Origin of the sequence: Pseudomonas sp. PWP3-1b2 (genome assembly GCF_049896045.1) — a bacterium.
GTDB classification, from domain to species: domain Bacteria; phylum Pseudomonadota; class Gammaproteobacteria; order Pseudomonadales; family Pseudomonadaceae; genus Aquipseudomonas; species Aquipseudomonas antarctica_B.
The window spans coordinates 154,670-211,987 of the sequence record NZ_JAFCTN010000003.1 but is presented as its reverse complement, the minus strand read 5'-3'; the positions used below and the strand labels follow the sequence as shown (position 1 = coordinate 211,987).

The following is a 57,318-nucleotide window of genomic DNA, read 5'->3' as shown; positions in this document are numbered from 1 at the left end:
GGCGGCGCTACCTCCGCCACCGCGCGCTTCATGGCGCAACGCGAAAACGGCGCCGACTTGTTGGGCGCCACCACGCTGCTCAATCTGAAGGACAAGGATCCGATGCTGGCCGGGGTGATTCTCGACATGTCGATGAACGCCACTATCGCGTCGAGCTTGCAGCTGGGCAGTTCGGTATTGGGCAGCCTGCAAAACATCACCACGCTGCATCAGAAGCGTGTGGAGCAGGCCGGTTTTGCGGTGCTCAAATCACCGGATGTGCCGTCGATTCTGGTAGAAACCGGGTTTATCTCCAACACCCAGGACGCCCAGCGGCTGGTCACGGCGCGTCATCAACAGGCCGTAGCCGATGGCCTGTTTGAAGGCCTGAAAAAGTACTTCCAGAAGAACCCGCCGATGAACAGCTACATGGCCTGGGTTCAGGAACAGCAGAACGGCCAGGTCTAGCAGCCGGTAATACGGCTGCACGTGAACTTGGCGCTGGCGCCACCGGAACTGGAAAACCGGTTGAGGGTGGTCCAGCCCACGCGGCGCGTGTAGCCGACCCACGCCTCACCATCGGACGCCAACCCGGTAAAGAACGTCAGCTGCCCGTAGCGGCTGTTGGTCTGTGCCCAATAGCGCTTGCCGATCACCTCAAAACCGCGCAAATACGTGGTGCTTCCCATCGTCGCCACACTGTAGGCATTGCCCAGCGGGTCTACACACGCCAGCAGGTTGGCACTGCGCGTGCAGTTTGCCAGCAGGCTCGGTGCCTGCGCGCAGGCTGGTCCCGCAGCTGCTAAAAACAGGGCGCACAGCAGGTATTTCATAAGTGTTCTCGGGGCAGGAAAGTGGCCAAGCATTGCGCCCTTCGTCGTGACGAGCAAGGGGGATTAGCTTATTTGTATTGTTATACTATAACATTGAAAGTCAGCCCGACCCGTGACGCGCTTTCCATGACTGAACAAGACCTGCTCGCTCAACCGCCTGCCGATTACATGAACGACGCCCAGCAAGCCTTCTTCCGCGCGTTGCTGCTGACCCAGCGTGATGAGCTGCAAGCTCGCATCGAGGCTGAGTTTCTGGCGTTGCGCGAGCAGGAAACCAACAGCGACCTGGCCGATGTGGGCGCCGCCGAAGAGCAGCGCCAGTGGCAACTGCGCCTGCTGGAGCGCGAAAAAAAGCTTTTGGACAAGATCGATGACGCCCTGGAGCTGCTGGCCCGCGGCGAATACGGCTGGTGCCGCGAAACCGGCGACCCCATCGGCCTGCAACGTCTGCTGCTGCGGCCCACAGCAACCTTGAGTATCGAAGCCAAAGAACGTGAAGAGCTGCGCGAACGCCATAAACGGGCGATTTGACCGGCCACCCCTGATGAGGATTACCTGATGACCAATCGTCTCCCCGTTACCGTGTTGTCCGGCTTCCTCGGCGCCGGTAAAAGCACGCTGCTCAACTATGTCCTGCGTAACCGCGAAAACCTGCGGGTGGCAGTGATCGTCAACGACATGAGCGAGATCAACATCGACGGCAGCGAGGTCCAGCGCGACGTCACCCTCAACCGCGCCGAAGAAAAACTGGTGGAGATGAGCAACGGCTGCATCTGCTGCACTTTGCGGGAAGACTTGCTGGAAGAGGTCGGAAAACTCGCCAAGGAAGGTCGGTTCGATTACCTGTTGATCGAATCCACCGGTATCTCAGAGCCGTTGCCCGTTGCTGAAACCTTCACCTTCCGCGATGAAAACGAGCAAAGCCTGGCCGACGTTGCGCGGCTGGACACCATGGTCACCGTGGTTGACGGCATGAACTTCCTGCTCGACTACCAGGCCGCCGAAAGCCTGGCCTCACGCGGCGAAACCCTGGGCGAAGACGACGAGCGCTCGATTACCGACTTGTTGATCGAGCAGATCGAATTCGCCGACGTGATTTTGATCAGCAAGATCGACCTGATCAGCAGCCACGAACGTGAAGAGTTGATCGCCATCCTCGAACGCCTCAACGCGCAGGCCGAAATCATTCCGATGGTCATGGGCGAAGTGCCGCTGAACAAGATCCTCAACACGGGTCGTTTCGACTTCGAGCGCGCCGCTCAAGCGCCGGGTTGGTTGCAGGAATTGCGCGGTGAGCATGTGCCGGAAACCGAAGAGTACGGCATTGCGTCCACGGCTTACCGTGCCCGGCGCCCGTTTCATCCGCAGCGTTTTTTCGACTTTATCGACCGCCCGTGGGTGAACGGCAAACTGCTGCGTTCCAAAGGTTTTTTCTGGCTGGCCAGCAAGCATCAGGACGCTGGCAGCTGGTCACAGGCTGGCGGCTTGATGCGCCATGGATTTGCCGGGCGCTGGTGGCGCTTTGTGCCAAAAAGCCAATGGCCGCAGGACGAAGAAAGCGTGGCCGCCATCATGGGCAACTGGCAATTGAGCACCGGCGATTGCCGTCAGGAGCTGGTGTTTATCGGGCAAAACATTGATTTCGCCCAGATGCGCGCCGAGCTGGATGCGTGCTTGCTTAACGAAGAAGAAATGGCCTTGGGCGTCGAAGGTTGGCGCCTGCTGACTGACCCCTTTGGCCCTTGGTTTGAGGAGGAAGCTGCCTGATGCTGGCTCCGATGACTTCCCTGCGCCCCGTCATTCGCCAAACTCGCGGTGACACCCCGCTGGCGCTGTCCGACATCCTTGAAGACGGCGTCAACCTGGCGGTGTGGCAGCGCCAGTTGCCCCTGCATATCGCCGAGTTCGGTGCTTTGCTGGTGGCGCTGAATGAGCCGTTGGCGGATTCCATGGTGATTGAGCTGAAAGATGAAAGCGCTGTACCGAACTTGCAGGGTTTAGCGTCCAGCTGCAGCGATCTTGAAGGCTACGAAGGCTTTATCGCCGATGTCTCCTGGCTGGTCAGCGCGTTCGCCTGCCTGTTGGGCGCCCAGCGGATCGGTGTGCGCTTGCGGCTGCTGGACAAGGCCATGTGCCCGCGGTTTCACGTGGACCATGTGCCCGTGCGGCTGATCACCACTTACGCCGGTATCGGCAGCCAATGGCTGCGCGAAGGCGTGATGGATCGCCGCGCACTCGGCCAGCCGGACGCGGAGCCTGGCGAGCGCATCGAGCAGATCCGCTGCGGCGATGTCGCTTTGCTCAAAGGCACCAAATGGCACGGCAACGAGCACCACGGCCTGATCCACCGGTCGCCGGCGCTCAAGGCTGATGAGCGACGGGTAATCCTGACACTGGATTGGCTCGCATAACCGCGTAGGATCAAACGCTCTACACGGCCTGAATGAAGCCTTCCATGCTGCAGAACATTCCCACCCACGTGATTGCCGGGCCTTTGGGCGCCGGCAAGACCAGCCTGATCAAGCACCTGCTCGCCCAGCGCCCGGCAGACGAGCGTTGGGCGATATTGATCAACGAGTTCGGGCAGATCGGCCTGGACGCGGCGCTGCTTACTCAGGATGACGACGGCATTGCCTTGGGCGAGGTAGCCGGTGGCTGTTTATGCTGTGTGAATGGTGCACCGTTCCAGGTAGGCCTGGGCCGTTTGCTGCGTAAGGCCAAGCCGGATCGCTTGTTTATCGAACCCTCGGGCCTGGGCCACCCGGCGCAATTGCTCAAGCAACTGCGGGCAGCGCCGTGGCAGGACGTGTTGTCTGTTCAGCCGTGTGTGCTGGTGCTGGATGCCCAGGCGCTGGCGGCGGGCAAACCCTTGCCTGAAGCGCAACGCGAAATATTGGCCAGTGCCGGACTGTTGGTATTGAACAAGGATGAGGCGCTCGACGCCTCGCAGCGCCAGGCCATCGAACGACAACTGCTCCATCGCCCGCTCTATTGGACCCGTCAGGCGCACCTGCCGCTGGCGCAGTTGCCCGGCCTGAATGCAAAAGCCGCTGAAGCTGTGGATAACTTCGACGTGCCCAAGGGCTTGGCGCAAATGCCGGCCATCTGGAGCGATCCGGCCGTGCCGATTTGCTTGAGCCAGGGCCAGGAAGGTGGTTGGAGCATCGGCTGGCGGTGGCATCCGAGCCAGCAATTTGACCCTCTGCGCCTGCGTGACTGGCTGGCAAACCTTGATTGGCGCCGCGCCAAACTGGTTATCCACAGCGGCGACGGCTGGGTTTGCGCCAATGCTGTGGATAACAGCCCGCTCGCCTGGCAACCCAGCGAATGGCGCCGCGATTCACGTATCGAATTGATCTTCAGCGCGCCACAGGATGCGGCTGCGCTACAGGCTGCGCTGGCAGCCTGCCGTCAGTGACGGTTTTTGGTGGCGTGGTCCTGGCGCCATTGGCTTAGCTCGATCACCTCGGCGGTCGGCAGCGGTGTCTTGATCTCGAACGGGTAGGGCGCCAGTTCGATCTGTGCGCTGTGAGCGCCGAACTGGGTGATGGTCCCGGAATGACGGGTTTCCCCGGTCACGGTGAACTCGAAGTTGTAGATGCGCGCCAGGCGGCGCCGACCGTTGGCATCCTTCACAAAACCGATGCGTTTGAGCGCGACTGCACCGTCGAGCAGCTCGATATCGAGCTTGGCGCAATGCTGTTTGACGCGCTCCAGCGCCCGTTCGCGCAGGCCGTGGTTGTGCCACACCCAGGCGGCACCGGTCGCCAGCAGCATCAATACGAAGATGTTTCCCAGGGTGAGCATGCGATGAACTCCAACAAAGTGAGAGCAGCTTAACTGTGTCGCCGGTCTGTCGTACAGGCTGCGTTTAGTCGCATACTGCGCGGCCTGAATTTCAATGGTTTTACGGAAATCTCCCGCATGAAACGCACACCTCATCTGCTTGCGATCCAGTCTCATGTGGTCTTTGGCCACGCCGGAAACAGCGCCGCCGTGTTCCCCATGCAGCGGGTCGGGGTGAATGTCTGGCCGCTCAACACGGTGCAGTTCTCCAACCACACTCAGTATGGACAGTGGGCGGGCGAAGTGTTGGCGCCGCAGCAAATTCCGGCGCTGGTGGAAGGCATTGCGGCGATCGGCGAACTGGGCAACTGTGATGCGGTGCTGTCTGGCTACCTCGGCAGTGCCGCCCAGGGCCGCGCGATCCTGACGGGCGTGGCGCGCATCAAGGCCATCAACCCCAAGGCGCTGTACTTGTGCGACCCGGTGATGGGCCATCCGGAAAAAGGCTGCATCGTGCCGCAGGACGTCAGCGATTTCCTGCTGGATGAAGCCGTGGCCATGGCCGACTTTTTGTGCCCGAACCAGCTGGAGCTGGACAGCTTTGCCGGGCGTAAGCCGCAATCGCTGTTTGACTGCCTGGGCATGGCCAAAGCATTGCTGGCGCGCGGGCCGAAGGCGGTGTTGGTCAAGCACCTGGATTACCCGGGCAAGTTGCCGGAGGGTTTCGAGATGTTATTGGTGACGGCTGAAGGCAGTTGGCACCTGCGCCGGCCGTTGCTGGCGTTTCCGCGTCAGCCGGTGGGCGTGGGCGATCTGACCTCGGGGCTGTTCCTGGCGCGTGTGCTGTTGGGGGACAGCCTGCTGGCGGCGTTCGAATTCACCGCTGCGGCTGTGCATGAAGTGCTGCTGGAAACGCAGGCGTGTGCCAGTTACGAGCTGGAACTGGTACGGGCTCAGGACCGAATCGCCCATCCGCGCGTGCGCTTCGAAGCCACCCCGATCAGCCTGTAACCCCACAAAAACCAATGTGGGAGCGGGCTTGCCCGCGATTGCAGTGTGTCAGCCGATAGATAAATTGACTGGTTCACCGCTATCGCGGGCAAGCCCGCTCACATTTGGATTGGGTTTACAGCTCTGAAATCAAGGCCCGTCGGCCTTGATCTCCTGATACCGCTTTTCCAACTCCTGGCGAATCTGCCGGCGCTGTTGAGCCTGCACGAACCGGCGCTTGTCTTCGCTGTTCTGCGGTTGCAGCGGCGGCACGGCGGCGGGTTTGCGCTGGTCGTCCACCGCCACCATGGTGAAGAAGCAACTGTTGGTATGGCGCACCGAGCGCTCGCGGATGTTCTCGGTCACCACCTTTATGCCCACTTCCATCGACGTATTGCCGGTGTAGTTAACCGACGCAAGGAACGTCACCAGCTCGCCGACATGGATCGGCTCGCGAAAAATCACTTGGTCCACCGACAGCGTGACCACATAGCGGCCGGCATAACGGCTCGCGCAGGCGTAGGCCACTTCGTCGAGGTACTTGAGCAATGTGCCGCCGTGGACATTGCCTGAGAAGTTGGCCATGTCAGGGGTCATCAATACCGTCATCGACAGCTGGGCGTTTCCGGGTTCCATAGCACACTCACGGTTGTAGGCATCGGTTGGGGAGCACCTCTGCGGGTGCTGGAATCTTTGCTGCGCCATCCCTAACGGGACGCCGGTGGGCGGCTTGCCGTCACGCCTGCGCCGATCTGTTTCCATATATTGCACCGGCTTTCTGCCGGAAGTCGCGGTGTTAACCTTCAAAAGCCCGTGTCAGGGCTTTTCTTACGATTCAGGCCGACTTTTCCTTCCGCGCTTTTCGACTTTTCAGAAGCGCGCGCGGAAGTGGGAAAAGCGTCAGTACCCTCAAGGAGCCCCTCGCCATGCACGCCATCAGCTTTATCCAGGACTTGGCCGTGATCATGCTGGTGGCAGGGGTCGTCACCATCCTGTTCCATCGCTTCAAGCAGCCGGTGGTGCTGGGTTACATCGTCGCCGGGTTCATCATCGGCCCGCACACCCCGCCGTTCGGCCTGATCCACGACGAAGACACGATCAAGACCCTCGCTGAACTGGGGGTGATCTTCCTGATGTTCTGCCTGGGCCTTGAATTCAGCCTGCGCAAGCTGTTCAAGGTCGGCGCCACGGCGTTTATCGCAGCCTTCCTCGAAATCATCCTGATGATCTGGATCGGCTACGAAATCGGGCGCTGGTTCGACTGGAACACCATGGACTCGCTGTTCCTCGGCGCGATTCTGGCGATCTCCTCGACCACCATCATCGTCAAGGCACTCAATGACCTGAAGATGAAGAACCAGCGTTTCGCCCAGTTGATTTTCGGCGTGCTGATCGTGGAAGACATCCTCGGCATCGGCATCATCGCCTTGCTGTCGAGCATCGCCGTCAGTGGCACGGTCAGCTCCGGCGAGGTGTTCTCCACCGTCGGCAAGCTCTCGCTGTTCATGATCGTCGCGCTGGTGATCGGCATTTTGCTGGTGCCGCGCCTGCTTGCCTACGTGGCCAGGTTCGAAAGCAACGAAATGCTGCTGATCACGGTGCTGGGCCTGTGTTTTGGCTTCTGCTTGCTGGTGGTCAAGCTGGAATACAGCATGGTGCTGGGCGCATTCCTGATCGGCGCGATCATGGCAGAATCCCGGCAGCTCATTAAGATTGAGCGCCTGATCGAACCTGTTCGCGACATGTTCAGTGCGATCTTTTTTGTCGCCATTGGCTTGTTGATCGACCCACAGATCCTGCTGCAATACGCCTGGCCCATCGCCGTGATCACCGTGGCCGTGGTGCTGGGCAAGATGCTGTCCTGTGGCCTGGGCGCGTTTATCGCCGGTAACGACGGCCGAACCTCACTGCGCGTGGGCATGGGGCTGTCACAGATTGGCGAGTTTTCCTTCATCATTGCGGCGCTTGGGATGACCTTGCAGGTTACCAGCGACTTTCTGTATCCCGTGGCTGTGGCGGTCTCAGTGATCACCACGTTGCTCACGCCGTACCTGATTCGCAGTGCCGACCCGCTGTCGCTGAAAATTGCTGCCGTGATGCCCCAGCGCATGAGCCGCGTGTTCGGGATGTATGGCGAGTGGCTGCGCAGCATTCAGCCGCAAGGCGAGGGCGCGATGCTGGCGTCGATGATCCGCAAGATCATCCTGCAAGTCGGGGTGAATCTGGCGCTGGTGATAGCGATCTTCTTTACCGGCAGTTTTTTTGCGGCGCGCATCGGCGGGTATCTGGAGGGCTGGATCAGTGATCCGAGCTGGCAGAAGGCGTTGATCTGGGGCGGGGCGTTGCTGTTGTCATTGCCGTTTCTGATTGCGGCGTACCGCAAGCTCAAGGCGCTGTCGATGCTGCTGGCGGAGATGAGCGTGAAGCCGGAGATGGCCGGGCGGCATACCCAGCGCGTGCGTCGGGTGATTGCGGAATTGATCCCGATCCTTTCGCTGCTGGTGATCTTCCTGCTGTTGGCAGCCTTGTCGGCCAGTATTCTGCCGACCAACAAGTTGCTGGTGCTGATCGCCGTGGTCACAGCGGCGGTGGCGGCCGTGCTCTGGCGCTGGTTCATCCGCGTGCATACGCGGATGCAGGTCGCCTTGCTGGAGACCCTGGATAACCATAAAGACACGCCAGAACACTAACTGTTGCGAGTTGGCGCGCTCACTGTGGCGCGCGAGCTTGTTGTGGTGAGCGAGCTTGTTGTGGCGAGCGAGCTTGCTCGCGTTGGGCTGCGCAGCAGCCCCAAGACCCTCACGTCACTGCATCTGAAAGAACACGTCGCCTGAATTGGGGCTGCTTCGCCGCCCAACGGGAGCAAGCTCCCTCGCCACAGGGGTCAGCATTCACACATTCAAATCAGCTTTCCAGCCAGACGTCCCGCGCCCAGTGCCATACCGATTCCCAGGTTTCCTCGGTCACCAGCTCTTCTTCGCCGGACCACAACACCACGGTGCCGTCTTCTTCGACGCAGTAGTAGTCGTCGCCGTCCTGGCAGATCGGGATCATGCTGCGGTCAACCCCGGCGTCCCAGGCGTTGGCGGCCACGTCCGGCAGGTAGGTGTGGGACTGTGGGTCAGTGACAGTCACCGGTTCCAGGCTGCCATACACTACGTCGCTGACGGTCAGCAGAAATTCGCGGAAGACAAAGGGGATGTCGATGAACAGCTGTTCCTCGATTTCCACAATCTGATCTTCATCAGGCAGTTCCAGAGGCACCGGAACCGGTTCGTTGGCTTCACGCAATTGTTCGATGATTTCTTCCACGGCCGGGATCCTCTTGCTGATGGCGCGGTTTATAGGGGCGTTTTATACAGTAGCTCGCCATAAGTGCAACCGTGAAATAGAAAACCCCGGAACATGTCCGGGGTTTTTAATGCCAGTGGCTCAAGCGAGCGGGTATCAGCCGTTCTGGCGGATACCGGCGACCAGCCAAGGCTGGTTGTCGCCTTGCGGACGTTCCATGTTCCAGCTTTCGCTGAACACTTCGCCCTGGTCGAAACGCGAGGTCTTCGACACACCGCTGAAGGTCAGGGTGGCGATGGTCTTGTCAGCGCGGTCATCCACACCGTCAAGCTGTACGCGCAGGTCGTCGATGTAGGTCGACTGGAAGGCGTCGCCCAGGTCGGCACGTTCGCGCTTGAGGAACTCCAGCAGTTGCGGGGTCACGAACTCGGCGATCTTGTCCATTTCGTTGGCGTCCCAATGCTGCTGCAGGGACTGGAAGTGGCTGCGGGCCGCTTCGACGAAACGTTCTTCGTTGAACCAGGCCGGTGCGTTGATCACTGGACGGGCAGCCGCTGGTGCAGCCGAACCCCCGAAGATCGAACCCATGGCAGGTTTTTGCTCGAACACTTCACGCTGCATCGGCGCGCCCGCTGGAGCCATGTGCTCCTGCTGCTTGCGTCGACGGGCGGCGATAAAGCGGAAGATCACAAAGGCGATGACCGCCAGGATCAGGATGTCGAAGATTTGCATGCCCTGGAAGCCGCCGCCCATGAACATGGAAGCGAGCAGGCCACCGGCGGCGATGCCGGCCAGAGGGCCCAACCAGCGCGAAGCACCGCCGGCCTTGGCAGCGGCGCCAGCAGCACCGGCTGCACCAGCAGTGGCGGCAGCACCGCCGGCACCGGCCGATGGCGCCATTTGGCTGGTCTGGTGAGTCGGTGCTGCACCCGAACTTTTGCCGCCACCGAAGCGCTTGGCGTTGGCGTCGATGCTCATCGTCAGGCCGATGCACAACGCCAGGGCGATGCTAAGAAAACGTTTCATAAAGGGAATTCCCATTTGTGGATTGCACGCGCGCCATGTTGCACAGGTGTCGTGACAGTGGCTAGCGGCAGAGTGTTTCGGGCTTTTGCGTAGGACCAAACCCGAAGGGTCTGTAGGACTAGTTACACATATTGGCCCGCCCTCGTTAAAAACAAGGGCGGGCCAATAAGCTTCATGTAACGCAGTGTTTCTTGTGGCGAGGGAGCTTGCTCCCGTTGGGCTGCCCAGCAGCCCCTTGTCCGGCAAACGCGGTCTGGCTGATGCATTGCAGCAGTCATAATAGGGGGGCGCATCGCACCCCAGCGGGAGCAAGCAAGCTCCCTCGCCACAGAAGATGGATCAGATGGCTTCAAGCTTCGCGTAGCCCATCATCAGCCACTTGCTGCCTTCGGCGAAGTTCACCTGCACGCGTGCCTGGGCGCCGGCGCCTTCGAAGTTGAGGATCACGCCTTCGCCGAACACTGAGTGCCGCACCTGCTGCCCAAGGCTGAACTGGGTTTCCGGAATTTCGGAACCGGCAAACAGGGTGCTGGCGCTTTGCTGCTGGCCACCGCCGAACGGGCGACTCACGCTGTTGGACAGGCGCACTTCCTGGATAAGCCCTTTCGGCACTTCACGTACAAAACGCGACACCTTGTTGTAGGTCTCGCTGCCGTACAAGCGCCGCGTCTCGGCGTAGGTCATCACCAGGTTCTGCATGGCGCGGGTAATGCCCACGTAAGCCAGGCGACGCTCTTCCTCAAGACGGCCGGGCTCTTCCAGGCTCATCTTGTGCGGGAACAGGCCTTCTTCCATGCCCACCAGGAACACGTACGGAAATTCCAGCCCCTTGGCGCTGTGCAAGGTCATCAGCTGGATGCTGTCTTCATGCTCATCCGCCTGGGTATCGCCGGCTTCCAGCGACGCATGGCCGAGGAAGGCGGCGAGTGGCGTCAGCTCTTCATCTTCATCATTGTTTTCGAACGCGCGGGCGGCGCTGACCAGTTCCTCAAGGTTTTCTACCCGAGCCTGGCCTTTCTCGCCTTTTTCCGCTTCGTGGTAAGCAATCAGCCCGGACTGCTCGATCACCGTTTGGGTCATCAAGTGCAGCGGCATTTCCGAACACTTGGCCGCGAGGTTCTCGATCAACTCGACAAACACACCCAGCGCACCCGCCGCGCGCCCGGTCAGGCCTTTATTGGCGATCAGCAAGCGCATGGCTTCCCACATCGACACATCGGCGTGGCGGGCGTGGTCGCGAATCGCTTCGACGGTTTTCTCGCCGATGCCGCGGGCCGGAATATTGATCACCCGCTCCAGCGCCGCATCGTTGCCACGGCCTTCCAGCAGGCGCAGGTAAGCCATGGCGTTCTTGATTTCTGCACGTTCGAAGAAGCGCTGGCCGCCATAGATGCGGTACGGGATGCGCTCGCGCAGCAAGGCTTCTTCCAGCACCCGCGACTGGGCGTTGGAACGGTACAAGATGGCGATATCGCTGCGCGCCAAGCCGGTTTTCAGAGCGCTTTCGATGGTTTCCACCACGTAGCGCGCTTCATCGTGCTCGTTGAACGCGGCGTACAGGTTGATCGCTTCGCCTTCGCCGCCGTCGGTCCACAGCTCTTTGCCCATGCGCCCGGTGTTATTGGCGATCAGCGCGTTGGCAGCCTTGAGGATGCCAGCAGTGGAGCGGTAGTTCTGCTCCAGACGGATGGTGATCGCGTCCGGGAAGTCGTCGGAGTACTGGTAGATGTTCTCGATTTTCGCGCCGCGCCAGCCGTAGATCGACTGGTCGTCGTCGCCGACCACCATCAGGCTGTCGCCGCCCTTGGCCAGCAAACGCAACCAGGCGTACTGCACGGCGTTGGTGTCCTGGAATTCGTCCACCAGAATGTGCCGGAAGCGCTTCTGGTAGTGCGCCAGCAAGCCCGGGTTGTCGCGCCACAGGTCGAGGGCACGCAGCAGCAGCTCGGAGAAGTCGATCACGCCGGCGCGTGCACAAGCCGCTTCGTACGCTTCATAAATGCTGCGCATGGTGGCGAGGAACAGATCGCCACTGGCCTGAATATGCTGCGGGCGCAGGCCTTCGTCTTTCTGGCCGTTGATAAACCATTGCGCCTGGCGCGCCGGCCAGCGTTGCTCGTCGAGGCCCAGCTCGCGGATCACGCGCTTGACCAGGCGTTGCTGGTCATCGCTGTCGAGAATCTGGAACGTCTGCGCCAGGCCCGCTTCCTGCCAATGGGCCCGCAACAAGCGGTGCGCCAAGCCGTGGAAGGTGCCCACCCACATGCCGGCCGGGCTGATGCCCATCAACTGCTCGATGCGGTGGCGCATCTCGGCAGCGGCCTTGTTGGTGAAGGTCACCGACAGGATGGAATGCGGGGACGCGTTTTCGACCTGGATCAACCAGGCGATACGGTGCACCAGCACTCGGGTTTTACCGGAGCCAGCACCGGCCAGGACCAACTGACGGCCAACGGGGGCAGCTACGGCCTGGCGTTGGGCATCGTTGAGGGAGTTCAGCAAAAGGGAGAGATCATCGCGCATCGGCGCATTCTAGGGTGCCGGGGGGAGTCGGGCAAATGCCAATGCCAGGTGGCCGACGGAAAACGTCGGGGGCTATCGCCGCGCGGCAAAGATTCCGGCGCCAGGGATGACCGGTTGGTCATGGGCCGCAGCCCCCGCAGCGCCTTGCTCAAGCTGTCTGGCCCAGCCATTTGCGCTTAAACGCACTGCCGATTTTATGGCGTTGAGCAGTTTGGCCCGAGCGCTTGCTTGTGTATGCTCCGTGCACGTTTGGGGCTCACCATTATAAGAACACTGCCTATGACTTTCAGCAGCGACCTGTCAGGCCCCTCGGCGGCGCCCGCGCAGGTCATCCGTAAACGCTACGCAACCGAGATGGCGGTCGAACGCACTCGCCTGCTGTACCAGGGTTCATTGCTGCCGACTTTATTAATGTTGGTAAACGGCCTGGTCTGCGCCTGGCTGCTGTGGAACCCCAAACACTTCCTGTTGGACAGCATCTGGCTGGTCTGGCTGCTTGCCTTGGTGGCGATGCGTGTGATCCAGGTGGCGGCGTTTGATTCGGCGATGCCCAGCCGCCAGGCCCAGCCGGTGTGGGGGCGCATGTTCATGCTCGGCTCGGCGGTCAGCGGCCTGACCCTCGCCACCGCCGCCATCGCCCTGGTGCCTGCGGACAGCTTTATGCAGCAGGCCTGGGTATTTGGCCTGATCGGCGCGGCGACGCTGTCGGCGAGCGTCGCGTATGCCGTGAGTTTGCCCGCGTTCCTGTCTTTCGCCTTGCCGTGCCTGCTGCCGGCCATCGTCTATCTATTCTGGGATGGCACCCCGCAGCAACAAGGCTGGGGCGTGCTGGGTTTGATCCTGCTGGCCTCGCTGAGCCTGGTGGCGTGGCAGGTCAACCGGCTGATCCAGCGCGGGCTGCTGCGACGCTTCCAGAATCAGGCGTTGATCGAGCACCTCCAGCAGGCGCAACAGCGCAGTGAACAGTTGAATCAGGAACTGGTGCGCGAAGTCGAACAGCGCCGCCTGGCCGAACAGGAATTACGCGATGCGCAAATCGGCCTGCAAGACCGCGTGGCGCAACGCAGCCAGGAGCTGGACGCCGCCAGCCTGGCCCTGAATAAAAGCGAGGCGCGCCTGGCGATGGCCTTGCAAGCCAGTGAGCTGGGGCTGTGGGACTGGAACCTGCAAACCGACGAAGTCCATCACACCCAGATCAAGGAGCTGTTCGGCCTGGAGCCCGAATATGTCACGGCGATGCTCAGCCACCTCAAGCCGCGCCTGCATCCCGAAGACGTGCCGCTGCTCAAGCACGCACTGGTGGAACACTTGAAAGGCCGCAGCGAGGATTATCAGGTGGAATACCGTGTGCGCCATGGCGATGGGCACTGGGTCTGGATCGAAGACCGTGGTCGCGCCGTGGAGCGTACGGCCGGCGGGCGGGTCACGCGCATGCTTGGCACGCGCCGCGACATCAGCGCCGGCAAGGCGCTGGAAGAACAGCAGCGGCTGGCCTCGACCGTGTTCGAAGCCGCCAGCGAAGGCATCGTGATTCTCGACCCTGACTATGTGTTGATCGCCGTAAACCAGGCCTTCAGCCGCGTTACCGGCTTTGAAATCGACGACATGATTGGTCGCAACGTCGGGGAATTACCCAGCAGTCGCGACGCCCGCCGCCACTTCCCGGTGATCCGCCAGGCGCTGCTCAGCCACGGCACCTGGCAGGGCGAGCTGGTGGAAACGCGCAAGAATGGCGAACTGTACCCGCAATGGCTGCAACTGAATGTGGTGCGTGATGCTCGCGGAAAAGTCAGCCATATCGTAGGCTTCTTCGCCGATCTGTCCGCACGGCGTGAATCTGAGGAGCGCATGCGCTACCTCACGCATTACGACGAATTGACCGGGCTGGCCAACCGCTCGCTGTTCCGCGAACGCCTGCGCGAGGCCCATGTGCGGGTGCGCCAGGGCGGGCGTAGCCTGGCGCTGCTGCACATCAACCTGGACCGATTCAAGTTGCTCAATGACAGCCTGGGCCATGAAGTCGCGGACCAGCTGCTGCAGAAAATGGCGCGCCGGTTGATCAATGCCTTGCCGGAAGCCGACACCATCGCGCGGCTGTCTGGCGATGAGTTTGCCGTATTGTTCGATGCCTACGGCAACCTCTCCAGCCTTGCGCGGGTGGCCACGCGGTTACTTGCCAAGCTGCGCGTGCCGGTGACGGTGGAAGGTCATGAGCTGGTGGTCAGCGCCTCAATGGGCGTCAGTTTGTTGCCAGATAACGCGCGGGAAATTTCCGCGCTGGTCAGCCAATCGAACATGGCTATGCAACACGCCAAGCATTTGGGCGGCAACAACTTCCAGTTCTTCACCGACAGCCTGCAAGCCAGCACCCTTGAGCGTTTGCAGCTGGAAAACCATCTGCGCAAGGCCATCGACGAGCGCCAGTTGACCGTGTTCTACCAGCCGAAACTATGCCTGGCCACCGGCAAGCTCAACGCCGCCGAAGCGTTGGTCCGCTGGGAGCATCCGCAGTGGGGCATGGTGCCGCCGGGAGACTTTATCGGTTTGGCCGAAGAGACAGGTTTGATCGTACCGCTGGGCGAATTTGTGCTGCGCCAGGCGTGCTGGCAGGCGTGCGAGTGGCAGCGCCAGGGGCTGGCGCCGATTCGCGTGTCGGTGAACCTCTCGGTGCATCAATTGCGTCAGGGCAAGTTGGTCAGCCTGGTGCGCCAGGTGCTGGAAGAAACCGGCCTGGACCCGCAATACCTGGAGCTGGAGCTGACCGAGAGCCAACTGCTCGACAGCGTTGAACACATCATCGCCAACTTCCAGCAATTGCGCGATTTGGGCGTGAAGCTGGCCATTGATGATTTCGGCACGGGTTATTCATCCCTCAGCTACCTCAAGCGCATCCCGGTGGATTACGTGAAGATCGACCAGACGTTTATTCGCGGGCTGGGCCAGGGCCGCGAAGACGCGGCGATCACCCGGGCAATCATTGCCATGGCCCATGGGCTGGCGCTCAAAGTGGTGGCCGAAGGCGTGGAAGATCAGCAGCAGCTGGATTTCCTGCGCGGGGAACACTGTGACGAGGTGCAGGGCTACCTGATCAGCCGGCCGATGGAGGCTGAAGGGCTGGCGGAATTGTTACGCAAGGATGCGGATTTTCCCTGACGCCGCATGGGCGACCTTTATGGCTACATCGCGCCTGCCCTTTGAATCAGAGGGCAGCAGGGCGATTTTGTGATGCATCGGACGGGTAAAACGACGGTTCTTGTAGTATAACTACAAGCTTGCTACATCCCTGGCACCTGCCAATAACAAGAGTCCTGCCCTTTGAACCTGTTGCAACATATCGCCCAGTCGCGCCACCTGTTACGCAAATCGGAACTCAAGGTTGCCGATCACGTGCTGCTTGACCCTGCGGCTGTGATGCACAGTTCCATGGCCGACCTGGCCCACAGCGTGGGCATCAGTGAGCCGACCATCGTGCGCTTCTGCCGCGCCATCGGTTGCTCCGGGTTCCAGGACTTGAAACTCAAGCTGGCCCAAAGCCTGGCCGCCGGTGCGAGCTTCGGGCAGTTTGCGATCCACGAAGACGATTCCGTCGCCGACTACAGCCTGAAAATCTTCGACACCACGCTGCACACGCTGATGGAAGTGCGCGAGAAGCTCGACCCGGTTGAGCTGCAAAAGGCCGTGACGGCAATGTCCCAGGCCCAGCGTGTCGAGTTTTATGGCTTTGGCGCTTCGGGCGCCGTTGCGGCAGATGCCCAACACAAATTCTTCCGTCTGCTGCTCACCGCAGCCGCTTACAGCGACCCGCACATGCAGGCGATGTCGGCCGTGACCTTGAAGCCGACCGACGTGGCGATCTGCATTTCCCAGTCGGGCCGCTCCAAAGACCTGCTGATCACCGCCAACCTGGTGCGTGAAAGCGGCGCGACGCTGATCACCCTGTGCCCGAGCCAGACGCCGCTGGCGGAACTGTCGACGGTCAACCTGGCGATCGATGTGCACGAAGACACTGAAATCTATACGCCGCTGACCTCGCGTATCGCTCATCTGGTGGTGATTGACGTGCTGGCGATGGGCGTCGCCATGGCGCGTGGCCCGAGCCTGGTCAACCACCTCAAGAGCGTGAAGCGCAGCTTGCGCAGCCTTCGCTTGTCGCCCAAGTCCGTCAAAGCCCTCGACGACTGATCCCAAGGCCATACTCGCTCAACAATGTGGGAGCAGGCTTGCCTGCGATAGCATCACCTCGGTTTGACTGATAGACCGAGTTGCCTGCATCGCAGGCAAGCCAGCTCCCACAGTTGATTTGCATCGAGGCGGGAATATTCATCGTCCTGTCATCCCCGCGCCGCCAAACCGTCATCGCCCGCGCCCATCCTGTACTCCCCCGTACTTGCATTGGGAGACTCCAAATGGCCCGGCCCTACGAAGACAGCAACAGCACCGTCAAGTCCCGTCGTCAGCAGGAAGACCAGCGCCGTATGGCGTTCCGTCGTGCAATCGAAGACCGTTGTGAGGAGCGACAACTGCTCCAGAGCATCAGTGACTACCCGGAACTTCACTGGCAGGCACCCGCGGCTGCCCAGCGAACCGCTCAGCCAGCGCGCTGATCTGCACCCGTTCGCTGCGGATAAAGCCCAGGAACGCATGGGCCACCGGTGACAGGCGTTTGGCTTTGGCCTGCACCAGGCACCAACTGCGGTACAGCGGCAGCTCGTCCACCGGCAACTCTTTGAGCCCGCCGGTGGCCAGTTCCAGGTTGACTGCGTGGCGCGTCAGCAAGGCCACGCCCAACCCGGCGTTCACGCATTCACGCTGCGCCTCGGCCGAGGCCACTTCCACCGTTTGGGTGAAGTGCACGCGTTTCTCCTTGAAATACTCCTCGCACGCCAGCCGCGTGCCCGACCCTGGTTCGCGCAACAGCAGCGTGTAAGGCTCGAGGTCTTGCAGGCGCAGCGGGCCTTGCAGGCTCAAGGGATGATCCGGCGGCGCCACGGCGACAATCGGGTTGTTGAGGAACGGCAGGAATTCCAGGCCCATGTCTTGCGGCACCATCGACATGATCACCAGGTCATCGCGGTTGTCCGACAGCCTGCGAATCACCTGCGCGCGGTTGACCACCGTCAGGTGCAATTGCACTTCCGGGTGCTGGCGTTTAAAGGCTGCAAACAGGTGCGGCACGAAGTACTTGGCGCTGGATTCGACCGCCAGCTTCAACTGACCCTGCAGCGAACCCTGCATGTCCGAGAGCTGCATATCGAGGTTTTCCAGGCGCCCGAAAATATCGCGGCTGGCCCGTTGCAAGGCTTCGGCGGCCTCAGTCATGTAGAGCTTTTTGCCGACGTAATCGAACAGCGGCTGCCCGATCAGCTCTTCCAGCTGGCGAATTTGTAGGCTCACGGCCGGTTGCGTGAGAGACATTTCCTCGGCTGCACGGCTGTAGGACCGCAAATCACAGACTTCATTGAAAATCTGCAACTGACGCAATGTCATACGCATCAATGACTTACGCATTGTCCCAACCCCTCATCCGGCCATCATGGCGCCAACTATAAGTCTTTACTTATACACAACCCAATAATTATTGATTTTTGTTAATCCTCCGGTGCGCATAGTGTGTGTCTTGCGACTGTCATGAAATATTTAGTCACGCGCCGACCCGGATTCAGGGGGTCGTAGATTGCAGCAATCGGCTCAAGGGAATTTCCAAGTGATAAAAAAGATCCTGATCGCCAACCGCGGTGAAATTGCCGTACGAATCGTGCGTGCCTGCGCCGAGATGGGCATTCGCTCGGTCGCGGTCTTTTCCGACGCCGACCGCCACGCGTTGCACGTCAAACGTGCCGACGAAGCCCACAGCATTGGCGCCGAGCCTTTGGCCGGCTACCTCAACCCGCGCAAGCTGGTGAACCTGGCTGTGGAAACCGGCTGTGACGCGCTGCACCCTGGCTACGGTTTCCTGTCGGAAAACGCCGAGCTGGCCGACATTTGCGCCGAACGTGGGATCAAATTCATTGGCCCATCGGCTGAAGTGATTCGCCGCATGGGCGACAAGACCGAAGCGCGCCGCAGCATGATCAAGGCTGGCGTACCGGTCACACCCGGCACCGAAGGCAACGTCGCCGATATCGCCGAAGCCCTCACCGAAGGCGACCGCATTGGTTACCCGGTGATGCTCAAGGCCACTTCCGGTGGTGGCGGTCGCGGTATCCGTCGCTGCAACAGCCGCGAAGAACTCGAACAAGCCTTCCCCCGTGTTATTTCCGAAGCCACCAAGGCCTTCGGTTCGGCGGAAGTGTTCCTGGAAAAATGCATCGTCAATCCCAAGCACATCGAAGCGCAGATCCTCGGCGACAGCTTTGGCAACGTGGTGCACCTGTTCGAGCGTGATTGCTCGATCCAGCGCCGTAACCAGAAGCTCATCGAAATTGCCCCCAGCCCGCAGCTGACCCCTGAACAGCGCGCCTACATCGGCGACCTGTCGGTGCGCGCGGCCAAGGCCGTGGGCTACGAGAACGCCGGTACCGTGGAGTTTTTGCTCGCCGAGGGCGAGGTGTACTTCATGGAGATGAATACCCGGGTGCAGGTGGAACACACCATCACCGAAGAAATCACCGGGATCGACATCGTCCGCGAGCAGATTCGCATCGCCTCGGGCCTGCCGCTGTCGGTGAAACAGGAAGACATCCAGCACCGTGGTTTCGCGTTGCAGTTCCGCATCAACGCTGAAGACCCGAAGAACAACTTCTTGCCGAGCTTCGGCAAAATCACCCGTTACTACGCCCCCGGCGGCCCCGGCGTGCGCACCGACACGGCGATCTACACCGGCTACACCATTCCGCCGTTTTATGACTCCATGTGCCTGAAACTGGTGGTGTGGGCGTTGACCTGGGAAGAAGCCATGGACCGTGGCCTGCGAGCCCTGGACGACATGCGCCTGCAAGGCGTAAAGACCACCGCCGCCTACTACCAGGAAATCCTGCGCAACCCGGAATTCCGCAGCGGCCAGTTCAACACCAGCTTCGTTGAAGCCCACCCAGAACTGACCAACTACTCGATCAAGCGCAAACCCGAAGAGCTGGCCCTGGCCATCGCCGCCGCCATCGCCGCCCACGCAGGCCTGTGAGGAACACTACAATGTCCAAGAAAATTTTCGTAACCGACACCATCCTGCGCGACGCTCACCAATCGCTGCTGGCGACCCGCATGCGCACTGACGACATGCTGCCGATCTGCGACAAGCTCGACAAAGTCGGCTACTGGTCGCTGGAAGTCTGGGGCGGCGCGACCTTCGACGCCTGCGTACGCTTTTTGAAAGAAGACCCGTGGGAACGCCTGCGCAAACTGCGCGCCGCGTTGCCCAACACGCGCCTGCAAATGTTGCTGCGTGGCCAAAACCTGCTGGGCTACCGCCACTACAGCGACGACGTGGTCAAAGCCTTCGTCGCCAAGGCCGCCGTGAATGGCATCGACGTGTTCCGCATCTTCGACGCCATGAACGACGTGCGTAACCTGCGCGTGGCTATCGAGGCCGTCAAAGCTGCGGGCAAACATGCTCAGGGCACCATCGCCTACACCACCAGCCCGGTGCACACCGTCGAGGCCTTTGTGGCCCAGGCCAAGCAGCTGGAATCCATGGGCTGCGACTCGATCGCGATCAAGGACATGGCCGGCCTGCTGACCCCGTACGCCACCGGCGAGCTGGTCAAGGCGCTTAAAGCTGCGCAAAACCTGCCAATTTTTATCCACTCCCACGACACTGCGGGTTTGGCCGCGATGTGCCAACTCAAGGCCATCGAAAACGGTGCCGACCACATCGACACCGCGATCTCCAGCTTCGCCTGGGGCACCAGCCACCCGGGCACCGAGTCGATGGTTGCCGCCCTTAAAGGCAGCGAATTCGACACCGGCCTGAGCCTGGAGCTGTTGCAAGAGATCGGCCTGTACTTCTACGCCGTGCGCAAAAAGTACCACCAGTTTGAAAGCGAATTCACCGCCGTCGACACCCGTGTGCAAGTCAATCAGGTGCCGGGCGGGATGATTTCCAACCTGGCCAACCAGTTGAAAGAGCAGGGCGCACTGAACCGTATGAGCGAAGTGCTGGCCGAAATTCCGCGTGTGCGTGAAGACCTCGGTTTCCCGCCGCTGGTTACCCCGACCTCGCAGATTGTCGGCACCCAGGCGTTTTTCAACGTGCTGGCCGGCGAGCGTTACAAGACCATCACCAACGAAGTGAAGCTCTACCTGCAAGGCGGATACGGCAAGGCGCCAGGCACGGTGAACGAGAAACTGCGTCGCCAGGCAATCGGCAGTGAAGACGTGATCGACGTGCGCCCGGCGGATTTGCTCAAGCCGGAAATGACCAAGCTGCGCGGCGAAATCGGCGCGTTGGCCAAGTCTGAAGAAGACGTGCTGACCTACGCCATGTTCCCGGACATCGGCCGCAAGTTCCTCGAAGAACGCGACGCCGGCACCCTGGCGCCGGAAGTGCTGCTGCCGATTCCTGAAGCCGGCGGCGTGGCCCGTGCCGGTGGCGAAGGCGTGCCGACCGAGTTCGTCATCGACGTGCACGGCGAAAGCTACCGCGTCGACATCACCGGCGTCGGCGTGAAGGCCGAAGGCAAGCGTCACTTTTACCTGTCCATCGACGGCATGCCCGAAGAAGTGGTGTTCGAACCGCTCAACGAGTTTGTCAGCAGCGGCAGCAGCAAGCGCAAGCACGCCACTGAGCCGGGCCACGTCAGCACGGCAATGCCGGGCAATATCGTCGACGTACTGGTCAAGGAAGGCGACGTGGTCAAGGCCGGCCAGGCTGTGCTGATTACCGAAGCCATGAAAATGGAAACCGAAGTGCAGGCAGCGATTGCCGGCAAGGTGACCGTTGTTCACGTGGCCAAGGGCGACCGGGTCAACCCTGGCGAAATCCTGATTGAAATCGAAGGCTGATACAGCCTTCGACGCTACCGTTTAATCCTCGGGGGGGCAGGTGCCCTCCTTTTTTTTGCCTGGAATTTGGTGGGGTTAAAACCTCATTTTCCAGTGCCCCGTCAGGCCGTGGCCGCTGCTGTTGTCGCCTTTTTCAGCGCTGTAGGCCAGGCCCAGGCTGTGGTCGGTGGACAGCGCCAGGTCCAGCCCGGCTTGCAGGTTCAAACTGTTGCGATCCAGTGAAGTGCCGTTGATGGTGAAGGAATCCGTGCGCAGTGCGCTCAGGCCGAAAGACTGGCGAACCTGGCTGTCCACGTTGCCGTACAGGTGTTTCCAGTGTGTGCTCACGTGGGGCGTGAGGCTCATCTGGTTGTCGAACCGGTACACCGTTGCCAGGCGAAGGCCGAAGGTGCTGCTCAGGTTTTGCTGGGTTTGTGGGCCGACGTTCAGCGCCGTCACGCCGCCTCTTTCCTTGAATGCATCGCGGTGATAGCGCTGGTAACCGAGGCCTGCGAAGGGCTCAACGCTTACGTCCGCGCTGCCCAACTCATAACCCAATTCCGAGAACAGGGTTTGGCTGGTCGCGTCATAGCTGCTCTTGAGGGATTCCTTGTCATCCCAGAGCTCGACGTTGCGCGTGTTCTTGCCGCCGTGGCTGCTATGGATCGCCCCCAGACGCACGGCCAGCGGGCCGTCCCTGTGCACCGCGTAACCGCCCAGGTGCCAGCTGTCGAGGTCGGCGGCATAGCGTTGTGCGTCGAGGCGGCTGCTGGATTTTGCACCCAGCACGCCCACCCGCCAGGCGTGGTCCAGCGACCAATCGGCGCCGAGCATCAAACCTTGTGTGTCGTATTTCAGGCCGTCGTCGAGACGCCCGCCGTTGCCCAGGCCTTGCACCCAAAAATGGCCGTCTTCGTCATTCGGCAGGGTGCGCAGGGTCGAGAGCAAGTGTTGGCTTATTTGCTGTGTGGCGTTTTGCGTCGCGGCGGCCAGGTTGGCGTGCTGGCTGCCTGCAAGTTGTTCGAGGGCTGCGCCAATCCCGCCCGGCTGCTGCTCCAGATGAGCGCCAAATTTTTCCAGGGCTTTGATCTGCTCCGAGGTCAACTGGCCGGATTGCAGCAGCTGGCTTAGCTTGGGCTCCAACAGCCTGGCTACCTGTAAACCGTTGTGGGTAGTGGCTTTTAGCGTGAGGTAACCCTCGATCGAGTCCGCTTCAGCTTCTGGCGGGTATAACCAGTCATCGTCAGGCCATTCGTAGAACTCAGGCGCCAGAGAAACGTGGCTGAGAGGTTCGTGCACCTGCGCCTGCTGAAGGCTGGCGGCGGCCGCGAGGCTGATCACCAAGGCAATTTTGTGGGGTGTAAAGGGCATGAATTCCCGACCTCTTATGGATGAGGCCGGGAATTTAGCGAGGTAGCGGGCTGAAAACTGTCAGGTCATCGACCCCTGATTCGCGGGAGTTGTCCTTAGTGCGCAGCGATTAAAAACGCATCTGCCATTGGCCGACCAACGCGTGGTTGCGGCTGTTGCTGCCGATCTCGCCGGTGTAGCCCACACCCACATTTGAATTGAGGTACACGCGCCCGCTATCGGTAGAGTTTCAAGCCGTCACGGTAGCAGGCGGCGCAACCCTCAGCGCTGTCGTACGTACCCTTTGCCGTAATGCCGCTCCATGCGGGACTGGATCAGTTCCAGGCCGAGCGACATGCCCCAGTAAATGATCGCTGCGGTGGTCAGCATTTCGATGTAGCGGTAGCTCGAGCGCCCATACGATTGCGCCAGGAACATGACCTCCCACACACCCATCACCGAGATCAGTGACGAGTCCTTGAGCATTGAGATGAATTGGTTGGTGGCGGGCGGGACGATGGTGCGCATCGCCTGGGGCAAGGTGATGTGCCAGAAGATCGCACTGTCGCGCATGCCCAGGGCCAGCGCGGCTTCGCGTTGGCCATGCGCTACGCCGAGGATGCCGGCGCGGAAGATCTCACTCAGGTACGCCCCGTAGTTCAAGGAGAGCGCAATAATCCCGGCGACGATGGCGCCCGGAACCAGGCCCAGTTGCGGCAGGCCGAGGTAGATCAGCAGGATCTGAATCAGCAGCGGCGTACCGCGAAAGAACGAGGCATAAAAGCTGGCGATGCCGAAGGCTACCGCGCTTTTTGACAAGCGCCCCAGCGCGGTAACAAAGCCCAGCACCGACGACGCCAGCATTGAGCACAGGCACAGGAACACAGTCAGCGCCGCACCTTGCAGGAACCCGTTGGGTGCCAGGTGCAGGCCAACCAGGTTGGGCAGCTTGTCGAGGATGATCGAAAACTTCAGGTCAAAGCTCAGGAAAAAACTGGCAAACAGGCAAAGCAGGGCCGCCCACGTCAGGTACAGCCGCGTACGAAAGCCCAAAAGTCGCCGCAACCGCGACTCGCTCACCGCAGGTTTGGGAGGTTTAGGGAATGCGTTCATTGGCTGATGTCGGCGCCGATCCATTTTTGCGACAGCTTGCTCAAGGTTCCGTCCTGTTTGAGCTGTGCGAAGACCTCACGCACCTTGCTATCCCACTGCGGATCGCCTTTTTCGATGGCGACCGAGTTGGGTTCGGAGTACAGCGGTTCACCGGCGAGTTTGAAACGCTTGTCCTGGGTCAGGCGCGGTTGGGCGGTGACCAGGTTGGTCAGGATCGCGTCGAGGCGCACGCCTGCACCCAGGCCGAGGTCCTGAAAAGCCACGTTGTCGGTATCGTAGGGAGCAATCTGTACATCCTCGAACGGATACTGCAACTGCGTATCCTCAGCGCCTTCGATCACCAGGTTCTTGTTCAAGTAGCTTTCGTAACTGGAAGCGCTGGTCAGCCCGACTTTTTTGCCGCTCAGGTCCTTGGCGCCGTGGATGCGGTCATCCTTGGCGTTGACGACGATAACCGCCGGCGAAGCGTAGTACTCCACCGGGAAATCGAAGACTTCAGCGCGGGCCTTGCTCGGGGTCATGGAGCAGATGCAAATGTCATAGCGCCCGCTCCAGCGGCCAGCGGCTATCACGTCCCAGGACGGGGTTTCCAGGCGCAGTTTCACGCCGAGCTTTTGCGCCACTGCCTTGGCGACATCAACGTCAAAACCATCAAGCTGGTTTTGTTCATTGAGAAACGAGAACGGCGGATAGCTTTCCATCAGCACCCCTACCAGTTCCTTTTTTTGCTCGATGCGGTCCAGGGTGGCACCGCCGAAGGCTTGAGTGGAGGCGGCCAATATCGTCAGGCCCAAGGCCAACAGTGGTTTAAATCTCACAGTGGATTCCCGAAAAAAGAGGTTGTTATTAACTGGATGGTACGCATTAAATAGTTATAAGAACGACTCTGATAGTGAGTTATTTTCATAAGCTTATGAGTGAATGGCATATGGGCGCAGCAAATACAGTAATTCTCGATGGCGGCATGGGACGTGAACTGCAGCGCCGTGGCGCGCCATTTCGTCAGCCCGAGTGGTCAGCATTGGCTTTGAGTGAAGCCCCTCAGGCAGTCGAAGCGGTGCACGCGGCCTACATTGAGAGCGGCGCCAACGTCATTACCACCAACAGCTATGCCGTGGTGCCGTTTCACATTGGCGAGGCGCGGTTCGCTGCCGAGGGCGAAGCGCTGGCGGCGCTGGCCGGTGAGTTGGCGCGGCGCGCAGTAGAGGCATCAGGCAAGACGGTACGTGTGGCCGGGTCGCTGCCACCGTTGTTCGGGTCTTATCGTCCCGACTTGTTTGAGGCCGGCCGGGTGACAGAATTGTTGACGCCGTTAGTGCAGGGCCTGGCGCCGCATGTCGACATATGGCTGGCTGAAACCCAGAGTTCAATTGCTGAAGCTCGCGCCATCCACGCCGGGCTGCCAGAGGACGGCAAGCCGTTCTGGTTGTCGTTTACGTTGAAGGATGAAGACACCGACGACGTACCGCGCCTGCGTTCTGGCGAGCCGGTGGCGGAGGCTGCCGAAGCGGCGGCGCAACTGGGTGTGCAAGTGCTGCTGTTCAATTGCAGCCAGCCGGAAGTGATTGGCGCTGCCATCGACGCGGCGCGCCAGACCTTTGAGCGCTTGGGGGGGACCATTCAAATCGGCGCTTACGCCAATGCCTTTCCGCCGCAACCCAAGGAGGCCACGGCCAACGATGGCCTGGACCCGTTACGCGACGACCTGGACCCGCCCGGCTATCTGCAATGGGCTGCGGATTGGCAGGCACGTGGCGCCAGTCATTTGGGCGGTTGCTGCGGGATTGGGCCGGAGCATATTGCGGTGCTGGCCCAGAAGCTGGGGTAGTTAAGCCAACACCGGTCAACAGTGTGGGAGCTGGCTTGCCTGCGATAGCGGTGTTTGAGCAATGGATGTGTCCATTGATCCACCGCTATCGCGGGCAAGCCCGGCTCCCACAGTGATTAAGGGTGTTTTGGAGATTTACGCTCGGCACTGGGCCAGGCTTTTCACCTGCCCGTCATCACGCTGATTCGCCTCCGATAACCATTCCTCAAACCCGGCCCCAACCGCTGGCCATTCCGAATCGATGATCGAATACCACGCGGTATCACGGTTTTGGCCCTTGACCACCATGTGCTGGCGGAACACGCCTTCAAAACTGAAGCCCAAGCGCTCTGCCGCATATTTGGAGCGGCCGTTGCCGCTGTTGCACTTCCACTCCAAACGGCGATAACCCAACTCGAACGCGTACTTGGCGAGCAGGTACACCGCTTCGGTGCTTTTCGGTGAGCGCTGCATCGGTGCGCCGAAGGTGACGTGGCCGATTTCAATGCGGCCCTGCTCAGGGACGATGGACATCAAGCTGAGGATGCCTTGCACCTGCCCGCTGACGCGGTCGACCACGCTGAAGAAATACGGGTCGCTGTTTTGGGCATGGTTGTTGAGCCACGCATCAAACGCAGCGCGCTCGGGGAAGGGGCCGTAGGGCAAGTAATCCCACAGTTTCGGGTCGGCGCCGGGGCCTTGCAGGGCCAGGAACAAGTCGTCGCCATGGCGCGCCGGGTCGAGCCTTTCCAGGCGAATAAAGCGCCCTTCAAGCAGTTGCACGGTTGGCGCGGGAACGCCTTTCCAGTCGGCGAGGGAAGTGGACATGCTGCGCTCCTTAAAGACCTTTGCGAAATTGGATGAAACCCGGGCGTTCGGCAATGCGTTCGTACAGCTGGATCGCGGTGGCGTTGGTTTCGTGGGTGAGCCAGTGAACCTTGGCGCAACCATCGGCCTTGGCGGTGGCGTAGACGAATTCGATCAGTTGGCGGCCGACGCCGGTGCCACGTTGGCTCGGGTCTACCAGCAAGTCCTGCAGGTAGCAGGAATTTTCGATGCTCCAATTGGAACGGTGGTAGATGAAGTTGACCATGCCCACCGCCTTGCCATCTTGCCACGCCAGCGCCGAATGTGTGGGTTCGCTGGCGTCGATCAAGCGTTGCCAGCTGCTTTGGCTGACGGCGTCCGGCAGCTCGGTGTTGTAGAACTTCAAATACGCCTGCCATAGCGGCAACCAGGCGGCGTGGTCGGCGGCGGTGACTTGGCGGATATCGATCTGGCTCATTCTGAAGCTCCTCGTGGAATAAAGCGCGCGAGGGTCTGGTCGCGCACATCCGTGCTGGCGGCCAGGCCGTCGCGCACGCCGGCGATGTCGGCCGGGCTGCGGTTCTGGCTAAGTTTGCGTTTACCGATCAGACGGTCGATTGGCAGGGCGAAGCCGACAATGGCCTTGAGCATGCCTTCAATGTAGTCCGCCGGTGCGTCGCTGACTTTCCACGGTTGGGCGCGGTCGCCTTCGTGGCGGTCGGTCAGCGCCGTGACCACGCCGAGCAAACGCTCCACGTCGCTGAACACCTCGGCATTGCCGTAGGCGTGTACCGCAATGTAGTTCCAGGTCGGCACCACTTTGCCGTGCTCGGCCTTGGCCGGGTAGAACGCCGGGCTGATGTAGGCCTCGGCGCCGGCGAAAATCACCAGGGCGTCGCTGCCGTTTTGCAGGTCTGTCCACTGCGGGTTGGCTTTGGCCAAGTGCCCGTACAGGGTGCCGTTCGGGCCTTCATCGGGGTTAAGCAGCAACGGCAAGTGGCTGGCCAGCAGGCCTTGCTCACCGAAAGTAACCAGCTGCGCCAGGCGGGTGTGCTGGATCAGTTGATGCAGTTCGGGCAAATCGTCGAGAGCAAAGGCGCGGGGTGTGTACATGGAAATATTCCTTGGCGAATGCCTGCATCCTAGGCAGGCTAATGGTTCGTTGAAAGAGCCATCTGGCATCCATTTCATAGGTCCAATATGCCACCCATCGCGCCGCCTTTGTCATTCAACCCCGCTGGCATTGAGCTGGATCGTCGCCAGGGCCTGACTCGCCAGCTGTATGAGGCCCTGCGCCAGCGCGTGCTGGACGGCCGGCTGGTGAGTGGCACACGGTTGCCGGCCACCCGCGACTTGGCGGCGGCGCTGTCGATCTCGCGCAACAGCGTGGTGCGCGCTTACGACCAGCTGTATGCAGAGGGGTTTATCGAGAGCCGGGTCGGCGATGGCACTTATGTGGCTCAACTGCCCACGGCAAAAAAACTATCCACAAAACCATCCACAGGGTTATCAACAGGCTTATCCCCAGCCTTATCCACAAAATGGGAGAATTTTCCCGAAAATCTGGACAGTGAAGTTATCCACAGCGGCGGCCTGGCGCGGATAAAAAACAACCACCTTTCACAAACACCGTCCGGCCCGCCACGGGCATTCCGGGTGGGTGTACCCGCCTTCGACCTGTTTCCCTTTGAGGTGTGGGCCAAGCTGAACGGGGCGTTCTGGCGCAAACCGGACCTGGAGCAGCTCTGCTACGGCGACCCGGCGGGTGACGCTCGCCTGCGCGGCTTGATCGCCGCTTACTTGCGCAGCTCGCGGGGCATGCAGTGCACGGCTGAGCAAATAGTGATCACCAGTGGCGCGCAGCAGGCAATTAGCCTTTGTGCACAGCTGCTGGTGGAGCCTGGAGACGGCGTGGCGGTGGAAAACCCCGGCTATCGCGCGGCCGGGCATGCATTCGCCTTGGCGGGCGGCAAACTGCATGGCGTACCGGTGGACGGCGAGGGCATTGATTGCCAGGTGCTCAACTCGCTGGATGACTGCCGCGTGGCTTACGTAACGCCGTCTCATCAATACCCGCTCGGCGTGGTAATGAGCCTGGCGCGGCGCCTGGATCTGCTCGCCTGGGCCGAGCGTACGGGGGGCTGGATCATTGAGGATGACTATGACGGCGAGTACCGCTACAGCGGCGCGCCGCTGTCGCCCTTGGCGGCATTGGACCGCAGCAGCCGAGTGCTGTACGTCGGCACTTTCGGCAAGGTGGCATTCCCCGCGTTGCGTCTGGGCTATCTGGTATTACCCCTGGGTTTGGTGGACGCTTTCTCCAGGCGGCGCGCTGTGGACATGCGCCACTCCGAAGTCAGCACCCAGGCGGTGATGGCCGAGTTTATGGCGGCCGGGCATTTTCAGCGGCATATTCGGCGCATGCGCCGCGCCGCATTGAGCCGACGCAACGCGTTGCTGGCGGGCTGGCCCAGCGGGTTGCCGGGTGTGGGGGAGTTGCCCGGCGTGGCGGCGGGGCTGCACCTGACGGTGCGTGTCGACAGCCTGGCCCGTGAGCAACAATTGCTTGAGCAAGCGTGCGCCGTGGATGTGGAGGTCAACGGTTTGAGCACGTACTGGCTGGCGCAGTCGAGCCCTGCCGAGGATCAGCGCGCCGGTCTGGTACTGGGCTTCGCCGCCGTGCCCGAAGCGGGTATTGCCTTGGCGCTGGCGCGGCTGCGCCAGGCCTGGCAAGGCTGAATCAGGTGCCGGACTTGATCTTGGTCCAGGCTCGCGTCCTCGCCCGTTCCGCATCACGCCCCAACGGTTTCAAGGTATACAGCGTGGCCATCGCGGCCTCGGTGGGGTACAGGTTGGGGTTGTTGCGAATCGCCGGGTCGACCAACTCGGTCGCGTCCTTGTTCGGGTTGGGGTAGCCGACAAAGTCGCTGACTGGTGCGATCACCTGGGGTTGCAGCAGGTAGTTGATGAACGTGTAGGCGTCCTGCGGGTTCTGCGCGCCCTTGGGGATGGCGAGCATGTCAAACCAGATCGGCGCGCCTTCTTTGGGCAGACGCATGTCCACGGTCACACCATTCCTGGCTTCCCTGGCGCGGTTGGCGGCCTGGGAAAAGCTGCCCGAATAGCCGACGGCCACGCAGATGTCGCCGTTGGCGATATCCGCCATGTATTTGGACGAGTGGAAGTAGGTGACGTACGGCCGGATCTTCATCAGCAAGGCTTCGGCCTTGACGTAATCCTTGGGGTTACTGCTGTTGGGGTCCAGGCCCAAGTGCTGCAACGCCAAGGGCAGGATTTCCGACGGCGAATCAAGCAAGGCCACGCCGCATTGCTTGAGCTTGCTGATGTTCTCTTCCTTGAAGATCAGGTCCCAGCTGTCTACCGGTGCATTGGCCCCCAGCGCGGCCTTGACCTTGTCCGGGTTGAAGCCGATGAGGATGGTGCCGTACATGTACGGCACGGCGAATTTGTTGCCTGGGTCGTTGGCCTCGATCAGCTTCATCAGCTTGGGATCAAGGTGGTTCCAGTTCGGCAACTGGCTGCGGTCCAGCGGCTGGAACACGCCGGCTTCGATCTGCTTGGCGAGAAACACGTTGGACGGCACCACCACGTCATAGCCGGAGTTGCCGGTGAGCAGCTTGGCTTCCAGGGCTTCGTTGGTGTCGAAGATGTCGTACACCAGCTTGATCGCCGGGTTCTGGGCTTTGAAGTCTTCGAGCGCCTTGGGCGTGATGTAGTCGAACCAGTTGTAGACCTTCAGGGTTTTTTCTTCGGCCTGCACTGCGCCGCTCGCTACGGCGGCGCACAGGGCGAGGGAGGTAAGCATCTTCATCGGGTGACTCCTTCCAGTTCGAAACCTTCAAGGACGTTGACGGCGTTGATGCCGATTTCTTCTACCGCATAGCCGCCTTCCATCACAAACAGGGTCGGCTTGCCCAGGCGCGCGATGCGTCGGCCCATGGCCAGGTAATCCGGGCTGTCGAGCTTGAACTGGGAGATGGGGTCGTCCTTGAAGGTGTCCACGCCCAGGGACACCACGAGGATGTCGGCGCCGTAGCGTTCGGTTTCGACGCACGCCTCTTCGAGCGCCGCACTCCACCGGTCCCAGCCCGAGCCGGCTGGCAGTGGGTAGTTGAAGTTGAAGCCTTCCCCGGCGCCTTTGCCCCGCTCATCGGCGTAGCCCAGAAAGAACGGGAATTCTGCCTCCGGGTGGCCGTGGATCGAGGTGAACAGCACGTCGCTGCGCTCATAAAAAATCGACTGGGTGCCGTTGCCGTGGTGGTAGTCCACGTCGAGAATCGCGACCTTTTTATGGCCCTGGTCGAGAAATGCCTGGGCGGCAATCGCGGCATTGTTGAGGTAGCAATAACCGCCCATCAAGTCGCCTGCGGCGTGATGCCCCGGCGGGCGGCACAGGGCGAAGGCACTGTGGGCGCCGCTGTGGATTGCCTGTTGTGCGGTGAGCGCGACTTGCGCCGCGCTGTATGCCGCTTGCCAGGTGCCGGCGGTGATCGGTGCGCCGCCGTCGAAGCTGTAATAGCCGAGCTGGCCGTGCAGGCTGGTGGGCAGAACCCGGCGCAGGGTGCGGGCGGGCCAAGTGTAGGGCAGCAAGTCGCCGTCCTGGCCGAACTCGGTCCAGCGGGCCCAGGCACCTTTGAAGAAATCGAGGTAGTCGCGGCTGTGGATGCGTTGCAGCGGGGCCAGGCCGAAATCCTGCGGCGCCTGCACCGGGCCGAGTTCACGGTCCTTGACCCGTTGCAGCACATGGTCGGCCCGCGAAGGCATTTCGAAGCAGGGCATCAGTTGCCCGTCCATCAATTCACAGCGTCCATGGTGCAGATGGTGATCGTCGGAATAGATCGTCAGCATGGGTACTCCCCGCAGGCCTGTTGTTGTGCCTTGCAGTGTTGCGGCGCGGGTGGTTCAAGAGAATGGCAGGAGCGGCCAGAAGGGGATAAATATGGCCAAAGAAAGTGACCATAATTCGCCCATTAAGGGCGCATGAGGCTGGGCGCCACGCCACTCCAGCGCACAAACGCATGGCGAAAGCTGGCGGTCTCGCTGAAACCCAACTGTTCGGCGATTTTGTGAATCGGCCATTGGTCTTGCGCCAGCCAGTGCTTGGCCTGCTCAAAGCGCAGCTCGTCGAGCAATTGCTGATAGCTGCACCCCAGCGCCTTCAAGTGCCTGCGCAAGGTGCGCGGCGAGCAGTTCATCTGCGCCGCCAAACCGTCCAGGCCGGGGGCCGCGTGCAGTTGGTCGGCCAGCAACTGGCGCACGCGATTGAGCCAGGCCTGGCGCCCGGTAAATTCGGAGTTCTGCTTGCGGCAGCGTTCGGCCATGGCGCGGTGGGTGATGGCATCCGCCAGAGGCAAGGGTTGTTGCAGCCACTGCTGGTCGAAGGCAAACCCATTGGTCGGCGCGTCAAATTGCAGCGGGCAATCGAAGCGTTCGGCATAGCGTGCGTGGTAATCCGGCGCCGGATAGTCGAAGCGCGCTTCACGCAACGGCAGCGGGCGGCCCAGCAAGTCATCGCAGATGACTTTGAGCGACACCAGGCAAAACTCTACATTGAACGCCGCCAGTTCCGGGTTTTCCCGATAGTCGCCAGCGGTCAACCAGATCTGCTCGCCGTCTTCCACCAGGCTCAACTCGAAAAGTGTTCCCAACAGCGCCGGGTAGCGCAGCGCCAGGCGTAACGCGTCACCTAAGGTGGCACTGGTGAGTAGCGCATAGCCGAGCAAACCATAGGAGGACACGTGCATGCGCTGGCCCAGTTCGAGGCCGATGTCCTGGCGCAGGGCCACGGCATTGGCGCACACGCGCATCTCCTGGCAGGTGGTGATGCGCGTGTCGGCGTGGCGCAGATCGGCGACGCCAATGCCGCTGCCGGCCAGTAACACGTCGCTCGCCAGGCCCTGGTCCTGGAAGGTGGCCAGGACCAGGGACACGGCATTGAGCGTGGTCAGGTGTGAATGCAGCATGGGCAAAACCAGTGCCAGAGTGTGGCAAAGGCGCAGCAAGTTGCATGCCGTCCCACCGGCCCCGCATCAGCTACCGGATTCAGATTTCGGGCGGTCGAAAAACACGCGTTGGGCTTGTTCCTGGCTGATCTCACTGCGCAAAAAGTTGACTCTCTGCTTGCTGGTCGAGCCTTTGGAGGCGTCAGCGGCTGCGCCCATGCGAAGTTCCTCGACGGTTTTCAAGCGCGCTGACAGGAACGCCTTGTCGGGTGTCCAGTTGGCGCTGTAATGAAACTGGGCATACCAGAGCACTTCATGGGTGGAGCGATCGCTGATGCTGTATTCCGACACGTAGTGGGCCTTATGCCCCCGCTGTCGGCGGTTGAGGGTTTTTTTGAGGGTGATCGCATCATGCTGCTGGAGCCAGTCAAGCGCCCAGGCGGTGGGCGGATGTTGCTTGATCGCGCTGAGCACGCACGTGTTGCTGGTCTGATAAAGGGCTTCTACAGCATCGACCAAGGCCTTTTTCACGGTACTCGCTGGAAGCGTTTCACTTTCGGTGTCGTTGCTTAGCGTCAGCGTGTGCTCGATGGCATTGGCGGCCTGTTCCAGGCGCGCCGCCTGATGGTGGTAAAGCTGTTCGATGCTGACAGGGGTTCGGTCCGGCCGACTCGCTCGGGCAGTGGCGCGCAGCTGGAATGCCGGCAGTTCGTCGAGCAGTGCCTGGCCCTGTCGAATGGTGGTTTGGATATCCACTGGCGACGGAGTCGTGGGTGGCGTTTTCACGCGCAAGGCCCAGACCCCTTTGGTTTTTTCATGGAAGGTGGCGATCACTTTGTTCGTGACCGGCGAGGTGATATCCACCAGCCAGGTTTCCGTTGCCAGATCAGTCAACCGCGGTTCGCCAATGAGCTGCCCATGAAAGCGTGTGCGGATGTATTTTTTATGAGCCCTGGGCGGGGTTGGCGGCGGTGTCGGACGGCTTCGCACGCGGTCTCGTTCGGTCGTCGACACGCCAAGGTTGCTGATGGCTCGGCGCTGATAGCCGGCGAGTTGGCTGCGCAGGGTTTGCAGCGGCTTTGGCAGCACGTGGTCCGAAAAGTCGACGGCAAAATCCTGCAGCTGTTCGTCTTGCGTCTGGAACTGATCGATCAGGCTGTTGAGGGTGTCGATTCGTGCGTCGAGTTGCGACTCGCTTTGTGCAAGCAAGGTTTCCTGCAAACACTGAATCGAGATTTCGGCGCTGTTCACAATTTGATCGAGCGTCGTCCAGGCCACAGGCGCCGCCTGAATGCTGGTCGGCGACAGGCATAAGTTGCGCGAGATCGACACGCGTAATGCTTTCAATTGGTCGACGCTATAGGCGGGCAGCGTACCCTGGATGATGCTGATCAGGTGCTTGCCATCCTTGCCCAACTGGTCAAGCTCACTGAAACGGCTCTGCATGTATTCCAGGTGTCCAATGGTGACCGGGATCAGCTCGTTGAGGCTCTGGTCCTCTTCGATCTGGCGGTCTTGTGGCGACTCGGCCTGACGTTCGATTCGCTCCAGGGCGGCGCGCAGTTTCGGGGTAAAAAGCGTGAGGATTTCGCGCAAACTTTCGCTCGTCATCTTGGTTTGCGCCTTGATGTAGCTCAGGGCTTTTTGCGGGTAATCGGAGGTCGGTGCGTGAACACTCAATTCCTTGAGTTTTTGCAGGGCCGACTCGTACTCCTTGCGTTGGCTTTCCAGGGTTTGCAGGTAGGTTTGTCGACGCGCCTCGGCTGACGTGGAGGGACCAGCTTCCATGGCCTGGCGCGTGTGTTCCAGCTGCAGTTGGGCGGCTTTTTTGGTGTTCTCGAACGCGTCCAACTGTACGCGCAGCTCTTGCGCGCGTTTGAGCGCCAAGGCCTGTGCCTTGCGGGTCAGGTACTTGGGGCCGCCACCGCGCAGGCGCAGGCGGGTATCGACAAACCATTGCCCCTTGCTGTTGTTGATCAACGGCGGGCCGGTGCGCTCGGGCTGTGCAGGGTCGGCGATCAGCACACTGTCGTTTTCATCCACCCGCACCTGGAACCAGCGCGTGCCCACGGGCGCGTACCAGTTTTGACCGCTGCGATAGAGATGCTGATGCGCGCCCTCGACAGTGTTGGCTTCACCCAGCGCGTCGGGCCTGGCGACCTTGAAACTGTCCAGCACCACCGCCAGGCGTGACGGCGTACGGTTTATTGCGCCACTGGTATGCAAGGGCTGGTCGTGGTTGCTTTGCGCGTCCGAGGTGATAGTTGCCAGTTTGTTGATGGACAAGGGTGTTGTCTTGACGGTGGGGCGCGGCAGCTGCGCAACGTTGGGCGCATCGATCTCCCGGCGTGGCGCGTTGCGGGTGACGCTGTGCAGGGTGAGCGCCATGCCGATGTTAAGCAGCAGGTCGGCAAGGGCCGCCCAGGGTGACGCCTGTTCAGGGTGGGCCTGGGCGTCGACCACGTGTTGCAGCTGATCCATGATTTGCCAGATCCAGGCAGCGGCGCCGACAGTCCTGCCGAGGAATGGCAGAGCAGCATTGAAGATCATCCAGCCGGCGCGCTTGAACGTGGCCCATCGCGCATCGCTGTTGGACACCGATTGGCGGTCTGCCAGTTCGACCAGAGCGTTGGCATTGGCGTTATACAGCGTGACGAACTGATCGCCTGTCAGTGCCTGCGTACCGAGCGCCATAGGCCCACTCATGATCAGCAGCTTGAGGGGGTCGACCATGAAGTCGACCACCGTCCAGGGCGAGGGCAGCTCACCGGGGAACACGTACTGGGCGTAATCATGGCGCGCGTCATCGGGCAGCCAGGCAAGCACCGAGTCTCGCAGGCTCGTGGTTTGTTGCAGGGCGTAGATCAAGTTGGTGGGCGACGGGTACTGGCTCAACGGCTGGTCGAGCAGCGGCCGATACAGCAAACAAGGGCCAGCGGCCGGGTCCTGGGGGCCGATGACGAACATGTTGGCGACGGTGTCCAGGGTTTTGCTCAGTCGTCGTAGCGGCTCGAACGCCAGCGGCCGTATGACGATCACCTGGCCCTGCACCTGGCGGTCGGCGGGATCGGCCTGCATCGCCGCCGCCACGTAGCGATAGCCCAGCTCATCAATCCCGGCTTCATCGCGAATCTTGCACTGCAGCGCGAGCATCGGCAGTTGAAGGCGCAAGTGCTGTGCATAGAGCGCTTGGCGGCGTCTGGATTCCCGGGGATCAGCGAGCAGTTTTTGCTTGATCAGCGCGGGGTAGGCGTTGCCGATGTCTACGCGGCTGATCAGCGTTTTCAGGTACTCGACGGTCAGCCAGTCGGGAAGCGGTTGAGGGCTTCTCTTGCGCAGCGTGGTGACGCCCAGAGGCAAGGCAATCAAGTTCTGCAGCGCCAGGTCTGCGAGGCCGAACACGGCGATGTCAAATTGCCCGGGTATCGGGAACAATCCCCAGATCACCGGGCTTTTCACCACGATATCGAGGTCTTCCAGAAGCAGCGCCGCAGCGTCGGCGTGGTCTTTGCGCATTTCGGCGTTCAGCATATCCAGTGCGTATTGCTTGATCGGGCTGATGCCATCCTGATAGGACTGGCCCTGATTGGAACTGTGCAAGGTCGCCAGGTCCTTGAGGTAGCGCGAATAGATATTCTGATCGGAGCTTGAGGCGCTGGTGAGCCAATCGGGGAGGGCCTGGATAAACGGTTGCAGATCGGGGGCGGCCACGGTGGATTGCGGGGTTGGCGGTGACACCAGGGATTTCTGAGTGGCTTGGGATTCGCGTAAATACGAAAAATCCATGGCGCCGATGGCGGCAATCTGCACGCTGATGAAGGCACTCGCCAGGTAGTCAAAAAAATCGCCATCGGGTTCGAGCAGGCGCCACTGAATGGTTTTGTGGGTGGTAGCGTTATCCAGGAGGTTGGGCAGGTCCTGGGCGAGTTGTTCCAGGCTGCTGTATTTTTTGAAGCCCAAGAGCAGTGAGTGCGTGAGGATTACGTCGCTGCCCTCCTGTTGACCGATGACGACGCTGATCAGATGCTCGTTGAGGTGCGTGACGTTGCCAGCGTCGTCGATCTCGTCGATATCGATCACATAGGCCCGCACAGCATTGGGGTCACTGAGCAGGCGTGTTGCGAGGTCAGGCGTGCGGTACAGCTCACTCGCCATCTGGCGGTCTGCGGTGGTCCAGTCGGCTAACTCTTCAGCATCCCAAAATTCGCGCAACGCCGCGGACAGCGAATGCCAGCGCGGACCGCTTTCATCCTCGGCGCCGTTCCAGTAGGTCAGTAGCGTCTGTTGATAGCCGGGCAAGATCACGGGCGCCAGGGTGTTGAGCATGCCGGCAATGTCGAGGATGCGCACCGGCAGGTGCACCGCCGGCACAACGATCGGCAATTGGGTCAGGAAGTGTTCGCCTTCCAGGTAGAGGACGGGCGTCGCCACCACTGACTGGACGGCCAGAATGTCGGTCAGTGCCTGGTAGTAGTGGCCGGCAGCGATGACCTGGTCATCGACAATCTCCCATATCGGGGTAACGACCACGGCGATGTTCGGGTCGATGTCCAGTGACGGATAAAGCGTGTGCAACTGTTCGCGCAACAACTCGGCGGCGACTTCGCGAAACGCCGGGCCGAGGGACATTTGCGTGATCAGGGCTGCGGTGAGGGTGTGCGGTTGAGCCGTGGAAAGGGTGGCGGTCATGGAGCGTCCTGACGTGCGTAAGAATGGCAACGACCCCAGAGCAACCCTGGGGTGTGGTCATGCTAGAAAACGCACGGTCAGGAACGGTGGTGCTTATGTAGCCTCGGTATTGGCGCTCAGCGCAATTCGCCGCACAGGTCCAGCTCCATCAGTCGACGGACTTCCTGAGTGTCGAGCCCGGCGCCGATCAGCGCGTTGAGCTTGCCGAATGCTGCTTCGCGGGTCATGCCGCCACCCGACAACACGCCGACGCCGCGCAACCGGCTGCCAGCTTCGTAGACGTCCAGTTCCACGCCGCCTTCATGGCATTGGGTGATGGCTACCACCACAATCTCTTGGTCCTGCGCCCGTTGCAGGCTGGCCAGGAATGCGGGGTTGTCGCTCGGCCCGGTGCCGCTGCCGAAGCACTCCAGCACCAGCGCCTGAATGCCGCTGTCGATCAGCGCATCGAGTTGCGCGGCAGCGATGCCGGGCACCAGCGGCAGCACACCAACATTGGCCAGGGCCTTGGGCTGACGGTAGTGCAAGGCTGCCGGGATCATGTCGGCCTGGGCCACGCCGCCGTTGCGTTGCAGCGCGGCAAAGGGATGGCGACCAAAACTGCGGATCTTCGCGCAACGGGTTGGCGCCATCAATGCGCCATGGAAGTACAGCTGCACGCCCGGTTCCAAACCAGCACCCAGCGCGTGCAGCGCGCCGCTGACGTTTTCCCAGGCATCGCTGTCGGGCACGCCGGCCGGCAACATCGAACCGGTGAACACCACCGGCGCGGGCAGGCCGAGCAGTTGGAAGCTCATGGCTGCTGCGCTGTAGGCCAGGGTGTCGGTGCCGTGCAGGATCAGTACGCCATCGCAGCCCAGGTCCACGGCGTCGATCACGGCCGTGTGCAGGCGCTGCCAGTAGGCGGGGGTCATGTTGGCGCTGTCGATCAGCGGGGCCATTTCCTGGAAATGCCAGGCGGGAACCGGTTGATCGGCAAGCTGCACGCGCATGCGCGCTTCGAAACCGGACGCGGGCGCCAGGCCGTTGGCACTGGCCTGCATGCCGATGGTGCCACCGGTGTAGAGCACCATGACGTTGTGTGAGGGTGACATTAAGATTCTCCTGAACGAAAAACGCCGCCGGGCCCAGAGCATGCCCAAGGCCGGGCGGCGTGTCATCTATCTACGCTTAGCGTTGCGCTTGAGCGTTCAGTTCAGCCGAAGCGACTGCTTGCGGTTTTGCCGGATTCGCCGGCCAGGCCTTGCGGTCCAGGTCCAGGTCAGGGAACTGGCTGGAGTCGAACACGGGCGTCTTGATGCCGGCTGCGCGCTGGTTGTCGTAGTCGTTCAGGATGCGCATGGCGATCTTGAACAGGAACGCCAGGGCGAACAGGTTGACGAAGGCGAGCATGGTCATGGTGATGTCGGCGAAGGCGAACACGGTGCCCAGGTTCTCGATCGAGCCCCAGAAAATCAGCACCAGCACCAGCGCGCGATAACCCATCAGCACCTTACGGTTGTTGCCCACCAGGAAGCGCAGGTTGCTCTCGCCGAGGTAGTAGTTGTACATGATCGAGGTGAACACGAACAAAGCCAGGGCCACCGAGATGAACATGCGGCCCCAGTCACCGACCACGGCGGCCAGGGAGTTCTGGGTCAGGGCAATGCCGTCGCCTTCAAAGCCTGGGGTGTAGAAACCGGAGAGCAGGATCAGCAGCGCGGTGCAGGTGCAGATCACGAAAGTGTCGAGGAAAACGCTGAACGCCTGGACCACGCCTTGGGCGATCGGGTGTTCTACGGAGGCCACCGCTGCCACGTTAGGCGCACTGCCCAGACCGGCTTCGTTGGCGAACACGCCGCGTTTCACGCCCATGATGATCGCGCTGCCTACCAGGCCACCGAAGGCTTGGTCGAGGCCGAAAGCGCTCTTGACGATGGTCGCGAGCATGGCCGGCACGTGGTCGAATTGCAGCACGATCACGTACAGGGTCACGGCGATGTAGACCAGGGTCTTGACCGGCACCAGCAGGTCAGCGATGGACGCGATGCGCTTGATCCCGCCGATGAACACCAGGCCCAGCAGCACCGCCAGCGCGAGGCCGGTGTAGGTGGTGTCGAGGCCGAAAGCGTTGTTCAGCGAGTGCGTCACGGCATGGGCTTGCAGGCCGTTGAAGGCGAAGCCAAAGGTCACCAGCAGCAGGAACGCCATGACCATACCCAGCCAGCGCTTGTGCAAACCGTGCTGGATGTAATAAGCCGGGCCGCCACGGTAGGTGCCCTCTGCGTCGGTGCGCTTGTACAGCTGGCCGAGGGAGCACTCGATGAAGCTCGACGACATGCCCACCAATGCGGTGACCCACATCCAGAACACGGCACCGGGGCCACCCAGGGTCACGGCAATGCCCACACCGGCGATGTTGCCGGCACCGACGCGGCCGGCCAGGCTGAGCATCAGCGCCTGGAACGAGCTGAGTTGGCCGGAGCTGCTTTTCAGGCTGTCTTTAAACACCGAGAACATGTGGAAAAAGTGACGCAGTTGAACGAAACGCGAGCGGATCGTGAAATAACCGCCGAGCCCGACAATGAGCACGATCAGTACTTTCCCTGAGAGGAAGTCGTTGATGACTTCGAGCATGGAGTGTTCCTCGCTGATTTTTCTAATGGCAAACGCAGGACGGTCCGACGCATCGCTCAGCACCAGGCAGTGCACGACGCTTCGACCCCAATCCTTTTGCGGGTGTTGTTATTCATGCGGTTTCGCGCAGTCCAGGATCTCGTTACCGACGACCGCTGACGCGAACAGGGGCGGCACTATACCTACGCGAGCGTAATCCGTCTGCACGAGGCGATTAAAGGTTTCAGCCAAGCTGTTGCAGGGGAGTTGGGTTTGCAGGGCGATTTTAGAGTTCTTATTGGCGTCATTTCACAACCTCAAGGCAAAAAAAAGGGCCTGAAGAACGAGCCTTCAGGCCCTCAAAAGGTGAGAGGTGTCTAGTCCCTCAACCTGGTGAGCGGTGCAACAAACATCAGGCCTTCAAGGGGACCAGACGTGGGGCAATCATGTTTTCCGGGCGCAGGATGTCGTCGAGCATGGCGTCGTCGAGCAAGCCTTCTTCGCGCACCAGTTCCAGCACGCCGCGGCCGCTTTCGAGGGCGATACGCGCAATGCGGGTGGCGTTTTCATAGCCGATGTACGGGTTCAGTGCGGTGACCAGGCCGATGGAATGCTCCACCAGTTCGCGGCAGCGCGCTTCGTTGGCGGTGATGCCGACGATGCAGTGCTCGCGCAGCATGTCCATGGCGCGTTGCAGCAAGCGGATCGAGTCGAAGATCTTGAACGCGATCAGCGGCTCCATCACGTTCAGTTGCAGTTGGCCGCCTTCGGCTGCCATGGTCAGGGCCAGATCGTTGCCGATGACCTGGAACGCCACCTGGTTTACGGCTTCCGGGATCACCGGGTTGACCTTGCCGGGCATGATCGAGCTGCCTGGCTGACGCGCCGGCAGGTTGATTTCGTTGATGCCGGTGCGTGGGCCGCTGGACAGCAGGCGCAAGTCGTTGCAGATTTTCGACAGCTTTACGGCGGTACGCTTGAGCATGCCGGAGAACAGCACGAAGGCGCCCATGTCGGAGGTCGCTTCGATCAGGTCGGCTGCCGGCACCAGCGGCTGGCCGCTGATCAGGGCCAGGCGCTGGACGGCCAGGGCCTGGTAGCGCGGGTCGGCGTTGATGCCGGTGCCGATGGCGGTGCCGCCCAGGTTCACTTCGGTCAGCAGCTCTGGTGCCAGTGTTTTCAGGCGGGCCAGGTCTTCACCGAGGGTGGTGGCGAAGGCGCGGAATTCCTGGCCGAGGGTCATCGGCACGGCGTCTTGCAATTGGGTGCGGCCCATTTTCAGCACGTGGCTGAATTCGACGCCCTTGGCGGCGAACGCCTGGATCAGGCTGTCGAGGCTGGCCAGCAGCGCGTCATGGCCCAGCAGCAGACCCAGGCGGATCGCGGTCGGGTAGGCGTCGTTGGTCGACTGCGCCATGTTCACGTCGTTGTTGGGGTGCAGGTACTGGTATTCGCCCTTGTTGTGGCCCATGGCCTCCAACGCGATGTTGGCGATGACTTCGTTGGCATTCATGTTGGTTGAAGTGCCGGCGCCGCCTTGAATCATGTCCACCACGAATTCTTCGTGGAAATCGCCGCGAATCAGGCGGGCACAGGCTTCGCTGATAGCCGCATGCTTGGCATCGCTGAGCTGGCCCAACTCGCGGTTGGCGTCAGCGGCTGCTTGCTTGACCATTGCCAGGCCGACCACCAATTTCGGGTAATGCGAAATCGGAACGCCCGAGAGGCGGAAGTTATTCACCGCTCGCAGGGTCTGGATGCCGTAATACGCTTGAGCGGGCACGTCGAGTACGCCAAGCAGGTCTTTTTCTGAGCGGAATGATGCAGCGGAGGACATGACGGAAATCATCTCGATAAGGACCCGGAACTGGCCGGAACGCTGCGAATGCTAGGCTTGTGGGAGATTTTGGGCCAATGCCTTTCAGCGCTGGCCTATGCACAAACGGCATAATGTAGCTGTGACCCGGTTATCATGGCGGGCGTGTGTACCAAAATGGTGCGTATCCGTGGGAGGAACTGATGAACCTTGAGAGCAAGTGGCTGGAAGACTTCAGCGCCCTGGCGGCGACCCGCAGTTTCTCCCAGGCAGCGGAGCGGCGCTTTGTGACCCAGCCGGCCTTCAGCCGGCGTATTCGCAGCCTGGAAGCCGCGTTGGGTCTGACACTGGTCAATCGCTCGCGCACCCCGGTAGAGCTGACGGCGGCGGGGCAGTTGTTCCTCGTGACGGCGCGCACCGTGGTTGAACAGCTCGGTGAGGTGCTGCGCCATTTGCATCATCTGGAAGGCGGGCAGGGTGAGGTCATGCAGGTGGCGGCGGCTCACTCCCTCGCGCTGGGCTTCTTCCCGCGCTGGATCGCGCAACTGCGCAATGAGGGGCTGAACATTGCCACGCGGTTGGTCGCCACCAACGTGGGTGACGCAGTGCACGCCCTGCGTGAAGGCGGCTGCGACTTGATGCTGGCGTTCTATGACCCGGACGCCGCCATGCAGATGGACCCCGAAATTTTCCCCTCGCTGCACTTGGGCAACACCGAAATGCTCCCGGTGTGCGCCGCCGATGCCGACGGCAAGCCGCTGTTCGACCTGGAAGGCGAGGGCAGTGTGCCGTTGCTGGCCTACAGCGCTGGTGCCTTCCTTGGGCGTTCGGTTCACCTGTTACTGCGCCAGCGTGCGTTGCGCTTTACCACCGTGTATGAAACCGCGATGGCCGACAGCCTGAAAAGCATGGCGCTGGAAGGCCTGGGCATCGCCTGGGTGCCGCAGTTGAGCGTGCGTGCCGAGTTGGCCCGAGGTGAGTTGGTGGTGTGCGGCGGCCCGCAATGGCATGTGCCGCTGGAGATTCGGCTGTATCGCTGCGCGCTGGTGCGCAAGGCGAACGTGCGGTTGTTGTGGCGCAAGCTGGAAGGTGGGGCGGCGCAAAACTCGACGGCTGAGCGCGGTTAGGTGGGAGCAGGCAAGCCAGCTCCCACACTATTTTGTGGTGTTTTCGCTGACTCGTAAGTCAATAAAACCGCCCCTTTGCGCCGCTAGACAGATGGTCATCCGAGGGGCTGTTTATCTGGTTTATTACGGTATACTGCGCGGCCTTCGGCCGGTCCAATCGGCCAGAATTCGTACAACAAGCCACGCTGGATTTCCCGCGTGGCTTGTTGTTTTTTGACGCGCCTGCGGGCGCCCAGAGAGAAGAGGCACGACGATGAGTGCATTGGTTGGCGTGATCATGGGCTCCAAGTCCGATTGGTCCACCCTTAGCCACACCGCCGATATGCTGGAAAAACTCGGCATTCCGTATGAAGTGAAAGTGGTCTCTGCCCACCGCACCCCGGATTTGCTGTTCCAGTATGCCGATGAAGCAGAATCCCGTGGCATCGAGGTGATCATCGCCGGTGCCGGCGGTGCGGCGCACTTGCCAGGCATGTGTGCGGCCAAGACCCACCTGCCGGTGCTCGGCGTGCCGGTGCAGTCGGCCATGCTTTCGGGCGTCGATTCGCTGTTGTCGATCGTGCAGATGCCGGCCGGTATTCCGGTGGCGACCCTGGCAATCGGCAAGGCTGGCGCGATCAACGCCGCCTTGCTGTCCGCCAGTATCCTGGGCGCCAAGCACCCGCAGTTCCACGCGGTGCTGAAAAAATTCCGCGCCGAGCAGACAGACAGCGTGCTGGACAATCCAGACCCACGCATCGCCTGAGGTGGTTGATTGATGAAAATCGGTGTAATCGGTGGCGGCCAACTGGGCCGCATGCTGGCTCTGGCGGGAACTCCGCTGGGGATGAACTTCGCTTTCCTGGACCCGGCGCCGGACGCCTGCGCGGCGGCATTGGGTGAACACCTGCGTGCTGACTACAGCGACCCGGACCACCTGCGCCAACTGGCCGACGAAGTCGACCTGGTGACCTTCGAGTTCGAAAGCGTCCCGGCTGAAACCGTGGCCTTCCTGTCGCAGTTCGTGCCGGTGTACCCGAGCGCCGAAGCCCTGCGCATCGCTCGCGACCGCTGGTTCGAGAAGAGCATGTTCAAGGACCTGGGCATTCCGACTCCGGCCTTCGCCGATATCCAGTCCCAGGCGGACCTGGACGCCGCTGTCGCCAGCATTGGCCTGCCGGCCGTGCTGAAAACCCGCACCCTGGGTTACGACGGCAAGGGTCAGAAAGTCCTGCGCACCGCCGCCGATGTGGTCGGCACGTTCGCCGAACTGGGCAGCGTCGCCTGCCTGCTGGAAGGCTTTGTGCCGTTTACCGGCGAAGTTTCGCTGATCGCCGTGCGTGCCCGTGATGGCGAAACCCGCTTCTACCCGTTGGTGCACAACACCCACGACAGCGGCATCCTCAAGTTGTCCGTGGCCAGCACCGATCACCCGTTGCAGGCCCTGGCGGAAGACTATTCCAGCCGTGTGCTCAAGCAGCTGGATTACGTCGGCGTGATGGCGTTCGAGTTCTTTGAAGTCGACGGTGGCCTCAAGGCCAACGAAATCGCCCCGCGCGTGCACAACTCCGGGCACTGGACCACCGAAGGCGCCGAGTGCAGCCAGTTCGAAAACCACCTGCGGGCGGTGGCGGGCTTGCCGCTGGGTTCCACGGCCAAGGTCGGCGAGAGCGCCATGCTCAACTTCATCGGTGTGGTGCCGGCGGTGGAAAAAGTCATCGCCATCGACGACTGCCACCTGCATCATTACGGCAAAGCCTTCAAGGCCGGGCGCAAGGTCGGTCACGCCAACCTGCGTTGCAAGGACCGCGCGACGCTTGACGCGCAAATCCTCAAGGTCCAGGCGCTGATCGCCGAACAGTAATCCAGGGATCGGCGGGAACCATTGGTTGCCGCCGCCTCTCTCATTGCAGGACGCCAAAGTCTGACTAGGCTTTCGCGTAGTTCACTTCATACAGAGGGAAATGCCATGGGTATCATCGGAACCATCTTCATCGGCTTGATCGTCGGTCTGCTCGCGCGTTTCCTCAAGCCAGGCGACGACAGCATGGGCTGGATCATGACCATCCTGCTGGGTATTGCCGGTTCGCTGGTTGCCACTTACGGTGGTCAGGCACTGGGCATCTACCAGGCTGGCCAGGGCGCAGGCTTCCTCGGTGCGCTGATCGGCGCCGTCGTGCTGCTGGTGATTTACGGCTTGCTGCGCAAAAAGTGATTTAGCGACAAAGCCCTCTGCGCTACGCAGGCGCAGAGGGCTAGAATGCTCGGCTTCCGACTTTGCCGAGCCTCTCCATGCGCCGTCTTATTTTGACTCTCCTCTTGCTGGGCTCAAGCCTGGCGCACGCCGGCGAACTGCCGGAAACCGACTGGCTCGAACTGATGCCGCTTTCCGACCAGAAAGCCCTCGAAGCCATGCCCGAAATTGACCACAACTCCCCCGAAGCCCAAGGCACGTTCACCGACAAAGGTGGCTTGAAGCAAAGCAAAGGCTTGCCGGCGGTGATGTACTCCACCAAAACCGTGGCCGCCATGAACGGCAAGAACATCCGCATCGGCGGTTACCCGGTGCCGCTGGAAACCGACGCCAAGGGCCGTAGCACGCTGTTCTTCCTGGTGCCGTATCCGGGCGCCTGCATCCATGTGCCGCCACCGCCGCCTAACCAGTTGGTGCTGGTGCGTTATCCCAAGGGCTTGAAGCTGGATGATATCTACACGCCGCTGTGGGTCACGGGCACGTTGAAAGTGGAGAAGGTGAATAACGATCTGGCGGATGCGGCGTATGCGCTGGATGCGGGGAAAGTAAGAGCCGTGAAAGAGTCCGATCTCTAAGCCTCAACCGCAATCAGTGTGGGAGCTGGCTTGCCTGCGATAGCTTCACTGCGGTGTATCAGTGATACCCCGGTGTTTGCATCGCAGGCAAGCCAGCTCCCACATTTTTATCGGCGTTTACAGGTTGAGACTGGTGATGCTCACGGCCAGGGTATGGCTGGCGCCGGGTGCAAGGGTCACCACGTCATCCAGCACGTTCGCCGTTTCGATGCACAACATTCCCTGCCAGCCGTCATCGGCCATGTCGTCAAACGCCTTGGCGCGTTCGGTCCAGGGATTCCAGATCACCGTCGAGTTCGACCCTTCGCTGGTGAGCTGGATCCGACGCTGCCAATCTTTATCGACAATATTCAACTGCGTCGGTGTGTTGAGGTAAATGCGATCAGTCTCGGCGGTGAACGCCAGCAACCCCGATTGTGTCTTGTTGCTCCAGCCGTCAGCGGTATCGATATACGCTAACCCGTCCAGACCTTCGACCTGCACGTTGCGCACATCGCTCACGGCGAAATAGGTGTGCAGCGCCTGGCTTAAGGTCACGGTGTCGGTGCCACGGTTGTGGCTGGTCAGGCGAATATGCAACTGGTCGTCCAGTAGCAGGCTTAACGTCAGGTCGACATGATGGGGCCAGCCGGGAAAGCCGCCCGCAGGTACCGGCAGTACCAGATCAACGCGCAACGTTTCGCCTTCAAGCTCGCTCCCGGCCAGGTCCCAGAGTGCTGTGCGTACGAAACCGTGGGCGCCGGCAGGCTGTTCGCTCTTGCGCATCGCCTTGACGCTATCGGGGTTGCGGTCGAATACACCAAACCACGGCCAGCACACCGGGACGCCGGTGCGGATGCCTTTGCCTTTCTTGAACACCGCCTCGGGGTTCGGCCAGATCAGCGGCTGCTCACCCTGGCGCTGATAACTGAAGAGGTGCGCGCCCTGTTGGGCAACCATCAATTCAGCGCCGTTGTGGCGGATGCGCCAGCAGTCCAGTTCGTCGATTTTCACGGTTTCAACGTGGGGCACAGGCATACAAAGCACTCTTTATGGCAGGCAATGGGGCAATTGACCGTCGAAACCCGGCGATGTTTAACGCGCGCGCGACGGTACTGAACGCGTACGGCCACTGCCATCGATGGCGACGAACACAAACACCGCTTCGGTAACCTTGCGCCATTCGCTGGACAGCGGGTCGTCGCTCCACACTTCGACCATCATCTGAATCGAGCTGCGGCCGATTTCCAGCGCCTGGGTATAAAAGGAAAGTTGCGCGCCCACGGCCACTGGCACCAGGAATGCCATGCGATCAATCGCAACCGTGGCCACGCGGCCACCTGCGACCTTGCTGGCCATTGCTGTGCCGGCGAGGTCCATTTGAGCGACCAGCCAGCCGCCAAAGATGTCGCCAAAACCGTTGGTTTCACGCGGGAGCGCAGTGATTTGCAGGGCGAGATCGCCTTGCGGGATTGGATCTTCTTGTTCGAGTTCGATCATGCCGAGGGTGCCTCTGACCCGTGACGCTTCGGGTATTTCAAATGGATAGCCGTCTTTTGGAAAAACGTTTCAGCACCAACATACACCGCGTGATGCGTTTCTCGTAAGGCGAACTAAAGGGAAACTCTACCAAATCGGCTGGATGGCACCCAACGACGCTTTGGCGCAGCAGCCCCTCAAGCCAGCGGGTTTGGCGCTGGCAAGGGCCGAGTATATCGAGACGCTGGCGCCGCGACGACCTCTCGGGGCTCATTTGGTCGGCTAATCGCGCTGTATGGCGGCTTTTTACCGCAACTGTGCTTCTGGTTGTCATTAACAAGCGTGAGCCCTGAGTATTCGCCCACTTTAAGTGTTAACAGGTCAGCGCTGTGCTTTTGCAGTCGATTTGCTATCTTGCCGAACCCGTCTTCACCGCGGGCCTGCCGTTCTGACTAATAAGAGAAGCCTTGCCATGTCCTCCGTGCCCGCAAGCAGTGCGCAACCTTCGCGCCCGCTGACCCGCAACGACTACAAAACCCTGTCGCTGTCTGCCTTGGGCGGGGCGCTGGAGTTTTACGACTTCATCATCTTCGTGTTTTTCGCCACCGTGGTCGGAAAACTGTTCTTCCCCCTCGACATGCCTGAATGGCTGCGCATGATGCAGACCTTCGGCATCTTCGCCGCCGGCTACCTGGCACGCCCGCTGGGCGGCATCATCATGGCGCACTTCGGCGACCTGCTGGGCCGCAAGAAAATGTTCACCTTGAGCATTTTCATGATGGCCGTGCCGACCCTGATCATGGGCCTGCTGCCGACCTACGCGCAGATCGGCCTGTGGGCGCCGTTGTTGCTCCTGCTGATGCGCGTCATCCAGGGCGCAGCGATTGGCGGCGAAGTACCGGGCGCCTGGGTGTTCGTTTCCGAGCACGTACCGCCGCGCCATATCGGCTACGCCTGCGGCACGCTGACCAGCGGCCTGACGGCCGGCATCTTGCTGGGCTCGCTGGTGGCTACCGCGATCAACACCTTGTACAGCCCGGAGCAGGTTTCGGATTACGCCTGGCGAATCCCGTTCTTGCTGGGCGGCGTGTTCGGCCTGCTGTCGGTGTACCTGCGCCGCTGGTTGCATGAAACGCCGATTTTCGCCGAGATGCAGCAACGCAAAACCCTGGCGGCCGAGCTGCCGTTGCGCGCGGTATTGCGCGACCATCGCAGTGCCATTGTCCTGTCGATGCTGCTGACCTGGCTGCTGTCGGCCGGTGTGGTGGTGGTCATTCTGATGACTCCGACTGTGTTGCAAACCGTCTACCACTTCAGCCCGACCATTGCGCTGCAAGCCAACAGCATGGCTATCGTCGCCTTGAGCCTGGGCTGCATCGCCTCTGGTGCCCTGGCCGACCGCTTTGGCGCAGGCCGCGTGCTGGTCGTGGGTTGCCTGCTGCTGCTGGCGACTTCGTGGACGCTCTACCACAGCCTCATTGATCACCCGAATTGGCTCTTCCCGCTGTACACCTTGACCGGCCTGTTTGTAGGCGTGATCGGCGTGGTGCCTTACGTGATGGTGAAAGCCTTCCCGCCAGTGGTGCGCTTCAGTGGGTTGTCGTTCTCCTACAACGTTGCCTACGCCGTGTTTGGCGGTCTGACGCCGCTGGCGGTGTCGCTGCTGATGAAGGAAAGCCCGATGGGCCCTGCTTACTATGTCGCCGTGCTGTGCGTGATGGGGATGTTGGTGGGTGGTTACCTGTGGAAGCGGGGGCGTTAATTCACCGATAACCTGTGGCGAGCGAGCTTGCTCGCCACAGGTATTTTGCTCTGCCAACGGTTAAAGAGAGTTTCTGAAATAGCGGCTAAATCCCCTCGCACGCCCCGTTTTTAATGACCTTCCCCCTTTCTGTCAGGTTTTTCACAAATGCTGGCCTTTCATCTAATTGTCATATTTCGGACATAGAGTGTTCACACGGCCTACCGATACTTGGCCCCGATCCAACTATCCCTATCTGCTAGGAGCAAGGCATGAAACTGAAACGTTTGATGGCGGCAATGACTTTTGTCGCTGCTGGCGTTGCGACCGCTAACGCGGTAGCCGCTGGTGTTGACCCGGCAATTCCGGCCTACGCCAAGACCACCGGTGTATCGGGCAACCTGTCCAGCGTTGGTTCCGACACCCTGGCGAACCTGATGACCTTGTGGGCTGAGTCCTACAAAAAGGAATACCCGAACGTTAACATCCAGATTCAGGCCGCCGGCTCCGCCACTGCGCCACCTGCGCTGACTGAAGGCACCTCCAACCTGGGCCCGATGAGCCGCAAAATGAAGGACACCGAACTGGCGGCCTTCGAACAGAAGTATGGCTACAAGCCAACCGCTATCCCGGTGGCTGTGGATGCCCTGGCTGTCTTCGTACACAAAGACAACCCGATCCAGCACCTGACCATGGAACAGGTCGACGCAATCTTCTCCTCGACGCGTCTGTGCGGCGGCAAAGCCGATGTGAAAACCTGGGGTGACCTGGGTGTGACCGGCGACCTGGCCAACAAGCCGGTTCAACTGTTCGGTCGTAACTCGGTATCCGGCACTTATGGCTACTTCAAAGAAGAAGCCCTGTGCAAAGGCGACTACAAGCCAAACGTGAACGAACAACCAGGCTCGGCTTCGGTCGTGCAGTCGATCAGCTCCTCGCTGAACGGCATCGGTTACTCGGGCATCGGCTACAAGACTGCAAGCGTGAAGACTGTAGCCCTGGCCAAGAAAGGCAGCACTGACTACATCGAAGACAGCGAAGAAAACGCCCTGAACGGCAAATACCCGCTGTCGCGTTTCCTCTACGTGTACGTCAACAAAGCCCCGAACAAGCCTCTGGCCCCGCTGGAAGCTGAGTTCGTGAAACTGGTTCTGTCCAAGCAGGGCCAGGAAGTTGTAGTCAAGGACGGCTACATCCCGTTGCCAGCCAAAGTTGCCGCCAAGGCACTGGCTGACCTGGGTCTGAAAGAAGGCAACTAAGCCTGCAAGACCTGGTGTAGACGCATGCTGTTATGTGGGAGCGGGCTAGCCCGCGATGCTGGCGACGCGGTGTAGAGCTGAAGCCGTATTGATGCCATCGCGGGCAAGCCCGCTCCCACACTAACCGTCTACACCCCAATTTTTTAGCCCGCTGCTAGCTCTGCTACGCGGCGGCTTTGTTGCGTCACTGCACTGTCATCTTTCTGTCATACAGGACCGCTAGGGTGTGCGCATGAATGATCTGGCCAATTCCACCATGACGACGACTTCTCCTCCCAAACGTATTGATTTCAATACGCCTGAGCTGCAACGCAAGCGCCGCATTCGCGCGCTGAAAGATCGCCTGACCCGTTGGTACGTGTTGATCGGCGGCCTCGCCGTCCTCGCCGCCATCACCTTGATCTTCTTCTTCCTCGCTTATGTTGTCGCGCCCCTGTTTCAGGGCGCCTCGCTGACCAAGGAAGACGCGCTGACCCCGGCGTGGATCCAGGACGCCGGCAAGCCATTGATGATCTCCCTCGAAGAACAGAACCAGGTCGCCATGCGGGTTTCCGACAAGGGCCAGGCGCTGTTCTTTGATGTGAACACGGGCGCCGAGCTCAAGCGTGTCGACCTGCCGCTCCCGGCGGGCGTCAGCGTTGCCTCTATCGGTGAAGACCAGCCGGGCAGCCCGCTGGTGATCCTGGGTTTGTCGAATGGCCAGTCTCTGGTGTTCCGCCACACCTATAAGGTGTCCTACCCGGACGGCAAGAAAACCATTACGCCAGCGATTGAATACCCTTACGGCGAAACGCCGATCGTCCTTGACGAGCAGGGTCGCCCGCTGGAGCACGTCGCGCTCAACGCCACCGACTCCTCGCTGGTGGTTGCCGGTTCCGCAGGTTCCTACTTGAACGTGCTGAGCCTGAGCCGCGAAGAAAACATGATGACCGGCGAAGTCACCAGCGAGCAGAAGCGTATCGAGCTGCCGCAAATGACCGAGCCGGTGAAGGCGATCTTCATCGACCCGCGTCAGCAGTGGTTGTACGTGATCAACGGTCGCGCCCTTGCTGACGTCTTCAGCCTGCGCGACAAGAGCCTCAACGGTCGCTACAAACTGCTCGAAGACGGCAACACCGAAATCACCGCCAGCACCCAGCTGGTGGGCGGTATCTCGCTGATCTTCGGTAACTCCAAAGGTGGCCTGGCCCAGTGGTTCATGGCCCGCGACCCGGATGGCGAGCAACGCCTGAAGCAGATTCGTACGTTCCAGATGGGCACCACGCCCATCGTTGAAATCACCGCTGAAGAACGTCGCAAAGGCTTCACCGCCCTCGACGCCTCCGGCAAGTTCGGCGTGTTCCACAGCACCGCCCACCGCACTTTGCTGGTCGACCCGGTGGTCGATGGCCAAGGCGTGTTCGGCATGTCGCCACGGGCCAACCGCGTGATCGTCGAAGCCGGGGGCAAGCTGCAACCGTTGCTGCTGGATAACCCGCACCCGGAAGTCTCGTGGAGCGCGTTGTGGAGCAAGGTCTGGTACGAAAACTACGACGAGCCTAAATACGTCTGGCAATCGACCGCCGCCAACACCGATTTCGAACCAAAAATGAGCCTGGCCCCGCTGACCTTCGGTACTTTGAAGGCCGCGTTCTACGCCATGCTGCTGGCCGCGCCACTGGCCGTTGCCGCTGCGATCTACACCGCTTACTTCATGGCCCCGAGCCTGCGCCGCAAGGTCAAGCCGGTGATCGAACTGATGGAAGCGATGCCGACGGTGATCCTTGGCTTCTTCGCCGGCCTGTTCCTGGCGCCGTATGTGGAAGGGCATCTACCGGGGATTTTCAGCCTGTTGATGCTGTTGCCGATTGGCATCCTGGTCGCCGGTTTTGTGTTCAGCCGCTTGCCTGAATCGATCCGTCTGCGTGTTCCCGATGGCTGGGAAAGCGCGATCCTGATCCCGGTGATCCTGTTTGTGGGCTGGCTCTCGCTGTACATGAGCCCGTACCTGGAAACCTGGTTCTTCGGCGGCGACATGCGCATGTGGATTTCCCACGACCTGGGCATCACCTACGACCAGCGCAACGCCTTGGTCGTCGGCCTGGCCATGGGTTTCGCGGTAATCCCGAACATCTACTCCATCGCTGAAGACGCCGTGTTCAGCGTGCCGCGCGGGCTGACACTGGGCTCGCTGGCCCTGGGTGCCACACCGTGGCAGACCATGACACGCGTGGTCATCCTGACCGCCAGCCCGGGGATTTTCTCGGCGCTGATGATCGGCATGGGCCGCGCTGTCGGCGAGACCATGATCGTACTGATGGCCACCGGTAACACGCCGGTGATGGAGATGAACCTGTTCGAAGGCCTGCGCACCCTGGCGGCCAACGTCGCGGTAGAAATGCCTGAGTCGGAAGTGGGCGGTAGTCACTACCGTGTGCTGTTCCTCTCGGCACTGGTACTGCTGCTGTTCACCTTCATCATGAACACCCTCGCCGAGCTGATCCGTCAGCGTCTGCGCAAGAAATACTCGTCGCTTTAAGAAAGGTAGAAGTCTGTGAAACAGAACTCCCTGAATGGATGGTTCAAGAGCGGCGCCCCCGGCGTCTGGATCAGTGGTGGCGCGGTGTCCATCGCGGTCATCATGACCATTGGTTTGCTGGCCGTGATTGCCGTGCGTGGTTTGGGCCATTTCTGGCCGGCTGACCTGATCCAGGCCAACTACAGCGTGCCGGGCCAGGAAAACCATATCGTCGTCGGCGAAGTGGTGCAGAAAGAAGAAGTGCCCCGCGAGCGCCTGAAAAGCGCTGGCCTGCCGGTGCCGGACCAAGGCCCTGAATTCATGACCCGCGAGCTGATCAAGGTCGGCAACCGTGACTTGAACGGCAACGACTTCACCTGGATCGTCGGCGAGTGGTTGAAGGACCAGACCAAGCCGGTGGAGCTGATGGCCATCGAGCGCCGCGAGTGGGGTAACTTCTACGGCACCCTGGTCAACGTCAAGCAGGATGGCAAGGTCATCGCAGTAGGCGAGGCCGCGTGGCCTGAGCTGCAAGCCCGCGTCGACCGCGTGAACAAGCTGGCTGCCCAGCTCAAGAGCCTGGAAAAAACCGACATCGGCGCGATCAACGCCGGGCTGGAGCGCATCCGCTTGCACGGTCGCAAGCTCGAGCTGGAAGGCAAGCTGGACGCCACCGCCCAGGCGGACATGGATGCCGGCCGTGCCGAGCTGAATGCTCGCTACCAGGACATCGAGGCGCGCCTGGCAGACTTGCACACCCAGTTCAACCGCGACAGCCTGACCGCCCGCGACGCCAACGGCAAAGAACTGGAAATCGGCATCGGCAAGGTGGTGCACGCTTACCAGCCGAACGCCATGGGTTACATGACCAAGGTCGGCTTCTACTTCAGCAAGATCTGGGAATTCCTCAGCGATGACCCACGGGAAGCCAACACTGAAGGCGGGATTTTCCCGGCTATTTTCGGCACCGTGATGATGACCCTGATCATGGCGATGATCGTGACCCCGTTCGGCGTGCTGGCGGCGGTGTACCTGCGTGAATACGCCAAACAGAACGCCCTGACGCGCATTATCCGCATCGCGGTGAACAACCTGGCGGGTGTTCCGGCCATCGTCTACGGCGTGTTCGGCCTGGGCTTCTTCGTGTATGTATTGGGTGGCTCGGTTGACCGTATATTCTTCTCCGAAGCCCTGCCGGCCCCAACCTTCGGTACACCGGGCCTGCTGTGGGCCTCGCTGACCCTGGCGCTGCTGGCGGTGCCGGTGGTGATTGTGGCTACCGAAGAAGGCCTGGCGCGAATTCCTCGCACCGTGCGTGAAGGTTCGCTGGCACTGGGCGCGACCAAGGCGGAAACGCTGTGGAAGATCGTGCTGCCGATGGCCAGCCCGGCAATGATGACCGGCATGATCCTCGCCGTGGCCCGTGCCGCCGGTGAAGTGGCGCCGCTGATGTTGGTGGGTGTGGTGAAGCTGGCGCCGTCGCTGCCGCTGGATGGCAACTACCCGTATTTGCACCTGGACCAGAAGATCATGCACCTGGGCTTCCATATTTATGACGTCGGCTTCCAGAGCCCGAATGTCGAGGCCGCCCGGCCACTGGTATATGCGACTGCACTGTTGCTGGTGCTGGTGATTGCGACGCTTAACTTGTCGGCAGTGTGGATCCGTAACCACCTGCGCGAGAAATACAAAGCGCTGGACAGTTAATGCGATTCCCTGTGGGAGCTGGCTTGCCTGCGATGCAGACGACGCGGTGTTTCAGGAAGACCGCATTGATGCCATCGCAGGCAAGCCAGCTCCCACAGGAGACCGCGCAGGACATTGAGATCAAGTAAACCGTTCACACAGCGGTTCAACGAAACGAATTGGTAGCACAGGGAGCATCCCATGCAACATGAAACCCACACCCACGGCATCAACATGTCGGCACTGGGTCGCGACAAGCAGACCCTGAGCCTGGCCCAGGAAACCGTGGCCATCGAAGTGCCGGGCCTGAGCCTGTACTACGGTGAAAAGCAGGCGCTGTTCGACGTCAGCATGAACATCCCCAAGCAGCGCGTGACCGCCTTTATCGGCCCGTCCGGCTGCGGCAAGTCCACGCTGCTGCGTACGTTCAACCGCATGAACGACCTGGTTGACGGCTGCCGCGTAGAAGGTGCTATCAACCTCTACGGCACCAACATCTACCGCAAGGGCGAAGACGTGGCCGAGCTGCGTCGCCGCGTCGGCATGGTGTTCCAGAAGCCGAACCCATTCCCCAAGACCATCTATGAAAACGTGGTCTACGGCCTGCGCATCCAGGGCATCAACAAAAAACGCATCCTCGACGAAGCCGTTGAGTGGGCTCTGAAAGGCGCGGCGCTGTGGGACGAGGTCAAAGACCGTCTGCACGAATCCGCACTCGGCCTGTCCGGTGGTCAGCAACAACGTCTGGTGATCGCGCGCACCATCGCCGTGGAACCGGAAGTGTTACTGCTCGACGAACCGTGCTCGGCACTCGACCCGATCTCGACGCTGAAAGTCGAAGAGCTGATTTATGAGCTCAAATCCAAGTTCACCATCGTTATCGTGACCCACAACATGCAACAGGCGGCGCGGGTTTCCGACTACACCGCGTTCATGTACATGGGCAAACTGGTGGAATTCGGCGACACCGACACCCTGTTTACCAACCCGGCCAAGAAGCAGACCGAAGACTACATCACCGGTCGTTACGGCTAGCCCGCGGTGGTTCTGATTGCACTGAATGCTGCGGCTTCCCGCACCTTACCGGACGCTCCAAGGACACCCACATGATCAGCAAAGAAGGCCTTACCCATCACATCTCCGCGCAGTTCAACGCCGAGCTTGAGGAGGTGCGCAGCCACCTCCTGGCGATGGGTGGGCTGGTGGAGAAGCAAGTCAACGACGCCGTGACTGCGCTGATTGAGGCCGACTCGGGCCTGGCCCAGCAAGTGCGCGAAATTGATGACCAGATCAACCAGATGGAACGCAACATCGACGAAGAATGCCTGCGCATTCTGGCCCGTCGCCAACCGGCGGCGTCCGACCTGCGTTTGATCATCAGCATTTCCAAGTCGGTGATCGACCTTGAGCGCATCGGCGACGAAGCCACCAAGATCGCCCGCCGCGCCATCCAGCTGAGTGAGGAGGGCGAAGCGCCACGCGGTTACGTGGAGGTGCGCCACATCGGCGACCAGGTGCGCAATATGGTGCGTGATGCGCTGGACGCGTTTGCCCGCTTCGACGCCGAACTGGCATTGTCGGTGGCGCAATACGACAAGACTATCGACCGCGAATACAAGACCGCGCTGCGCGAGCTGGCCACCTACATGATGGAAGACCCGCGCTCTATCTCGCGCGTCTTGAACATTATCTGGGTGCTGCGCTCCCTGGAACGTATCGGCGACCACGCGCGCAACATCTCCGAACTGGTCATCTATCTGGTACGCGGCACCGACGTGCGGCACATGGGCCTCAAGCGCATGAAAGCCGAAGTTGAAGGCACAGCCGACCAAATCCCTAATGTTTCGGGCGAAACTGACGATAAGTAAGGTTGCCCGAGAAATTTACGCCCGGCCATTGGCCGGGCGTTTTCGTTTGTGGCCTCTGAATTATTTGCACGGCAGGCGACATAAAGTCCTTCTGTGAACCGCGAGTTTTGGCAAAATGCCATCGGTCAGGCGTTTGCGTGCCGACGTTTTTATAGGATGAAGGGTCGATGAGTAAAGTCAGTGTGTTGGTGGTGGATGACGCCTCGTTTATCCGCGACCTGGTGAAGAAGTGCCTGCGCAACTACTTCCCGGGGATCCAGATTGAAGACGCGGTGAATGGCAAAAAGGCGCAATCCGTCCTGATGCGCGAGACCTTCGACCTGGTGCTGTGCGATTGGGAAATGCCCGAGATGTCCGGCCTTGAGCTGCTGACCTGGTGCCGTGAACAACCGCACCTGAAGGCCATGCCGTTTGTGATGGTGACCAGCCGTGGCGACAAGGAAAACGTGGTGCAGGCGATCCAGGCCGGTGTTTCCGGCTATGTCAGCAAACCGTTCACCAACGAACAGCTGCTGAACAAGGTCAAGCAGGCCCTGCACAAGATCGGCCGTCTGGACGCCCTGATCGCCAGCGCGCCGACCAAAATGAACTCGGCGTTCGGCAACGATTCCCTCAGCGCCCTGACGGGCGGTAAACCCGAAGCGGTCAAGTCGGCCCCGGCACCGGTCGCGGCGGCGCCCAACAAAGGCTTGCTCAACACGCCACCCGCGCAAGCGCCGGCTTCCGCATCGCCTGCCAGCGGTCGTGGCCAGGGCCAACTGCGTCTATCCAGTGGCACTCAGCAGTGTGTGATCAAGGCGCTGAGCATCAAGGAGGCGCTGCTGGTGGTGCGTCGCACTGACGTGCTGCCTCAGGTACTCGAAAGTGCCGTACTCGACCTTGAGCAGGGCGACAACGCCGAAGTCGCCCGCCTCAACGGCTACCTGCACGCCATCGTCGCCTACGAGCCCAAGCCCGACAGCGACTGGCTGCAACTGACCTTCCGGTTTATCGACCAGGATGCGCAAAAGCTCGACTACATCTCCCGCCTGATCGCGCGCGGCACGGCGCAGAAGCACTTTGTGCCGGGAGCGTGATCGTCTATCCGCCGGGAGTCGACCGACTGTCTGATTCCCGGTGCCTGCCTTGATTTATATCTGTTTCGATATAGCCTCTATAAAGCGATGGTGCTTGCGAGCCTTTGCTATGTCTTGAAACACCTCCCCAACGCCTCTGGCTGAATCGTGGATTACGCTTTTTCTTTCCAGCAAAGGAGAGGCTAATGCCAAGGCACAGGGATGTAGTGTTTCTAGGAAGTACGCTCAAGGATCTAAAAGCTTTTCCGCTCGATGCCCGGAGGGCAGCCGGTTTTCAGTTGGATCTTTTGCAGCAGGGTGAGCAGCCTTTT

Annotated in this window: 49 protein-coding genes (2 of these 49 only partly in view); 27 read left to right on the top strand and 22 right to left on the bottom strand. The window is 60.9% G+C overall.

From position 1 onward, the window contains the following. A protein-coding gene (locus ACP7A2_RS03395; protein WP_426133070.1) for an N-acetylmuramoyl-L-alanine amidase crosses the window boundary here: on the top strand, positions 1–447 show its end. 765 nt of this gene lie to the left of the window's left edge; only the last 447 of its 1,212 coding nucleotides appear in the window; the start codon falls outside the window, past its left edge; the stop codon is at positions 445–447. Here the strand turns inward: ACP7A2_RS03395 and ACP7A2_RS03390 are convergent. After that, positions 444–812, bottom strand: coding sequence for a glutamine synthetase (locus ACP7A2_RS03390; RefSeq protein ID WP_426133069.1), 369 nt, complete (start codon positions 810–812; stop codon positions 444–446). The genes ACP7A2_RS03395 and ACP7A2_RS03390 overlap by 4 nt on opposite strands. Positions 813–938: 126 nt before the next feature. Here ACP7A2_RS03390 and dksA point away from each other — a divergent pair, with 126 nt between their 5' ends. The 4 genes from dksA to ACP7A2_RS03370 are packed head-to-tail and all read left to right on the top strand — an operon-like array spanning position 939 to position 4,230. Further along, on the top strand, positions 939–1,343 hold the full coding sequence (gene dksA / locus ACP7A2_RS03385) for an RNA polymerase-binding protein DksA (RefSeq protein ID WP_426133068.1): 405 nt from the start codon (positions 939–941) through the stop codon (positions 1,341–1,343). A 27-nt stretch (positions 1,344–1,370) separates the two neighbouring features. After that, positions 1,371–2,579, top strand: coding sequence for a zinc metallochaperone GTPase ZigA (gene zigA, locus ACP7A2_RS03380; protein WP_426133067.1), 1,209 nt, complete (start codon positions 1,371–1,373; stop codon positions 2,577–2,579). Beyond that, positions 2,579–3,223 carry a DUF1826 domain-containing protein gene (locus ACP7A2_RS03375; RefSeq protein ID WP_426133066.1) on the top strand — a complete coding sequence of 215 codons (645 nt, stop codon included), beginning with the start codon at positions 2,579–2,581 and terminating at the stop codon, positions 3,221–3,223. Before zigA ends, ACP7A2_RS03375 begins: the two co-directional genes overlap by 1 nt. Positions 3,224–3,267: 44 nt before the next feature. Then, positions 3,268–4,230, top strand: coding sequence for a CobW family GTP-binding protein (locus ACP7A2_RS03370; RefSeq protein ID WP_426133065.1), 963 nt, complete (start codon positions 3,268–3,270; stop codon positions 4,228–4,230). On the opposite strand, the gene ACP7A2_RS03365 is transcribed toward ACP7A2_RS03370, so the two are convergent. Beyond that, positions 4,224–4,619 carry a DUF3301 domain-containing protein gene (locus tag ACP7A2_RS03365; protein ID WP_426133064.1) on the bottom strand — a complete coding sequence of 132 codons (396 nt, stop codon included), beginning with the start codon at positions 4,617–4,619 and terminating at the stop codon, positions 4,224–4,226. The genes ACP7A2_RS03370 and ACP7A2_RS03365 overlap by 7 nt on opposite strands. Before the next feature lie 117 nt (positions 4,620–4,736). Between ACP7A2_RS03365 and pdxY the strand changes: the two genes are divergently transcribed. Next, positions 4,737–5,609 (top strand): pyridoxal kinase PdxY, encoded by an 873-nt coding sequence (gene pdxY / locus ACP7A2_RS03360; protein WP_426133063.1) that lies wholly within the window; start codon positions 4,737–4,739, stop codon positions 5,607–5,609. Between the two features lie 129 nt (positions 5,610–5,738). On the opposite strand, the gene ACP7A2_RS03355 is transcribed toward pdxY, so the two are convergent. Further along, on the bottom strand, positions 5,739–6,224 hold the full coding sequence (locus ACP7A2_RS03355; RefSeq protein WP_003213461.1) for an acyl-CoA thioesterase: 486 nt from the start codon (positions 6,222–6,224) through the stop codon (positions 5,739–5,741). A gap of 290 nt (positions 6,225–6,514) precedes the next feature. Between ACP7A2_RS03355 and ACP7A2_RS03350 the strand changes: the two genes are divergently transcribed. Next, on the top strand, positions 6,515–8,278 hold the full coding sequence (locus ACP7A2_RS03350) for a cation:proton antiporter (RefSeq protein ID WP_426133062.1): 1,764 nt from the start codon (positions 6,515–6,517) through the stop codon (positions 8,276–8,278). Positions 8,279–8,492: 214 nt separating this feature from the next. Here the strand turns inward: ACP7A2_RS03350 and ACP7A2_RS03345 are convergent, their stop codons facing one another. The 3 genes from ACP7A2_RS03345 to uvrD all read right to left on the bottom strand — a co-directional run bounded on the left by ACP7A2_RS03345 (position 8,493) and on the right by uvrD (position 12,428). Continuing rightward, positions 8,493–8,900 carry an SMI1/KNR4 family protein gene (locus ACP7A2_RS03345; protein WP_017135771.1) on the bottom strand — a complete coding sequence of 136 codons (408 nt, stop codon included), beginning with the start codon at positions 8,898–8,900 and terminating at the stop codon, positions 8,493–8,495. Between the two features lie 135 nt (positions 8,901–9,035). Continuing rightward, the gene (locus ACP7A2_RS03340; RefSeq protein WP_426133061.1) at positions 9,036–9,905 is read right to left on the bottom strand and encodes a Tim44 domain-containing protein; all 870 of its coding nucleotides are present in this window, start codon (positions 9,903–9,905) and stop codon (positions 9,036–9,038) included. 339 nt (positions 9,906–10,244) lie between these two features. After that, positions 10,245–12,428, bottom strand: coding sequence for a DNA helicase II (gene uvrD, locus ACP7A2_RS03335; RefSeq protein WP_375065696.1), 2,184 nt, complete (start codon positions 12,426–12,428; stop codon positions 10,245–10,247). A 279-nt stretch (positions 12,429–12,707) separates the two neighbouring features. On the opposite strand from uvrD, the gene ACP7A2_RS03330 reads away from it, so the two are divergent. From ACP7A2_RS03330 to ACP7A2_RS03320, 3 genes are all read left to right on the top strand, one after another. Next, the gene (locus ACP7A2_RS03330) at positions 12,708–15,581 is read left to right on the top strand and encodes an EAL domain-containing protein (protein ID WP_426133060.1); all 2,874 of its coding nucleotides are present in this window, start codon (positions 12,708–12,710) and stop codon (positions 15,579–15,581) included. A gap of 162 nt (positions 15,582–15,743) precedes the next feature. After that, on the top strand, positions 15,744–16,610 hold the full coding sequence (hexR, locus tag ACP7A2_RS03325) for a transcriptional regulator HexR (protein WP_010168370.1): 867 nt from the start codon (positions 15,744–15,746) through the stop codon (positions 16,608–16,610). A gap of 224 nt (positions 16,611–16,834) precedes the next feature. Beyond that, the gene (locus ACP7A2_RS03320; protein WP_426133059.1) at positions 16,835–17,032 is read left to right on the top strand and encodes a PA3496 family putative envelope integrity protein; all 198 of its coding nucleotides are present in this window, start codon (positions 16,835–16,837) and stop codon (positions 17,030–17,032) included. Here ACP7A2_RS03320 and ACP7A2_RS03315 read toward each other — a convergent pair. Beyond that, positions 16,962–17,936 (bottom strand): LysR family transcriptional regulator, encoded by a 975-nt coding sequence (locus ACP7A2_RS03315; protein WP_426133058.1) that lies wholly within the window; start codon positions 17,934–17,936, stop codon positions 16,962–16,964. The two genes, ACP7A2_RS03320 and ACP7A2_RS03315, sit on opposite strands and share 71 nt — an antisense overlap. A gap of 196 nt (positions 17,937–18,132) precedes the next feature. Here ACP7A2_RS03315 and ACP7A2_RS03310 point away from each other — a divergent pair, with 196 nt between their 5' ends. Then, positions 18,133–19,548: an acetyl-CoA carboxylase biotin carboxylase subunit gene (locus ACP7A2_RS03310; protein ID WP_078739853.1), complete on the top strand. Its 1,416-nt coding sequence runs from the start codon at positions 18,133–18,135 to the stop codon at positions 19,546–19,548. Positions 19,549–19,559: 11 nt separating this feature from the next. Next, complete coding sequence (gene oadA / locus ACP7A2_RS03305) at positions 19,560–21,368, top strand: sodium-extruding oxaloacetate decarboxylase subunit alpha (protein ID WP_426133057.1); 1,809 nt, start codon at positions 19,560–19,562, stop codon at positions 21,366–21,368. A gap of 75 nt (positions 21,369–21,443) precedes the next feature. On the opposite strand, the gene ACP7A2_RS03300 is transcribed toward oadA, so the two are convergent. From ACP7A2_RS03300 to ACP7A2_RS03290, 3 genes are all read right to left on the bottom strand, one after another. Then, entirely contained in the window at positions 21,444–22,718 is a 1,275-nt protein-coding gene (locus ACP7A2_RS03300) for an autotransporter outer membrane beta-barrel domain-containing protein (RefSeq protein WP_426133056.1), read from the bottom strand. Positions 22,719–22,979: 261 nt separating this feature from the next. Continuing rightward, complete coding sequence (locus ACP7A2_RS03295; protein WP_426133055.1) at positions 22,980–23,810, bottom strand: amino acid ABC transporter permease; 831 nt, start codon at positions 23,808–23,810, stop codon at positions 22,980–22,982. Beyond that, on the bottom strand, positions 23,807–24,628 hold the full coding sequence (locus ACP7A2_RS03290; RefSeq protein WP_426133054.1) for an ABC transporter substrate-binding protein: 822 nt from the start codon (positions 24,626–24,628) through the stop codon (positions 23,807–23,809). The genes ACP7A2_RS03295 and ACP7A2_RS03290 overlap by 4 nt, the downstream gene beginning before the upstream one ends. Positions 24,629–24,738: 110 nt before the next feature. On the opposite strand from ACP7A2_RS03290, the gene ACP7A2_RS03285 reads away from it, so the two are divergent. After that, the gene (locus ACP7A2_RS03285) at positions 24,739–25,638 is read left to right on the top strand and encodes a homocysteine S-methyltransferase family protein (protein WP_426133053.1); all 900 of its coding nucleotides are present in this window, start codon (positions 24,739–24,741) and stop codon (positions 25,636–25,638) included. A gap of 135 nt (positions 25,639–25,773) precedes the next feature. Here ACP7A2_RS03285 and ACP7A2_RS03280 read toward each other — a convergent pair whose 3' ends face one another. From ACP7A2_RS03280 to ACP7A2_RS03270, 3 genes are read right to left on the bottom strand one after another with little or no spacing between them, the layout of a single operon-like run. Beyond that, entirely contained in the window at positions 25,774–26,445 is a 672-nt protein-coding gene (locus tag ACP7A2_RS03280; RefSeq protein ID WP_426133052.1) for a GNAT family N-acetyltransferase, read from the bottom strand. Positions 26,446–26,455: 10 nt separating this feature from the next. Continuing rightward, a complete protein-coding gene (locus ACP7A2_RS03275; RefSeq protein ID WP_426133051.1) occupies positions 26,456–26,902 on the bottom strand; it encodes a GNAT family N-acetyltransferase in 447 nt (148 codons plus the stop codon). Beyond that, the gene (locus ACP7A2_RS03270; protein WP_426133050.1) at positions 26,899–27,537 is read right to left on the bottom strand and encodes an FMN-binding negative transcriptional regulator; all 639 of its coding nucleotides are present in this window, start codon (positions 27,535–27,537) and stop codon (positions 26,899–26,901) included. The genes ACP7A2_RS03275 and ACP7A2_RS03270 overlap by 4 nt, the downstream gene beginning before the upstream one ends. An 87-nt stretch (positions 27,538–27,624) precedes the next feature. Between ACP7A2_RS03270 and ACP7A2_RS03265 the strand changes: the two genes are divergently transcribed. Continuing rightward, the gene (locus ACP7A2_RS03265) at positions 27,625–29,163 is read left to right on the top strand and encodes a PLP-dependent aminotransferase family protein (RefSeq protein WP_426133049.1); all 1,539 of its coding nucleotides are present in this window, start codon (positions 27,625–27,627) and stop codon (positions 29,161–29,163) included. 1 nt (position 29,164) lies between these two features. Here the strand turns inward: ACP7A2_RS03265 and ACP7A2_RS03260 are convergent, their stop codons facing one another. The 7 genes from ACP7A2_RS03260 to aspA form a co-directional block, all read right to left on the bottom strand. After that, on the bottom strand, positions 29,165–30,256 hold the full coding sequence (locus ACP7A2_RS03260) for a polyamine ABC transporter substrate-binding protein (RefSeq protein WP_426133048.1): 1,092 nt from the start codon (positions 30,254–30,256) through the stop codon (positions 29,165–29,167). Next, positions 30,253–31,293: a histone deacetylase family protein gene (locus tag ACP7A2_RS03255; RefSeq protein ID WP_426133047.1), complete on the bottom strand. Its 1,041-nt coding sequence runs from the start codon at positions 31,291–31,293 to the stop codon at positions 30,253–30,255. The genes ACP7A2_RS03260 and ACP7A2_RS03255 overlap by 4 nt, the downstream gene beginning before the upstream one ends. A 122-nt stretch (positions 31,294–31,415) precedes the next feature. Further along, entirely contained in the window at positions 31,416–32,408 is a 993-nt protein-coding gene (locus ACP7A2_RS03250; protein WP_426133046.1) for an AraC family transcriptional regulator, read from the bottom strand. Between the two features lie 66 nt (positions 32,409–32,474). Further along, the gene (locus ACP7A2_RS03245) at positions 32,475–37,076 is read right to left on the bottom strand and encodes a hypothetical protein (RefSeq protein ID WP_426133045.1); all 4,602 of its coding nucleotides are present in this window, start codon (positions 37,074–37,076) and stop codon (positions 32,475–32,477) included. Positions 37,077–37,192: 116 nt separating this feature from the next. Beyond that, positions 37,193–38,170, bottom strand: coding sequence for an asparaginase (locus tag ACP7A2_RS03240; RefSeq protein WP_426133044.1), 978 nt, complete (start codon positions 38,168–38,170; stop codon positions 37,193–37,195). A 76-nt stretch (positions 38,171–38,246) separates the two neighbouring features. Beyond that, positions 38,247–39,692: an alanine/glycine:cation symporter family protein gene (locus ACP7A2_RS03235; protein ID WP_426133043.1), complete on the bottom strand. Its 1,446-nt coding sequence runs from the start codon at positions 39,690–39,692 to the stop codon at positions 38,247–38,249. Between the two features lie 391 nt (positions 39,693–40,083). Next, positions 40,084–41,508, bottom strand: a complete 1,425-nt coding sequence (aspA, locus tag ACP7A2_RS03230; protein ID WP_375065667.1) for an aspartate ammonia-lyase — start codon at positions 41,506–41,508, stop codon at positions 40,084–40,086. 182 nt (positions 41,509–41,690) lie between these two features. On the opposite strand from aspA, the gene ACP7A2_RS03225 reads away from it, so the two are divergent. The 5 genes from ACP7A2_RS03225 to ACP7A2_RS03205 all read left to right on the top strand — a co-directional run bounded on the left by ACP7A2_RS03225 (position 41,691) and on the right by ACP7A2_RS03205 (position 45,422). Continuing rightward, positions 41,691–42,614, top strand: a complete 924-nt coding sequence (locus ACP7A2_RS03225; protein WP_049710883.1) for a LysR substrate-binding domain-containing protein — start codon at positions 41,691–41,693, stop codon at positions 42,612–42,614. Between the two features lie 253 nt (positions 42,615–42,867). Then, positions 42,868–43,359: a 5-(carboxyamino)imidazole ribonucleotide mutase gene (gene purE, locus ACP7A2_RS03220; RefSeq protein ID WP_003176980.1), complete on the top strand. Its 492-nt coding sequence runs from the start codon at positions 42,868–42,870 to the stop codon at positions 43,357–43,359. Between the two features lie 12 nt (positions 43,360–43,371). Beyond that, positions 43,372–44,457 carry a 5-(carboxyamino)imidazole ribonucleotide synthase gene (locus tag ACP7A2_RS03215; protein ID WP_426133042.1) on the top strand — a complete coding sequence of 362 codons (1,086 nt, stop codon included), beginning with the start codon at positions 43,372–43,374 and terminating at the stop codon, positions 44,455–44,457. A 105-nt stretch (positions 44,458–44,562) separates the two neighbouring features. After that, positions 44,563–44,808, top strand: coding sequence for a GlsB/YeaQ/YmgE family stress response membrane protein (locus ACP7A2_RS03210; protein WP_122539226.1), 246 nt, complete (start codon positions 44,563–44,565; stop codon positions 44,806–44,808). Between the two features lie 77 nt (positions 44,809–44,885). Beyond that, a complete protein-coding gene (locus ACP7A2_RS03205; RefSeq protein WP_426133041.1) occupies positions 44,886–45,422 on the top strand; it encodes a DUF3299 domain-containing protein in 537 nt (178 codons plus the stop codon). 117 nt (positions 45,423–45,539) lie between these two features. Here the strand turns inward: ACP7A2_RS03205 and ACP7A2_RS03200 are convergent, their stop codons facing one another. Continuing rightward, entirely contained in the window at positions 45,540–46,439 is a 900-nt protein-coding gene (locus ACP7A2_RS03200; protein ID WP_426133040.1) for a D-hexose-6-phosphate mutarotase, read from the bottom strand. Between the two features lie 57 nt (positions 46,440–46,496). Beyond that, complete coding sequence (locus tag ACP7A2_RS03195) at positions 46,497–46,901, bottom strand: acyl-CoA thioesterase (protein WP_003176975.1); 405 nt, start codon at positions 46,899–46,901, stop codon at positions 46,497–46,499. Positions 46,902–47,352: 451 nt separating this feature from the next. Here ACP7A2_RS03195 and ACP7A2_RS03190 point away from each other — a divergent pair, with 451 nt between their 5' ends. The 8 genes from ACP7A2_RS03190 to ACP7A2_RS03155 all read left to right on the top strand — a co-directional run. After that, entirely contained in the window at positions 47,353–48,642 is a 1,290-nt protein-coding gene (locus tag ACP7A2_RS03190) for an MFS transporter (protein WP_348057635.1), read from the top strand. Between the two features lie 251 nt (positions 48,643–48,893). After that, positions 48,894–49,880 carry a phosphate ABC transporter substrate-binding protein PstS gene (locus tag ACP7A2_RS03185; protein ID WP_375065650.1) on the top strand — a complete coding sequence of 329 codons (987 nt, stop codon included), beginning with the start codon at positions 48,894–48,896 and terminating at the stop codon, positions 49,878–49,880. A 484-nt stretch (positions 49,881–50,364) separates the two neighbouring features. Then, a complete protein-coding gene (locus ACP7A2_RS03180) occupies positions 50,365–52,398 on the top strand; it encodes an ABC transporter permease subunit (protein ID WP_426133100.1) in 2,034 nt (677 codons plus the stop codon). 15 nt (positions 52,399–52,413) lie between these two features. Next, on the top strand, positions 52,414–54,084 hold the full coding sequence (pstA, locus tag ACP7A2_RS03175) for a phosphate ABC transporter permease PstA (protein ID WP_375065648.1): 1,671 nt from the start codon (positions 52,414–52,416) through the stop codon (positions 54,082–54,084). A gap of 180 nt (positions 54,085–54,264) precedes the next feature. Then, the gene (gene pstB, locus ACP7A2_RS03170) at positions 54,265–55,098 is read left to right on the top strand and encodes a phosphate ABC transporter ATP-binding protein PstB (protein WP_426133039.1); all 834 of its coding nucleotides are present in this window, start codon (positions 54,265–54,267) and stop codon (positions 55,096–55,098) included. 71 nt (positions 55,099–55,169) lie between these two features. Beyond that, positions 55,170–55,931, top strand: coding sequence for a phosphate signaling complex protein PhoU (phoU, locus tag ACP7A2_RS03165; protein ID WP_426133038.1), 762 nt, complete (start codon positions 55,170–55,172; stop codon positions 55,929–55,931). Between the two features lie 167 nt (positions 55,932–56,098). Beyond that, positions 56,099–57,007, top strand: a complete 909-nt coding sequence (locus ACP7A2_RS03160; RefSeq protein WP_426133037.1) for a response regulator — start codon at positions 56,099–56,101, stop codon at positions 57,005–57,007. Positions 57,008–57,192: 185 nt separating this feature from the next. Continuing rightward, positions 57,193–57,318 carry the 5' end (the start) of a type II toxin-antitoxin system RelE/ParE family toxin gene (locus ACP7A2_RS03155; RefSeq protein ID WP_426133036.1) on the top strand. The gene runs 198 nt beyond the window's last position, so 126 of the gene's 324 nt are visible here — the first part of the coding sequence; the start codon lies at positions 57,193–57,195; the stop codon falls past the right edge of the window.

Coding starts and splice junctions, on each gene's coding strand:
- ACP7A2_RS03390 (WP_426133069.1), bottom strand. CDS start 812: ATGAAATACCTGCTGTGCGCCCTGTTTTTAGCAGCTGCGGGACCAGCC.
- dksA (WP_426133068.1), top strand. CDS start 939: ATGACTGAACAAGACCTGCTCGCTCAACCGCCTGCCGATTACATGAAC.
- zigA (WP_426133067.1), top strand. CDS start 1,371: ATGACCAATCGTCTCCCCGTTACCGTGTTGTCCGGCTTCCTCGGCGCC.
- ACP7A2_RS03375 (WP_426133066.1), top strand. CDS start 2,579: ATGCTGGCTCCGATGACTTCCCTGCGCCCCGTCATTCGCCAAACTCGC.
- ACP7A2_RS03370 (WP_426133065.1), top strand. CDS start 3,268: ATGCTGCAGAACATTCCCACCCACGTGATTGCCGGGCCTTTGGGCGCC.
- ACP7A2_RS03365 (WP_426133064.1), bottom strand. CDS start 4,619: ATGCTCACCCTGGGAAACATCTTCGTATTGATGCTGCTGGCGACCGGT.
- pdxY (WP_426133063.1), top strand. CDS start 4,737: ATGAAACGCACACCTCATCTGCTTGCGATCCAGTCTCATGTGGTCTTT.
- ACP7A2_RS03355 (WP_003213461.1), bottom strand. CDS start 6,224: ATGGAACCCGGAAACGCCCAGCTGTCGATGACGGTATTGATGACCCCT.
- ACP7A2_RS03350 (WP_426133062.1), top strand. CDS start 6,515: ATGCACGCCATCAGCTTTATCCAGGACTTGGCCGTGATCATGCTGGTG.
- ACP7A2_RS03340 (WP_426133061.1), bottom strand. CDS start 9,905: ATGAAACGTTTTCTTAGCATCGCCCTGGCGTTGTGCATCGGCCTGACG.
- uvrD (WP_375065696.1), bottom strand. CDS start 12,428: ATGCGCGATGATCTCTCCCTTTTGCTGAACTCCCTCAACGATGCCCAA.
- ACP7A2_RS03330 (WP_426133060.1), top strand. CDS start 12,708: ATGACTTTCAGCAGCGACCTGTCAGGCCCCTCGGCGGCGCCCGCGCAG.
- ACP7A2_RS03320 (WP_426133059.1), top strand. CDS start 16,835: ATGGCCCGGCCCTACGAAGACAGCAACAGCACCGTCAAGTCCCGTCGT.
- ACP7A2_RS03315 (WP_426133058.1), bottom strand. CDS start 17,936: ATGCGTAAGTCATTGATGCGTATGACATTGCGTCAGTTGCAGATTTTC.
- oadA (WP_426133057.1), top strand. CDS start 19,560: ATGTCCAAGAAAATTTTCGTAACCGACACCATCCTGCGCGACGCTCAC.
- ACP7A2_RS03300 (WP_426133056.1), bottom strand. CDS start 22,718: ATGCCCTTTACACCCCACAAAATTGCCTTGGTGATCAGCCTCGCGGCC.
- ACP7A2_RS03295 (WP_426133055.1), bottom strand. CDS start 23,810: ATGAACGCATTCCCTAAACCTCCCAAACCTGCGGTGAGCGAGTCGCGG.
- ACP7A2_RS03285 (WP_426133053.1), top strand. CDS start 24,739: ATGGGCGCAGCAAATACAGTAATTCTCGATGGCGGCATGGGACGTGAA.
- ACP7A2_RS03280 (WP_426133052.1), bottom strand. CDS start 26,445: ATGTCCACTTCCCTCGCCGACTGGAAAGGCGTTCCCGCGCCAACCGTG.
- ACP7A2_RS03275 (WP_426133051.1), bottom strand. CDS start 26,902: ATGAGCCAGATCGATATCCGCCAAGTCACCGCCGCCGACCACGCCGCC.
- ACP7A2_RS03270 (WP_426133050.1), bottom strand. CDS start 27,537: ATGTACACACCCCGCGCCTTTGCTCTCGACGATTTGCCCGAACTGCAT.
- ACP7A2_RS03265 (WP_426133049.1), top strand. CDS start 27,625: ATGCCACCCATCGCGCCGCCTTTGTCATTCAACCCCGCTGGCATTGAG.
- ACP7A2_RS03260 (WP_426133048.1), bottom strand. CDS start 30,256: ATGAAGATGCTTACCTCCCTCGCCCTGTGCGCCGCCGTAGCGAGCGGC.
- ACP7A2_RS03255 (WP_426133047.1), bottom strand. CDS start 31,293: ATGCTGACGATCTATTCCGACGATCACCATCTGCACCATGGACGCTGT.
- ACP7A2_RS03250 (WP_426133046.1), bottom strand. CDS start 32,408: ATGCTGCATTCACACCTGACCACGCTCAATGCCGTGTCCCTGGTCCTG.
- ACP7A2_RS03245 (WP_426133045.1), bottom strand. CDS start 37,076: ATGACCGCCACCCTTTCCACGGCTCAACCGCACACCCTCACCGCAGCC.
- ACP7A2_RS03240 (WP_426133044.1), bottom strand. CDS start 38,170: ATGTCACCCTCACACAACGTCATGGTGCTCTACACCGGTGGCACCATC.
- ACP7A2_RS03235 (WP_426133043.1), bottom strand. CDS start 39,692: ATGCTCGAAGTCATCAACGACTTCCTCTCAGGGAAAGTACTGATCGTG.
- aspA (WP_375065667.1), bottom strand. CDS start 41,508: ATGTCCTCCGCTGCATCATTCCGCTCAGAAAAAGACCTGCTTGGCGTA.
- ACP7A2_RS03225 (WP_049710883.1), top strand. CDS start 41,691: ATGAACCTTGAGAGCAAGTGGCTGGAAGACTTCAGCGCCCTGGCGGCG.
- purE (WP_003176980.1), top strand. CDS start 42,868: ATGAGTGCATTGGTTGGCGTGATCATGGGCTCCAAGTCCGATTGGTCC.
- ACP7A2_RS03215 (WP_426133042.1), top strand. CDS start 43,372: ATGAAAATCGGTGTAATCGGTGGCGGCCAACTGGGCCGCATGCTGGCT.
- ACP7A2_RS03210 (WP_122539226.1), top strand. CDS start 44,563: ATGGGTATCATCGGAACCATCTTCATCGGCTTGATCGTCGGTCTGCTC.
- ACP7A2_RS03205 (WP_426133041.1), top strand. CDS start 44,886: ATGCGCCGTCTTATTTTGACTCTCCTCTTGCTGGGCTCAAGCCTGGCG.
- ACP7A2_RS03200 (WP_426133040.1), bottom strand. CDS start 46,439: ATGCCTGTGCCCCACGTTGAAACCGTGAAAATCGACGAACTGGACTGC.
- ACP7A2_RS03195 (WP_003176975.1), bottom strand. CDS start 46,901: ATGATCGAACTCGAACAAGAAGATCCAATCCCGCAAGGCGATCTCGCC.
- ACP7A2_RS03190 (WP_348057635.1), top strand. CDS start 47,353: ATGTCCTCCGTGCCCGCAAGCAGTGCGCAACCTTCGCGCCCGCTGACC.
- ACP7A2_RS03185 (WP_375065650.1), top strand. CDS start 48,894: ATGAAACTGAAACGTTTGATGGCGGCAATGACTTTTGTCGCTGCTGGC.
- pstB (WP_426133039.1), top strand. CDS start 54,265: ATGCAACATGAAACCCACACCCACGGCATCAACATGTCGGCACTGGGT.
- phoU (WP_426133038.1), top strand. CDS start 55,170: ATGATCAGCAAAGAAGGCCTTACCCATCACATCTCCGCGCAGTTCAAC.
- ACP7A2_RS03160 (WP_426133037.1), top strand. CDS start 56,099: ATGAGTAAAGTCAGTGTGTTGGTGGTGGATGACGCCTCGTTTATCCGC.